Raw genomic sequence first — 40,588 nt, 5'->3', positions numbered from 1 at the left:
AGCGAGGATGCGCATTTTACGCAACCCTGTTTCGATGTCAACACTTTTCTTAAAAAATTTTTAATTTATTTTTTAATGTTTGGTTGATTGTTTTATTAAGCAATTACTTAACTAAACTTATCAAAACAGCTTCTTGGCTTGTCCCCGAGAAGTTGATGCGCATTTTAGGGATTTTTCTGACAAGGTCAACAGGTTTTTTCAATTATTTTTCTGTTTGCAGTGATTTTGTACAAACCGCGTCATTATTGAGCATAACCATACTAAACCTTGTTAAAAACTAACCAAAATGAAAAGAAAGTGTTAATACCGATAATAGTAAACTTTAGTCTTATACTTAGGTATTTGTTTATACTTTTGATTATAAGATTCTTATAATCAAAAGATAGTCGATCGAAAAGCGAGTAAAAAAATGACAATTAACCCTTTAAGAGCATATCAAGGCATTACCCCTACCGTAGGAAAAGATTCCTATATAGATAGTAGCGCTGTTTTAGTTGGCGACATTACTATGGGAGACGATGTAAGTGTTTGGCCATTAGTTGCTGCTCGAGGTGATGTAAACAAAATTACTATAGGCAATAGAACGAATGTTCAAGACGGAACAGTTCTTCACGTTACGCGCTCTTCAAGTGGAAACCCAGTAGGCTACCCACTATCTATAGGTGACGATGTAACCATCGGTCATAAATGTATGTTACATGGCTGTACTGTAGGTAACAGAGTATTAGTTGGTATGGGATCTATAATACTAGACGGCGCGACAATAGAAGATGACGTCTTTATCGGTGCAGGAACTGTAGTACCGCCGAATAAAGTATGTCGAAGTGGTTATTTATATGTAGGTAACCCAATGAAAGAAGTACGCCCGCTAAAAGAAGCGGAAATGAACTTCTTAAAAGAGTCGGCAGATAATTACCTAGTTACCAAAAACGAATATATAGAAGACTTAAACAAGGCTTAATCATAAATATGAATTTCACCGTTTTCTGGCTCGTTCTTTTCAAGCCAGAGTTCGGTGATTTCTTCAAGATCATATTTAGTACATGAATCGATACTCACGGTGTGCTTCAAATTAGGAGAGTGAAAGTATATAGAAAGCAACTCCCCTGACATGAGTCCTGTCATCTTCCATGCATTCACTTTTTCATCGAATGCTAAGTCATCATTAAATAAGATGGATTGGTTCATTTAGCTATTTCTTCTCTTAAGTCCGAAAGGACTGAATTCGTTTGTGGCATCACTCCGCGCCAAATAGCAAACGCTACAGCAGCTTGCCCTACTAACATTCCTAAACCATCAATAATTTGCTCGCAACCATTTTCCTTGGCCCACTGGCAAAAACTTGTCGGCTCTTTTTTATAAGCCATATCATACGCTAGCGGCTTACCAGTAAATATACTATCAGGCACAGGTGGTAATTCATTGTATAAGCTAGCAGACGTTGAATTGATCACCACATCGAAATGATCCTCGGTAATCAGGCCTTCTGATGGTATTGCCTTGATATTGCCATATGAAGAAAACTTATCTGCCAGCAATTCCGCTTTTGATACGGTTCTATTGGTGATCACTAAACACTCTGGATGATTTGCTAATAATGGTTTAATAACACCTCGAGCCGCACCGCCAGCCCCAATAAGCAAAATTCGTCCACTAAGTTTGGCATTATTCGCCTTTAAATCTTCAACTAATCCAGGCCCATCAGTATTGTCACCAGAAATTGTACCATCTGCGTTAAACGACAACGTATTTACTGCTTCGGCTAATTTTGCTTCGTCAGATAACGTATCTGCCATTTGAAAAGCTTGTTCTTTATAAGGCGCAGTAACGTTGCAACCTTTTGCGCCATTTGCTCTGAATCGCTCTATTGCCGCAGAAAAGTCATCGTTATCTGGTTTGATTGCGCTATACTCCATCGCTTGCTCTGTAGATTGAGCAAAACGTTGGTGAATAAAGGGTGATTTTGATTGGCTAATAGGATTGCCAAAAACTGCGTATTTATCCATTTACAATATTAAGGTGATCACTTTGTTAGGCATTAAAAAGCTTTTCTCTTCAACAAACAAGTCTGAAATGTTATCTCCTAGTCAAACTCCATATATGCTGATGGGCGGAGAACAGGCTGTGAGAGACTTGGCCAATGCTTTTTACGATGAAATGGAAAGCAATATTCATCTAGAAGAATTACTGGCTATCCATAAACAGCCACTGGATGAAGTGCGTGAGAAGTTTTACAAGTACCTTTCGGGCTGGCTTGGTGGTCCGCCACTCTATGAACAAGAATACGGTCACCCTAGACTTCGCGCTCGTCATTTACATGTAGCGGTTACCAATAAACAAGCAGGTCTATGGATGTTATGCATGAATAATGCGCTGGATAAAACCGTTGAGCACCCTGCTGTCAAACAGCATTTAAGACAAGCCTTCTCACAATTAGCTCAACACATGGTGAATCAATAGCGATATTACCTACTATTGCTATTAATAATAAAAAAGCCGCGATAGGTTCGCGGCTTCCATACATACGAGCATTTAGACTTATTAGAACTTGTAACCAAGCATAATAGAATAAACCATTGGATCTACAGCCGCTTGTGCTGAACCTGTGATGTCATCACCAATTTTGAACGTAGCTTCAGTATCAATGTCAATGTAGCGAACAGAAGCATTAATGTGCCACTTATCATTAATGTGGTAATCAGCACCTACCTGGTAAGCTAAACCAAAAGAGTCATCTAACGATAAATCGTTAAACCCTAAAGACTCAGGAGTAGACTTAAATTCTTCGTCAAAAAATACTGTGTAGTTTAAACCTAAACCAACATACGGCTTAAACTTAGAATTTGTGTCGAAGTAGTAAAGTGCACTAACTGTCGGTGGTAAGTGCGTTACTTCACCTAAAGTAGCACCATCAACGTTTGCACCGAATAAACCTTCAGAAATACCTTGTGGATCGTGAATAGTTACATCGTGAGTGAAAGGTGTTGCCGCTAATACTTCGATAGCCCAGTTGCTGTCAAAGAAATAAACGAAGTTAAGACCTAACTGAGTGTTGCTGTCTACAGAAATAGATAAAGGTGTTTCACCACCTAACGCTTCAACGTTAACGCCAAATTTGTCGCTGTTTGCGTCAACCATAGTTAAACCACCGCGAATGTAAATATCGCCAGCATTGTTTGCGAAAACACTAGGAGTAATTGCTGCGCATAAAGCAGCTGCTAAGATAGACTTTTTCATATGTGTTCCAATTAAGTAACTGAATTATAATTGGCTGTAATTTTAAGCCTAAAATGCGTGTGTTTATTTGACCTAACGCAATAAAACAGCGTGATTAATGGAATCTAACGAAAAGTCTTGAAGTTTATTGTCGAAATTGGTGGCTGATTTAAAGGCGCTTTCTTTAACACACGCCTTTGACGCCAACTTTTGCCTGTTACTAAGTTAGGTTAGCTAAACACCATAGTGAAGATTTTATATCCCCACACTAACAAGAAGTAGCAAATCGCAACGAATACAGCGGCAGAGCCAAGATCTTTTGCTCGTCCACTAAGTTTGTGATGTTCTAAGCCGATACGATCGATAGCCGCTTCTACAGCAGAGTTTAAAAGCTCTGTGATCATAATGCCCATAATTCCCGACATTAATAATGCAAACTCAACAAAGCTATCAGCAATATAAAAAGCGACCGGTAATAAAACGATAAACAGGAGCACTTCCTGACGAAAAGCAATTTCATGTTTATAAGCAGCCTTTAATCCTTGCCAACTATTCCGAGTTGCCGGGCCAAATCTTGCTATATGCCCAGGTTTATTGCTTTTCTGCTTCATAACTACTTACTCGTTCAGCCAATCTCTAGGGGTTAAGTACTCAAGTAAACGAGCTTCTTCACTCGACTCTTCTGGTTGAAAGTTATATTGCCATCTCGCTAATGGTGGCATCGACATCAAGATAGACTCAGTGCGACCACCTGACTGTAAACCAAATAAGGTACCGCGATCAAATACCAAGTTAAACTCTACGTAACGACCGCGTCGATATAATTGATACTCTCGATGGCGTTCTTCAAATGGCGTGTCTTTTCGTTTGTTTAGTATTGGCACATAGGCGTCAATATAGCCTTGACCGACGGCTTTGACGTAATTAAAGCTTTGTTCGAATCCCCACTGATTAAGATCATCAAAGAACAAGCCACCTACACCACGTGTTTCATTTCTATGCTTTAAATAGAAATAATCATCGCACCATGTTTTATGTTCTTGGTAAACATTTTCACCAAAAGGTTCACATAAATCTTTAGCCGTTTGATGCCAATGCACAACGTCTTCTTTAAAAGGGTAAAAAGGTGTTAAGTCAAAACCACCACCAAACCACCATACCGGCTCTTCACCTTCTTTTTCCGCGATAAAAAAGCGAACATTGGCATGGGATGTTGGAATATATGGGTTTTTAGGATGAATAACTAATGAAACACCGCAAGCTTGCCAGCTACGCCCTGCTAATTCAGGTCGATGGGCTGTCGCTGATGGTGGCAACTTATTCCCTGAGACTAATGAGAAATTCACACCGCCTTGTTCTATCACGTTACCATCAGTTAATACACGTGTACGGCCACCACCGCCCTCTTCTCGCTTCCAGCTATCTTCTACAAACTTACCTTTACCATCAGCTTGTTCTAACGCTTGGCAAATTTGGTCTTGGAGTGATTTAAAAAAGTCGATAACTTCTGATAGTTTCACTTGGCTCATGAGCGGAATGTTTCCCCTGTAATAGCGTCAATAATTGTCGAAGGTTTATCAAAACCTAAGGATTCGCCTTTCACGATGTAATCGATTGCAGTACCCAGCGCCTGCTCAACCTCTTGCCAAGTTTTACCAGGCTGTTCACCTGTAAAATTTGCACTGGTTGAAACGATTGGCTTTTGTGTTTGATGACATAGCTCAACAACGTCTGGCTGATCGGTAACACGAACAGCGATAGTATCAAATTGGCCAGTAAGAAAAGGCTGAGTCTTAGCACTTGCAGGAACGACTTGTGTAACTCCGTTTGGCCATCGAGCTAACATCATAGCTAGTTGCTCAGCGGTTAACTTTGACTCGTCAATATAAGGCTTAAGCTGAGTATAATGCCCAGCAAGCAAGATCAGTCCTTTTTCAACCGGACGTTTTTTGATAGCAAGAATTTTTTCAACCGCTGACTGATTATCGGGATCACACCCCAAACCAAACACAGCTTCTGTTGGATAAGCAAGGACACCGCCTTGCTTAAAAATTTGAACCGCAGATGTCATCGTTTCTAGTTACTAAGATTACAAACTGCGGCGATTATAAAAGGTTTAATGGTTAAATGCAGTAAATGGTTTACCAAACCGATTCGCAAATTAGGCTTCAAATAACGTTTTTACTTTTTCACGTAGAATAAATTTCTGCACTTTTCCCGTCGAGGTTTTAGGCAAGTCACTAAAGACTATCGTTTTAGGTGCTTTAAAATTAGCCATATGCTGACGACAAAAATCGATTAACTCTTCTTCAGTTGCCTTGGCGTCAGCTTTTAAGCCAACAAATGCACACGGAGTTTCCCCCCAAATTTCATCTTTTCTGGCAACAACCGCAGCCTCTAATACCGCTGGGTGCTGATATAGCGTACTTTCAACTTCAACCGAAGAAATGTTCTCACCGCCTGAAATGATAATATCTTTGGAGCGATCTCTAATTTCGATAAAACCGTCAGGGTGTTTTACAGCTAAATCACCCGAATGAAACCAACCATGTTTGAAAGCCTCATTGGTCGCATTAGGGTTTTTTAGATAGCCTTTCATTGTGGTGTTACCGCGAAACATAATTTCACCAATGGTTTCAGCATCAGCCGGCACAGGTTGCATTGTATCGGGGTCCAAAACATCGACTTCTTCTTGTGTTGGATAGCGTACACCCTGTCTTGCCTTTAACGCAGCTCTTGTGTCTGCGGGTAAATCATCCCACTCTTTTTTCCATTCACTAACAACACACGGACCATAAACTTCAGTTAAACCATAGCCCTGAGTAATATCAAAGCCCATGGCTTCCATACCTTTAATAACTGCAGCTGGTGGTGGCGCACCAGCGGTCATCGCTTTAATACCTCGAGGTAGTTTTTCTCGAAGTTCTTGCGGGCCATTTAATATCATATTAAGTACAATTGGCGCTCCGCAAAAATGGCTAACATGATGTTCAATCATCGCTTGTGATATTTCATCTACACAAACCTGGCGCAAACAGACTTGTGTGCCAGCCATTGCGACAACTGTCCACGGAAAGCACCAGCCATTGCAATGAAACATTGGCAGAGTCCATAAATAAACAGACTCATTGTTTAATGGCCATACCATATTGTTTCCAACAGCATTTAGATATGCGCCACGATGTGAATAGACAACGCCTTTTGGATTGCCTGTTGTACCCGACGTATAATTTAGCGCCAACGCTTGCCATTCGTCGTGAATTAGGTTTCCAGTGAAATCTTTATCACCAATATTCAACACAGCATCAAATTCTAACTCACCAATAAAATGATCTGTTCCTAAGTTAAGGTCATCAATATTAATGACCAATGGCGTACAGCTAGTTTGCTTTAAGGCATCTTTAACAAGTTGATGAAACGCAGTATCAACCATCAACACCGAACATTCACTGTGATCTAATATAAAAGCGATAGCCGCAGCGTCTAAACGATAATTGATAGAATTAAGCACCGCCCCTGTTGCTGGCACACCATAATGGGCATAGATAAACGCAGGTATATTTGCGGCTAAAACACTAACAGTGTGGCCAGGCTTTACCCCTAAATCGATTAACGCTGAGGTAAGTCTACGACTATTTTCGCGAAACTCTTGATACGAGACTTTTTGTTCACCGTGAATAATAGCGGTTTTATCAGGATAGGTATCAGCAGTACGATTAAGAAAATTAACGGGCGACAAGGGCTGACTATTAGCAGCGACTTGCTCTAGACCCTGATGGTAAATGTTTGTCATCACTCTCTCCAAAAACCATAATGAATTTGTGGTTTTATTGTTTTTAGCCAGTTTACTCTTATGTCCTGTATAAAAAATGCGCCTTTAGTCTAAAGTAGACTAAAGTCTAATAAGTTATTTCGTTTATAAATTAGCCAATTATTTGGTGAGATTATTTCCGTATTGAGCCAAACACAGGTATAATGCGCGCCTTATTTTCTCGGCATAACTAAAAGTCCGAAACGCGGTTAATTTTCAAGGTGATAAATGATGAAAGTAGGTATTATCATGGGGTCAAAATCAGATTGGCCAACAATGCAACACGCAGCAGAAATGCTTGATTTACTTAATGTTCCATATGAAACAAAAGTAGTATCTGCGCACAGAACACCTCATTTATTAGCTGAATATGCTGAGCAAGCAAAAGACCGCGGTATTAAAGTAATTATCGCTGGCGCTGGCGGTGCTGCCCACCTTCCAGGTATGACAGCAGCTTATACGCCATTACCTGTATTAGGTGTTCCAGTTCAATCTAAAGCATTAAGCGGCCAAGACTCTTTATTATCAATTGTACAAATGCCGAAAGGGATTGCCGTTGGTACTTTAGCCATAGGTACAGCAGGTGCAGCAAATGCAGGCCTAATGGCAGCTCAAATTTTAGGAACTACAGATGAGGCTATCATGGCTAATATCGAAAAGTTCCGTACAGAACAGACACAAAATATCTTAAATAACCCTAACCCAGCGGAATAGGTTTGAAATGAAAAAAGTTTTGGTTTTAGGTGCTGGCCAACTTGCAAGAATGATGGATTTAGCTGGCTCACCTTTAAACATGGATGTAAAGGCATTTGATGTACGCACTAATAATGTAGTGCACCCAGTTGCACCGATTCATGTTTATGGCGACTTAGAACAAGGCATTGCAGAAGCTGATGTTATTACTGCTGAGTTCGAGCACGTAGCTCATGACACATTAGCCGTTTGTGAAGCATCGGGTAAGTTATTGCCAAGTAGCCAAGCCATTAAAATTGGCGGAGATCGTCGTCTTGAAAAAGCATTGCTAGAACAATGCCAAGTAGCAAATGCGACACATCATGTTATTCAAACCAAAGAAGACTTTGATTTAGCACTTGAAAAATTATCTTTGCCCATCATCTTCAAAAGCGCTCTAGATGGTTACGATGGAAAAGGTCAATGGCGTTTAAAATCAGCTGAGCAAGCGGACGCAATTTGGGCTGATATGTCGGATTTTATGGCAAATGCTAACTCTTCGGTGCCACAAGGCATAGTTGCTGAGCAAATGGTCCCATTTGATAGAGAAGTATCTTTGGTAGGTGCTCGTAACACTCACGGAGAGGTTGCGGTATACCCATTAACAGAAAACCATCATGCTGGCGGTATTCTCAGTGTTTCTGTTGCTGCTCCTGTACAAGAAAAGCTTCAAGCTCAAGCAAAAGAAGTCTTTACTAAGCTAACGGAAAAATTGAATTATGTTGGCGTACTTGCCATTGAGTTTTTCCAAGTTGGCGACCAGTTACTGGTAAATGAAATTGCGCCTCGCGTGCACAACTCGGGTCACTGGACACAACAAGGCGCTGATACTTGTCAATTCGAGAATCACCTGCGTGCTATTTGTGGCTTGCCTTTAGGTAGCACTGCGCTAGTACGCCCTACTGCAATGGTAAATATTCTAGGTGAAGATTCTGTTCCAAACGAAGCGTTATCAATCCCCAGCTTAACCATCCACTGGTACGATAAAGAAAAACGCGCTGGACGCAAAATGGGTCACTTAAACCTGAGTGGGAAAGATGAACAAGAGCTTGCACAACGATTAGCTCAGTTAGCTTCAATCTTGGACAAAGATGCCTTCCCTGAGTTAGCTGACTTCGCTGATAAGTATTTAGCAGCGTTAAATTAAATCGTTATCTATCAATAAAAAAGCGAGCTTCTAGCTCGCTTTTTTATTGAAATTCACTGCACTTTTTGTCGGCACATTGAAGCTTTTCCCCTGCTGCCATCTGCCTTTTTAACAATAAAGGGTAACCACATGCTTTACACTCACCTGCTACAGGTGGATGATTAACGGCATGCTTGCATTTGGGGTAAGCATCACATGCATAAAACGTTTTTCCATAGCGGCTTTGTCGCTCTATCAACTTGCCCTTTTTACAAGATGGACAATCAACAGACTCTGTTGTTTCAGGCTCATCATGCTCGATGTGATGGCACTCTGGAAAATTGGTACAGCCGATGAACATGCCATAACGTCCTTGCTTTACAGCAAGTTCGTGTCCACATTCTGGACATTCGCTGCCAGGTAACACCTGCGCGTCCATTTTTTCATGCTCATGAACAGGCCTAGTGTACTTACAAGTTGGATATGAAGAACAACCAAAAAAAGCACCAGCTTTACTGTTTTTAATCACTAACTCACTGCCACATTCGGGACACACTTCATACTCTTTTTCTAAAGCATGCTCATGTCGAGAAAATAGTGAGTCGTCGTTTGCCATGTTAATTAATGTTGAAAGTTGATGTTATTCAGTCAATAAAAGAATTATCACACAAAAAACTGTATTTGTCGTTCTATCACTTTTGCGGAGCATAAAAAAAGCGACTTAAAAAGCCGCTTTTCCTCAATAATGGCGATGCCTTATTTCACTTCGAAGGTATTATTTGTGTCGTTAACAATAGCAACACCAATACAATCGTTTGAAGCGTCTTTGATCATTGCTCTGTCACCTACACGCCACCACTCATTAACATAAGATTCACCAGCAGCAAGAGTAGTAAAGGAATCACCAGCTTTACCATCATTGTTTATCCAATGTAGCGTCACTGAGCCACTTGTACCGTTCGTTAAATCGATAGAAGTATAAGACAAAGTATCACGCCCGTATGTTTCCTCTAACGCACAGCTACCAACTTCACCTTTTTCTGGCCAATGGGGTAAATATGGCTGAGTAGCAGAAACTGTTTGTTTCGCCTCAGGAAGGTCGACTGAACAATCTGCACCTGAACAAGCCGATAGATATAGATCGACAATGTCTGCGCCTGCAAAATCTGAACCTACGGTTATGTAATACGTACCCGCTTCTGGCTCCTCAAGAGTACAAGTTTCAGCGTTGCTATCTGCAGTAACCGACGAACAAGTGAAATTTTCATCCAATTCAGGGTGAACCGCACTACCTTGATTAACCCATAGGTCGACATTTCCAGAACCTCTAGCGGTGCTAAAAGTAACAGAGTCAGTTCCCGCAGGAATATCAACTGAATACAACCAGCCACCTCGACCTTCTATCAATTGATAATCGCCAATTGCTAATGGTTGTGCACTGTTTCTAAATTGCTCAGGAACTTCTGTTTTATAGAAAGTCTCGAAATCTGCCTGGCTCGCAGCTGCGATATCTGCAAGTAAAGAATCCAGTTCACTCCATTCACCAGCTCTCATGTGGATTAGGATCTCTTTAACCTTTTCCGGGCGCTTTTCAAACAAAAATGCCACGGCCAATTCACCCCAAGTGTAAATATCGACTGAATTTTGTTGATTAAATATTTGAGACAAAGAATAAGGAGCACCTTCATGTCCGTGTACGACTCGTTGGTAAGGCAGATTATGGTGCGTACCTAAGTACTCTGCTAAACCTTCACTCCACCAACCATTTTGGGAGCGGTAACCGTCGGCTTTATTGTATCGTCCATCTAGTGCATGAACATACTCGTGCGATAAAGATCGAATGACAGGTAAACCACCCGTCCACTCAATGCCGTTAAAGGTCCATACATCTGAAGTATGCCACCAATCAGCAGGACCAAATTCATAGTAGATGCCAGAGCTGTTTGTGCTGTGCCATAAATGCTCTAACCAAGACTTATGGTTAGAAAGGCTGGCAAACACATTAATATTTGTTGAGGTATTTAAGTCACCAGGAACAGGCTGACCAAAATCCGGTGCAATATCTTCGTTAATAAGTTGATCAAAGCGAGCCTTAGTATCTTCAAGCTCTTTACATGCTTGGGCAGCTTCTGTCTGTGTCAGCTCTTGACCACGAATATTCACTTCGCTATTACAAGCTTGAGTGATGTTAAATAATGATGTCGTTGCGTACAAAGAAGCATTGGTAACATTAGAAGATGCATCCACTAAGATAAAATATGTACCTGGTTGAGGATCATCAATCACACAAACTTCAGTGTAGCCGCGAGAGCTATAAGAAACACATGCATTATTACCTGCATCTACACCTTCGCCCGCAATTGGCGTGTCTTCATAGGCAATATATAAATCTGGATCGCCAAAATTCGTACCTTCGGCGTCAGGAGAAAGATAAACAGTAAGAGATTCGGCCGCTTCCGTTAATGTCACATTGTAAGTAATTGGAGAGCTTGTGGTGATGCCCGTTTTTAGACTATCTAACGAAATTGCAAAATCAGCAGCGGTTAAACAAGCTAGCTCTGTAGTATCAATTTCGTCAGCGTCCAATACGCCGTTACGATTATCATCAACACCTGTTAGCGTTTCTGAGCCACCGTATTCAGTACACTGATCGCCACCAGGCGCTATCTCATTAACTATAGTTAGTGTTTCCGGCGCATCTAAACACGCATAAGTGGTTGAATCAATTTCACTCTCATCTAAAACGCTGTTGTTATTATCATCAACACCAACAAGGGTTTCAGTGCCCCCCCATTCTGTACATTGTTCTCCACCAGGCTCTAGATTATTAGTGACCGTTAACGTTTTAAGTGTAGGTGTGGTTTCTTTATCACTTCCACCACCTCCGCCACAGGCTGAAAGTCCTAACACTGCGATAATGGCAGCAGATAGAACATTAATTCTACTTTGATTATCCATGACTAATTCCCCCAAAAGATTTCTAATTTATCGATTCCATTCTTGTTGTTATTGACCGTATTACAGTAACGACGATAAATATCGAACACAAATAATACTATAATATACAGTATACGTTAACAAAATTGACAAATCTTTTTAACCCCTTTATCACTATCAAATGGTGATAACTAGCAGCCATGGTTTATTTTCTATCAGCTAATTCTGTTACTTTTTGAATATTATCGGGGCTTTAGAAAGGAAAAACGTTGCAGATATTTTCTGTTAACACCTAGAATATAAGCAGCTTCTTATTCAATGAGACTAACCATGACGAGCAGTAATAGCCTACAAAAAGAAATAGGTCCTAACTGGTTTGCTTCTGTAATGGGTACAGGCATTCTCGCTAATGCTGCATTCACCCTTCCGATTGTTGGCCACCAGTTAAAGCCTTTCGCCACTTTCATCTGGCTCATGGCTTTGTCGTTATTGACTATTCTCGTTATCGTTAAATGTTGGCAAGCAGTGGCACGCCCTCATGTTTTAAAACGTCAAATTAACGATGCAGTGATGGCGCAATTTTTCGGCGCTCCCCCTATGGCTTTCTTAACTATTGCTGGCGGCTTCGTGCTATTTGGTGATCAATTTCTTTCTGCCAATACCACTATGAATTTCGCCTGGAGTTTTTGGATAATTGGCACTTTAACAGGGTTGGCAGTAACCGTTTGGATCCCATTCAAACTTTTCACGCGATTTGTTGTAAGAGAAGATGGCGCATTTGGTGGTTGGCTAATGCCTGTTGTTCCACCAATGGTATCTGCTGCAATGGGAGCTGCACTTATTCAATCGCTACCATCTAAAGAGCTGCAGCAAACGATGCTTTACTTATGTTATAGCTTTTTTGGTATGAGCCTAGTGGCAGCATTTATCATCATAACCCTAGTTTGGAGCCGACTTGCCCACTCTGGGACCTCTAGTAGTGCAAGAGTACCTACTTTGTGGATTGTATTAGGCCCGCTAGGTCAATCGATAACCGCAGCTGGCGCATTAGGCACAGTAGCATTAGCTGTTCTACCGTCACCGCTAGGACAAACCTTTGACAACTTAGCGCTTGTTTATGGTGTTCCTGTTTGGGGATTTGCCATTTTTTGGTCCATTATTGCCTTTCTATTAACTGTCAGAGCATTAAAGCGCAATATGCCATTTGCACTCACTTGGTGGGCTTTTACTTTTCCAGTTGGAACATGCGTTACGGGTACATCTCAACTTGCGACACACTCAGATCTGCCATTTTTTAAATGGGCAGCAGTGATCTTGTATCTTGGGCTAGTTATCGCATGGTTAATTGCGGCTATAGGGACAGTCAAAGGACTAAGAAAAGGTGCGCTATTGTTTAATCCTACAAACGCTGCACCTATTGTGTCTAAGAAAGGAGACTAATCTTTATGTTAAATAGGTAAGAAACGATCTTAATCGAAATCTTGTCTTTGATTTTCTTTTTCAAAGTCAGTAAGCATCCCTTGCTCCTTAGGGACACATTTTTCGGTCACTTCTGAAGTACCTGACTTACTTTCATCGTTTGAATAAATAGTGACAGAGTGGCTAACTTCAACCTCGCCATGACATCGAGAATTATCTCCATATAAGTCGTCTTCAGGAGAATAACTACTACAACCAACAACAGACAGCACAGTCAGCGCCGCTATAGCTTTAGCAACAAATCGTTTCATAACTTCCCTTAAGTGAAAAACCGCTGTTTAGTGAAGCGGGCCTTCTTGTTCATCAAATATTAAGTCTTCCATTTGTGAATAAGCACTTTCTTGCCCGGGGACATTAAACAGTACCATTAGCACCACCCACTTTAAGTCATCCATAGTAAAGTACTTAGTGTCTAATTCCATGACGCGATCAATTACCATTTCTCGTGTGGTAAAGTCTAAAACATTTACTTGTTCTAAAAACATTAAAAAGCCACGGCTTTCCTTATCAAGTAATTGCTTTTCTTCGTCAGTATAAATACGAAAAGATGGTTTAGCATCACGTTTAAAGTAAGGATATGCATCTGTATCTTGCAATGCTGCAAGTTTTTCCAACCAAGTTAGCGCTTTATAAATTTCGTCTTGGTGGAAGCCAGCTCGGGTTAATTCGTCAGTGAGTATATCGTGGTCAACCATAACCTCAGCTTCACTGTGAATATAGTTTTCAAAAAGGTACATCAAGATATCAAACATAACCAGCCCCTATTTTATTTTAAGGTAGCCACCTGGCACCGCAGTTACCAGACCTCTTAGCTCAAGCATTGTTAGTCGGGTTAACACTACATCTGTGGGTAGTTTGCTCCGAGAAACCACTTTGTCTACGGGAGTGATTTCATATCCCACACTAGCTAACAATGGATCGTTAGACAAGCCCTGACCATCATTTTTTTTCTGCTCATTCCCCTTATCTTTGATTTTATTTAAGTTTAGTTCAAATTCGGCGAAAAGAGGAACTTGCTCAATAATGTCGCTGACCGTTTCAGTTAAAACAGCGCCTTGCTTGATGAGCCAATGACAGCCAGTAACATTTGGATTTCGAATACTTCCTGGCACGGCAAAAACCTCTCGACCTTGCTCTAGTGCACATTTTGCAGTCACTAAGGAGCCACTTTTCAGTGCAGCTTCTACCACTAAAACACCGGCCGACAGCCCACTAATCAGTCGGTTTCTTTTGGGAAAATGACCGGGTTTTGCGGGTGTTCCGGGTACAAACTCACTGACGATAAGACCTCTATTTTCTATGATTCTACGTGCAAGGCTTTTGTGCCGTGATGGATAAACAATATTTAGCCCAGTTGCAACCACAGCGATTGTTAACCCTTCACTGTCGAGAGCAGCTTGATGCGCAATACCATCAACCCCAAGAGCTAAGCCGCTGGTTATAGTAACTCCCGAACCAGCTAAGTTTCGTACAAGCTGTTTGGTTGTCGTCTTACCATCTACTGACATGTTTCGACTACCCACTACCGCTAACTGTGGTAAATTTAATAATTCAATATTGCCTTGAGTAAATAGTACTAGCGGCGGGTCATAGATGTGCTTGAGCTGTTCAGGGTAAGAAGTATCATCAATGGCTATTGGCGATATTTGATGAAGCTCACACTCTTGAATCACCTTATCTATTTTTTGCCAATCAGGCTGAGTTAACGCTTGGTATTGCTTTGGTGTTAGAGCTAATTCTTTTGGGTCAAATCGACGTTCAAATAAGGTTTTTAAATCAAATTTTTCTACTAGGGATATCGCTGCTGTAGATGAAAGGCGCGGGATAAACTTTAGTGCTAACCAGTATCGTAACCGATTAGCACTATCGTTAGTTTTTTTACTCGCCACCGAAATCTCCTTTTTACAGTGTCTACCGTGTAAAAAGCTTTATGTTTATTGGGTAGGTGCAGTAACGCTATCCATCAATCTAATCGGTTTAGTGGTGCGAAGAATCAATGCCATACTGACTCGATCAAACACTTTAAATACCATCATCTTACCAACAGCTTCTTCGGGCATTTTATAATCTGAATCACTGCCAGCAGCCATTCGATTCCATCGAGAAGCATCTTTGGTATAAACAGGACCATCTTTAGTTTCAACCACACCAGGACTTTGGCGTTTAATTGAAAGAATGTCCCCCTGATTCAACCCCTGTTCACTTCCTTGATCAATAAATACAATTTCAAACTTACCAAACTCTCTCACTTCTGTGGTTGCTTGAACAATATTACCACTGATACTTGAATCAGCCGCTTGCATGGTAAAGAATGAAGGCAACATTTGTTGCTCATCTATTGGCACAACAACATCACCTGAACGCACTTCTTGTATTGCACTCTCTAGGTAAAGCGTAGATGGCGAGTTGTCACTCATGTCACCAACACGCGTTGCTTTACCGGAGCCAACTAACTGTGCATGAAAGCCCAATAACTCTTCATCGCTTGGTCTGACAATTTCCTTGCCCTTTCTAAATATGGCGTATGAGCGACCAAGTTCTAAATCTTGATTGATATACAGCTTAAAACCATCTATTGAAGACTTTTGTCCTTCATCACTGCCAATAACATAGCCTTTGTCATCAAGTTGTTCTTGAGAAAGTACCATGTCATATTTCACAAAAGGGTCTAAAACGTTAAGGGAAATAGTTTCAACTGGATTTAGCTCTTTCGGTGTTTTTCTCACCTTAGGTGACCATTTAAGCCTCGGCTTACCTTTAACAAGCATAGGCACGCCTTTTTCGTCAAAAACCAAATTTAGTTGATCACCAGGATAAATGAGATGCGGGTTTTCAATTTCAGGGTTAATACGCCACAATTTTGGCCACAACCAAGGATCTTTGAGAAATTTCGCAGAAATATCCCAAAGAGTATCACCTTTAACCACCACATAAGATTTCGGTGCGTTTTTAATCAGTCTCAATTCGTCAGCGAGTAAGCTAAAGGGTAAAAGACACGTAATAAGTGTTAATACAGCTTTTTTTAACATACCAATCCGCCTATTGTTATCTGAATTAATTCAAATCACTCGAATTAATTTTATTTAATGGCTAAAATTGAAACATAACACTGTATTAGCAAATTCGCGAATTCTTTTAAAAAATTATGGCCGTATTAGACGTATTAACATTCCCAGATGAAAGATTAAGAACCAAAGCAGAACCTGTTGCTGAGGTTAATGATGAAATTAAACAAATTGTCGATGACATGTTTGACACCATGTATGCCGAAAATGGCGTAGGCTTAGCTGCCACTCAAGTCAACATTCATAAGCAAATTATTGTGATGGACGTTTCTGAAGACAAAGAACAAACCTATGTTCTTATTAACCCGGAAATTATCAAGAAAAGCGAAGAGACGATGATCAACGAGGAAGGCTGTTTATCTGTGCCTACTTGTTATGCCAAAGTAACTCGCCACACTCAAGTTACCGTAAAAGCATTAGACCGCGACGGTAATGAATTTGAATTAGACGGCGATGAACTATTGAGTATTTGTATTCAACATGAATTAGATCATCTAAAAGGTATTTTATTCGTCGATTACCTATCGCCATTAAAGCGCAAGCGTATTCAAGCCAAACTTGAAAAAGAAGCCAGAGCTGCAAACCGTCGCTAACCATTACTCATTTAGAAACTAGATAACATGTCATCACCTTTGAACATAATATTTGCTGGTACGCCAGATTTCGCCGCTCAACATCTAGCAGCCTTAATAGACTCGAAGCACAACATAGTTGCTGTATATTGCCCACCAGACAAACCAGCTGGTCGAGGTAAAAAACTAACGCCTTGTGCAACGAAACAATTAGCCTTAGATAACAACTTAACGGTTGAACAACCGGTTAATTTTAAAAGTGAAGAAGCTCAACAGAAATTAGCGAGTTACAACGCTGATGTGATGGTTGTAGTCGCCTATGGACTGTTACTTCCTAAAGTAATACTTGATGCACCAAGACTAGGCTGCATCAATGTTCATGGTTCAATATTACCGAAGTGGCGTGGTGCGGCACCTATCCAGCGTGCAGTAGAATCTGGTAACCCTGAAACTGGCGTTACTATTATGCAAATGGACGAGGGCTTAGATACTGGTGATATGCTACTTGTTGAAACCTGTGAAATAACGCAAACCGATACCAGTGCAGATATCTACAATAAATTAGCAGATATTGGCCCTATCGCTTTAGTTAAAACTCTAGAGCAAATGGCGGCAGGAGAGCACGAAGCCGTACCGCAAGATAACGAGCTAGCAACTTACGCACACAAACTCGATAAAGCCGAAGCGGAACTCGACTGGACCATGCCGGCAAATGTTCTGCAGCAAAAAATTCGCGCTTACATCCCTTGGCCAGTGGCCCAGTTTACCTTTAACGAATCAGTAGAAAAGCAGCACCGTATTCGTATTTGGCAAGCAAGTGTCGCCGCGGGCGAAGGCAAGCCAGGCAGCATTTTATCTGCCGATAAATCAGGTATAACCGTTGCTACAGGTGAAGGCGCATTGCGTATTGAAAACATGCAACTGCCGGGCAAAAAAGCATTACCCACCAGCGATATATTAAATAGTCGCAGCGAATGGTTTAAAGCAGGATCTGATATCAACGGACAGGAAATTAAGTAGCGATGGCTAAAAATGTTCGCGCTCAAGCAGCCAAGGCTTGTTTTGCTATAGTTGATAAAGGGCGTAGTTTGTCTGAAGAATTGCCTTTACACCAAGCTTTAGTCGCAGAAAAAGACGCTTCATTATTACAAGAAATTGTCTATGGTGTGATGCGTTACTTACCTGAACTAGAGCATGCTATCCGCCCATTTATTACTAAACCATTGAAAGGGAAGCAACGTTCTGCGCACTTCTTGATGTTAGTAGGTGTTTACCAACTTAAATATATGCGAGTACCTGACCATGCTGCTGTTGCAGAAACCGTTGCGGCAACTAAGCCTTTAAAACAGTTTCACCTTAAAGGTTTAGTCAATGCTGTATTGCGCAGTTACCAACGCAGTGTTGAACAAGAGGAATCCTCAGCAGAGGTTAATGATCCGATAAAGTACAATCATCCTAGTTGGTTACTAAACAAATTAAAAACAGCCTATCCAGAGAACTGGCAGCAAATCGTCTCAGAAAATATGTCTAGGCCACCAATGTGGCTCAGGGTAAACAAATTAAAACACCAAATAGGCGAATACAAAACGCTTTTGGCCGATACAAACATCTCTGTTAGCCATGAAGACAAGGCAACCGGCGCACTACTTTTAGAAAAGCCTACCGATGTAAATGCCCTACCTCATTTTTCTGATGGTGGCGTTTCTATTCAAGACGGAGCCGCTCAACAAGCGGCGGTATTGTTAGAAGCTCAAGCAGGTGAGTCGATTTTAGATTGCTGTGCAGCCCCCGGCGGAAAAACGTGTCATATCATGGAGCTAGAACCTAACTTAAGAAAAGTTACCGCCATAGATATATCTGAAGATCGCTTAGCTCGCGTTCAGGAGAACTTTGACCGATTGTCTCTTTCTGCCGACTTAATTGCTGCTGACGCATCTACCCAAGATTGGTGGGACGGCAAATTGTTTGATCGCATATTATTAGACGCCCCCTGCTCTGCCACTGGTGTTATTAGAAGACATCCGGACATCAAATGGTTAAGAAAAGCCGATGATATTGACGCTCTCGTCGATATTCAGAGGCTCATTTTTAAAAATATGTGGTCAATGCTAAAGCCAGGTGGTACTTTGCTTTATGCAACCTGTAGTGTGTTACCAGAAGAAAATACCGAACAAGTGAATGCTTTTGTTAACGAGACACCTGACGCTGAATGGATAGATTTACAACAAAAATCTGGTCATAAAGATTGGCAGATCCTGCCAAATGAGAACGGTATGGATGGCTTTTATTATGCCAAGTTGCGTAAAGCGATATAACGCACGATTTCGTGCTGCGATTAAAATAAAAACGACAATAGTAAAGTAACAATGAAAATAGTCATCATAGGTGCTGGACAAGTTGGCGGAACATTAGCCGAAAACCTAGTGGGTGAACGTAACGATATTACGTTAATTGACACTAACAGCGAATTATTGCGCGAGTTACAAGATAAGATGGACTTGCAAGTAGTGACCGGCCAAGGCTCTCATCCTGATGTGCTAAAACAAGCAGGAGCTGAAGATGCCGAGCTTGTTATCGCTGTTACCAGTGACGATGCAACGAACATGATCGCCTGTCAAATTTGCTATTCTCTGTTTAATACCGCAACGAAGATTGCCCGTATACGTTCAGCAAAAATCCTTAAATACCAAAACCAGCTCTTCCAACACGACAATATTCCTGTAGATCATGTTATTGCTCCTGAACAATTAGTTACTCGCGACATCGCACGTTTAATAGATTATCCAGGCGCATTACAAGTTTTAGAATTTGCCAAAGGTAAAGTCAGCTTAGTTGCTGTAAAAGCATACTATGGCGGCTTATTAGTTGGTCATGCCTTATCAACTCTTAGGGAGCATATCCCCAACGTAGACACCCGAGTAGCGGCCATTTATCGTAATGGTCGCCCTATTCGTCCTTTAGGCACTACCGTTATCGAAGCCGACGATGAAGTATTCTTTATCGCAGCAACGAAACATATTCGTGCGGTAATGAACGAACTACAAAAGTTAGAACCTGCCTACAAGCGAGTAATGATAGCGGGTGGCGGTAATATAGGCGCGGGATTAGCTAGATTATTAGAGAAAAATCATCAAGTTAAACTTATTGAGCATTCACCTAAACGTGCCGCTTATCTAGCGTCTGAGCTTGATGACACCTTAGTTTTTGTTGGAGACTCTTCCGATCAAGAGTTACTCATGGAAGAGCGCATTGATCAATTCGACGTTTTTATTGCCGTAACTAACGACGATGAAGCCAATATTATGTCTTCTTTACTGGCTAAACGTTTAGGCGTTCGTAAAGCCATGGTATTGATCCAGCGTTCGGCCTACATCGATTTGGTACATGGCAGTAATATTGATATCGCTGTTTCTCCACAACACGCGACTATTTCAGCGTTACTTACTCACGTTCGCCGTGGTGCTATTGATAACGTTTATAGTTTGCGCGGTGGTGCAGCTGAAGCCATTGAAATAGTGGCGAAAGGAAATGAAAAGTCTTCGAAAGTCGTTGGCAGAACCGTGTCAGAATTAAAGCTGCCACCAGGTACTACCATAGGTGCAGTTGTAAGAGACGAAGAAGTTATTATTGCTCATTCTGATACACTGATTGAAGCGGAAGATCATGTCGTCCTATTCTTAGTCAATAAGAAATACATTTCCGATGTAGAAAAGCTATTCTACGTTGACCCACTACAGTTCTTTTAATTTTAAATTGTAGCTATTTCAACTGAGTTAAACGCGGCGTCAACGCTGCGATTAACTACGCCAAAATGCTGGAGTGAAGAGTACCAGTAAGGTAAATATCTCTAGTCGACCAAATAACATCGCGACAACCAATACCCACTTACTAAAGTCCCCTAACCCTGAGAAATTTGCAGCGACTTCGCCCAAGCCAGGGCCTAAGTTATTTAAACATGCCGCTACAGCAGTAAAAGCAGTAATATCATCAACACCTGCGGCGAGTAACGCCAGCATGCATAGAACAAACACAGCAGCATATGCTGAGAAGAACCCCCAAATGGCTTCAACGACACGATTAGGGAGCGCTTTATGCCCTAGCTTGATAGTGAACAAAGCTTTTGGATGTACCAATTTGTTGAGCTCTCGAATACCTTGCAAATAAAGTAAGATAACACGCACAACTTTCATGCCACCACCAGTACTGCCGGCGCAACCACCAATGAAGCTCGCGAATATAAGTAAGATAGGAAGAAGTGTTGGCCAGTCGGCAAATGAAGTGGTAGCAAATCCCGCGGTAGTAGAAATGGAAACCGCCTGAAATAACGCCTGATCAAATGCTTCAAAGCCTGATTGGTAAACTCCATAACTCATCAAAACCACAAAACAGATTAAGGTAAGAACAAGTTGAATAGAGATAAAGACCTTAAATTCTGGATCGTAAAAATAAGCTTTTAACGATTTACTGTGCAGTACCGCAAAATGAAGCGCAAAGTTGACGCCAGCAATTAACAGGAAAAAGACACAAATAAAATTAATCAGTGGGCTGGCAAAGTAACCCATACTCGCATCATGAGTAGAAAAGCCACCGATAGCTATGGTAGAGAAAGCATGACAAATTGCGTCAAACAACGACATGCCCGCCGCCCAATAAGCTAATGCACAACATATGGTTAGCGCCAGATATATATACCACAAGTGTTTTGCTGTATCGGCAATCCTGGGGGTCATTTTCGAATCTTTAACAGGACCTGGTGTTTCGGCGCGATACAACTGCATGCCACCAATGCCTAACATAGGTAACACAGCGACCGCTAAAACAATTATCCCCATACCACCTAGCCATTGCAATTGCTGGCGATACCAGAGAACAGCGTGTGGCAAACCATCTATTTGCGTCAGAATAGTCGCCCCAGTAGTGGTTAAACCGGAGAAAGATTCAAAAAATGCATCGGTAATAGTTAAATTAGGCGTTTCTAATAGCATCAAGGGTATCGCTGAGAAACTAGCAAGAACCGTCCAGAACAGAACAACGATTAGAAACCCTTCCCTAGCCCTTAAATCGCTACGCTCTTTTCTTAATGGATACCAAGATAACATACCTGCCACTAAGCAAAAAATAAACGACATCAAGAACGCAGTACCGCCACCGTCACGGTAAATGAGCGAGATAAAAGCTGGCGGGATCATAGTGACACTTAGTAGCGACACCAACAGACCCAATATACGAATGATGTTTTTAAATTGCACTTCGGTTGTTCTTATTTTTAGTTATCAGCATTTACCAGCTCTATTTGCCCTGCTGATAATGTCGTTAATTGTTCACTAAACCGCTTCAACTCAGCTTCAGGCAAAGATAAAAGCAATTCTACATTTTCACCGTAATCTTGTTCAATAACTTTGCCCTGAACTTGCTCCAATAGGTGTTGAATATCATTAACTTGAGCATATTGACAGGTCAATGACTTGTTAACCATAGCAACTTTCATTTGGGTTGCCAAACTAGGTAATGCTTCTCGAACCGCCGCACTATACGCTCGCTGTAACCCACCAGTGCCTAGTTTAACGCCACCAAAGTAACGCACCACGATTGCTGCGATTTCACCTATATTGCTACCTTGTACCGTCGCTAGCATAGGCCTACCCGCTGTACCTGAAGGCTCACCATCGTCTGAAAAGCCATAAGCTTGACTATCATTGGGGTGTGACGTAACAAACGCATAGCAATGATGATTAGCGGTCGGGTGTAATGCCTGTATGTCAGTTAAACGAGTTTTAAACGCTTGTCGATCTGCGCACGGAAATAAGTAGCAGATAAATCGGCTCTTATTAATAATAATCTCGTGTTCAACATCACTAGCTGCCACTAAATAACTAGCACTCACTTAACAACACCTTTGTTTGCAACGGCCAACAACGACAAAATAAGGTAGCAACGACACGCTATTGCAACCCTGCATCACGTGTCATGTTTTCATTATGAGATTGATGAACAATAACGTTGTCTTCAATTCGTATACCACCAAATGGTTTAAACAATTCGACTTGTTGCCAATTAACCATGGACTTATTTGTCGAATTTTTAATATCAGCTAAAAGCGACTCTATAAAATATAAGCCTGGCTCAATAGTAAACACTTGATTAGCTTCAATTTGACGTGATGTTCTTAAAAATGGGTGCTGTGAAGGAGCATTAATATGAGTGCCTCTTTCGTCAGCCATAAAGCCGCCAACATCGTGAACTTGTAAGCCAATATGATGACCGAGTCCATGAGGGAAAAATGCTGACACTATCCCTGCTTCTAAAGCAACATCAGGAGTTACCGTGATGATATTAAACTCTGACAACACTTTAGCCACTTCAGCAAATGTTTGCACATGAAGGTCGACATAACTTGCCCCAGGTTTTAAGCCATCAACCGCATTTAACATGAGTATATCCATGCGTTTGATTAAGTCTGCAAAAGGACCATCGGTATGAGCATAGGTTCGGGTAATGTCTGATGCGTAACCATTAAAGCTTGCGCCAGCGTCAATTAGAAATGAACGGTGTGCAGAAGGCTTTTCTTTATCTAATACCGTGTAATGTAAAATTGAGGCATTTTCGTTAAGGGCGACAATATTGCCATACGGGGTATCTGAATCACCGCATTGCAACGCCATTAAATAAGCGTGTTGTATCTCTCTTTCACTGCCTTTATTTAAAAAGCACTCTTTAGCCGCTAAATGCGCCTTTTTGGCTAAAACATTCGATTCACGCATACAAGCCTGTTCGTATGGCGTTTTATAACCGCGATGATAATGTAAATAGTTCAGCACTTCTTCAGGGTTAATGCGCTCAAAGCCCAGGGCTTTGGCAACTTCGATATGTTCTCCGATATAAGCATAACCTTTTTTATCATAAGGTAATAAAGCATCTACTTCTGTCGCTTTTGTTAACACTTTGATCTCGAAAAACTCATTCCAATAGCTCTGTGGAAGCGGCTCAACTTTATGCCAAAAATCAACAGGTTGATAATAAATTAAACAAGGCTTATTTTTCCCGTCAACGATTAGCCAACTATTGGTTTGTTCAGTTAGCGGTAACCAATGCTTAAAGTGAGGATTTACTTTGAAAGGATAGCTTAAATCATCTAAAAAGATTTTCAGTTCTTGACCCGAATGAATAATCAAGCCATCTAAATTTTCACGCGCAAGCACCTGTTCTGTGCGGCTTTGTAATTCCGCAACATGTGCGCCATATAATTGCTCTAGCGAATTCATAACCCTATTCCAGCATGTTGATAAAGTTTAATAACAGTAAGTATATCAAAGTCGCTTGATTTGCATGTCATGGATTTGATCAAAAAGTTGTGCTGGTTGGCCCACTTGATATAAGTAAATTTGTTGATATGCCATCACACTTTTAACGTATTCACGTGTTTCTCGAAATGGAATGGTTTCAATCCAAATATCAGCCGGCAGCCCATTAGCTTCTTTTAGCCAACGTTTTACCCGATAAGGGCCAGCATTATAGGCAGCGGTAGCCAACACTTGATTTCCTTTGTGTTTACGTAACAATTCTTTCAGGTACTTAGTACCTAGGTTTATATTATTCTCACTATCCATTAAATAGCTATTTGTAATCTTTTTACGTCTAGTCAGCACTTTAGCTGTACCTGGCAACACTTGCATTAAGCCTTTTGCGCCAGCAGATGAGTGAGCATCAGACATAAATGAGCTTTCTCTGCGCGTGATAGCAAATGCCCATGCTGGTGCAATGTCGTGCTTATTAGCGTATTCATTTATTTCATCATTGAACGCCAGAGGGAATCTCAATTCTACGTCGTCTAAATAGCCCACTTGAGAAAGAGCAAATATTGCCCGGTCATACCAACCAATCTCGTTAGCAAGCTTTGCCGCGCCCAAAATTTGCCTATCAGAAAGCTGCCTAACCCAATAATTCCATTCTTTACGTGCTAAGTGATACCTACCAAGATGAAAAAGCTCAAACGCCCTTTTGCCAGCACTGTTTTTAAAAATTTCCGCCTTTTCTTGCTCTGTGAATGACAAGGGCTTGTTTTGCAAACTTACTTTTTCACCCGTCAAGCTCGCTGCTAAAAAGCCATAATAATGGCGTTTACCAGCGAGTTCTTTGAGCTCTATCATCGCTTGGTCTTTATTGCCAATTTCAAGCAATGTTCTACCATACCAATACTTCCATTGATTGGTGTTTTGATATGTATCAGGTAAAGCTGACAGCTCATTTTCGATAAGTTGCCAGTCTTGTTTACGCAATACGTCAGCAATTTTCCACTGGACAATATGTTCTGTTAATTGCTTATCTTTTAACTTTGCTAACCAAATATCCGCTTGCTTATGTTGTTTACTTGCTAAGGCTAAAGAAAACTTTAAGGCGATACTTTCTTTTTGCTGCTCACTAAAAGAAAACTCTTTTTCCGCTTTTTCATAAGCTTTTAAGGCTCGGTTAGGATCGCGCCAAATCAAGCGTTTAATACCGTAGGTAAAAATGATGGTTTCTTTTGGTGACTTTTGAGGAAAGCGTGACAACTTAGTAATGTATGCAGGGTCACGTCTCACTTTATGCCATAGCTTTCCTAAATACTGCTCTTCTTCTGGTAACAAAGTGGTAATGTAAGGGATAAGCGTATGATTGCCCCCGTCAGCAGCTTTTGCTAGCCGGCTCCACACGTGCTCATTTGTGCGCTTACCCGCTTCTTGCCACATTTTAAATATGGGATCACATGCTTTAGGCTGTGATTTTCCTACCACCCAGAGGCGATCAACATTCGCTAAAATAATGGAAGGGTCAACACCTTTGTTTAGTTGATACTGATACGATAAACACGTTAAACGAACATCTGACGTTGGTTGAAAGAACTCCAAGAACATTGATTGTCTGTCTCGTTTTGCCAAGTAATTAAGCCATTTTTTTCGTAACGGCCAATCAAGTGGTGTGCCTTTGTACTCATCAAGAAAACTTGCAATTTCATCTCTTGAAGACAAGCGCATACGGCTCATCAATCTTTTTTGATCAAGGTAAGGCTGTAAAGGGTAATAATGAAGTTGCTTATACAGATCTTGATAACTCGGAGAGTTGTGTTTCCAAAGTTGCTTTTCTGCTTGAAGAAAAGTCTGTCTGATCTGATGATTAGAGTCAGCGATCACGGGAAATGAGAAGCAAGCGATACAGGCTACAGCTTGGAAAATACGAAACATAAATACGCCCATTAAGTTTGATGCTTCTAAGAGTATTAAGGCAAGTTGATGAACGCAAGTAGATTCCCCTAAATTTAGCTAGAAAGTTATTTCAGCGATAGCTATCCTTATGATTGTCTGAGCTATTTAACAAGAACTTGCATGATTAAACGAATTGCTGCTTCAATTTTCGCTATAGTAACCACCAATGTTTATGCCGACAGCGCTCATGATATTGGCGTAGGCGCGGTTTACCATCTAGATCAAGAAAGCTCGTCTGGTTACCAGATGAATTATCATTGGCTGTTCTCACCTTCGTTTGAGTTTAAGGCGAGCTATATCGATGTTGGTACTTTGTCAGTAAAGCAAGAGGAGCAAAACCAGCGTATAGATCTAACACGCGCTAATCTTGGTGTGACTTTTTTAAAACAATTCAGTGATAAGGCCAGCATTTTTGCAAGCTCAGGCGTATCTTTTATCACCGACACCTCAGTTCAAGAATTTGTCGACAAAGGAGCAGCCCCCTACCTAGATTTGGGTGTGAGATATCAGTTAAGTAAAAGCCTGCAGCTAGACTTTGGCCAGGCAAGTTATTTTGACGGCGATAACCTTGGGACAAATCATAGTGTATTTTTAAATATTAAATGGAGATTTTACAGTAACCGCCCAGTATCAAGGCCAGTAACAGAATCACCACAAACCAATGCGCCAGTGGAGATTGCTGTTGTCACAAAAGCTAATACAGCAAAACCAAATAAACAAATATTTATAGATAAAGGTACTAACCCAGAAATAACCAAGGTAACACCTATTGCAAAGCCTTTGGTTAACGCAAAAGTTTATATTCAATTTGGCGTATTTTCAAAAATTGAAAATGCTAAAGCAATGCAAGCAGCGCTTACAAAAAAATTAAAGAACAACGAGGTTTACATTAAAGAAAGCGGCAATCGTTATAAAGTGATGTCTCAAGGATTCGAAAAAGAAGAAGATGCCCGTCAACACATGGCTGTGCTAAAATCTACGCATGAAATAGACGCGTTTATCGTGAACCAAACAAGTAAGTAGTATGTGAGCTTCTATGAACGAACTCTTTAATAATGCCAACAAGCACCTCGATGCCATGGGGTTAAGGTGCCCTGAGCCGGTAATGATGCTTAGAAAAACCATTAGATCCATGGAGAATGGTCAAACGTTAAGTATTGAAGCAGATGACCCTTCTACCGCTAGAGATATTCCAAGTTTTTGTACTTTTATGGAACATACCTTAGTCGCCAAACAAACCGACGAACTCCCCTACCAATACCTGATAAAGAAAGGTTGTTAATTAGGGCGTGTTGATCTTTCAGGGATAAATTGCTGCAAAAATAGCCTTGATAGATCAACACGCCCTAGGTTAAACCAAAAAAAACCAGTAGCTATAAAGCTACTGGTTTTGTCCAGAGAGATACATTTATATTGGACAATTAAAACTCTACACTTACACCTGCGTAATATGAGCGACCATATAATGGGTAGCGACCGTAGCCCACTCCATACGGGTGATCGGTCCAAAGCTTATCCATTACATTGCTAACACCAAAGTATACGCTTGAAGAGTCACCCAACTCGAAATCTACACGAGCATGGTGCAATGTCGCACTAGGTACTTCATATCTGTCGTGAGTTTCAGCGTTTGCGCCAATACTAATTAAAGAATCGCTGATGTGGCTCACAGACCAGCTAGCAGATAATGTATCTAGTGTATAACGAGCAGTGAAAGTTCCCGCAAAGTCAGGGTTTCCACTTACAATACCTGCATAGTCAAATATTTTCGCACCAGTTGCTTCTGATTCCTGATAAGAATCTTCTAATGTTTTTGACGCAAAAAAGTTAAGTGCTAATGTTGCACCAGAGCTTAAGTCCATGTCATAAGCAACATCTAAGTCATAACCCGTGCGCGTTAACAAGTTAGCATTGATATAAGTGATTTCTACATCTGTAGGTACACCAGTAACAGGGTCTCGTGTCACTTTACGACAGAAGTCATTATCAATAGATGAAGAGTCAACACATTGGGTCATTGTAGAGAAAGCACCAAATGTCGAAATACCGTCTTCTAACTCAATATCGTAGTAATCGATATTAATAGTTAATCCTTCAATAAATGTTGGTGTTAAGCCTAAACCAACAGTTAATGTGCGGGCTTTTTCAGAACGTAGGTCTTCGTTGCCTTTTTTGGTCGCATATAGACCACCACTTACGTCAAAGCCTGAATTGTAATCAGCTGGTAAACCAAGTGCAGCACAGTTTGATGAACGTGTTTGACGCTTTTCGCCCTCTAGGTCAGCGATTTGAGTTGCATCACATGGATCTAAACCGCGAGCCCACTGCGTATCCGAAGGTGCATATAACTCAATTAGTTGTGGAGCACGAACAGCTTCAGATATATTCGCACGAATAATTACATTCTCGTCGATACGCCAGTTTGCAGCAAACTTCCAGCTTTCGTCGCTTTCTGTATCACTGTAATTTGCAAAACGAATTGCCGTTTCAACCGTTAATTCTTCAACAAACGTGACATCAGATAAAACAGGAACTAATAATTCCACATATGCTTCAGTTACATCACGATCAACGTTTAAAGCTTGAGATGAGTTGCCGTCCCACCCTTCGATAGACGCGATTGAAGGAGAAATGTCTAACTCTTCTTTACGGTATTCAATACCCGTACTAAACGCTAATGTACCTGCAGGTAGTTCATATAAGTCACCAGATAGGTTAGCTTGGAAGTTTGTTTGCTTTGTTTCTGTGATATCTGTGTGGTCATTAACATCAATGGTAATGTAATCCATTACCGCTTGATCCATTTCATTAACGTTAAATGGGTTAATGTAACCACAGCTATTTGTCTCAGCACATGGCCCAATTAAATTGTAGTCCCAGTTAATGTAATCACGACGAATGTTGTTATAGTTTGCTTGTTCAATTTCTGAACCACCTGTTGACGCATATACGTCCCACGTCCAACCATTGTCTAAATCACCGCTTGCACCGATAGCAAGTGATAAGAATTGACGATCAACATCAGTTTCTCGGTTGCCAATTGCGTTAAATGTGTATGGCATTGTGATCCAGCCACCATCGTAAGCTGGCGTATCTTCAAAGCCTCTAACTAATTCATCGACAGCGTCAGGAATTGGAATTGTCGGGTTATAGATATCTTGCCAATGATCCCACGCGTACAAGTACTCAGGATCAATAGTATGGAATGCGTTTACTTTGCTGTAACGAATATCAGCTGTTAATTCAAAATCGTCAAATTGATAATTAGACGCTAAGTAAACAGACGTAGTATCGCTTGGAGTAAGATACTGGTTAGGCCCTTGAGAAGAAAAACCATATGGATTAAGCGTACGATAGCCATTGAATATTTCATCAGAAGGAACGGCTAAAAAGCCTTCTGTTAGGTTACCTTCGCCATCTTCTTTAAACTGATAGAAGTCACCTGTAGCTGCAGTTAATAGCGTTGGGCGAGTTAAGTTGTAATCAGGCCAGTTAACACCAGAATAAGAGATATTGTTTGGAATACCTGGAATTTTACCATTCGGATCTAATGGGTTATCACCCATAAAACTTTGACCATAGCTATTAGGACGGTCTTTGTATTTAATCGCATTGTTAGCTTTGTGTGTGATACTAAATGAAACATTACCACGGTCATTATCAAAGTTTAAACCAGCGGTTAAGCTTAACGACTTAGATTCACCATCACCACGCTCGGTACCATTTACTTGCGCATCAACACGAATACCTTCATATTCGGTGTTAAGGATGATGTTTACAACACCAGCAACCGCATCAGAGCCATAAACAGAAGACGCACCACCACTTAATATTTCGATGCGGTCAATAAGTACAGCAGGAATTTGCCCTACATCAACAACAAATTCTTTCGCGCCATTGATCGTTGCTACCGGACGTTGACCGTTAATAAGCGTAAGAGTACGCTTTGTGCCTAAGCCACGTAAATTAGGTACAGATAGACCTGCATTGTTTGGGTTGTAATCAGAAGACTCACTATCAATACCCTGAGCAAATTGTGGTAATGACGTCAGTACATCATTTATATTCATGTCACCAGAGATTTTAAGTTGGTCAGCTTCAAGTACTAATACTGGTGCTGTTGTTTCGACATTAATGCGTGCGATTCTTGAGCCTGTAACAGAAATTCGCTCTGCTTCTTCTGTTGCTGCACTATTTTCTGCTTCTGCAAATGCGTGAGGCGCATTTACTAGCATAGCAATTGCTATAGCTAGCGGAGTTCTTTTAAGCATGTTTACGGTTCCCTTTAGAATATATTTATATTTTTTGTTAGTAGCTGCTTTCATTTGAAAGCGGTGTATACAATATATTCATAGAGGTTTACGTCAATAGAGCAGCAAAGTTCTAGAAATTTTCAGATGTGATTCTATGCAATTTCTTTGACTTGTTATGCTTAAATGTAGATATAAAGTTAAAAATATGTGACTTTTATTGGATAAATATTAACATCCATAATTAAATGGAATATTAAATTATTAATTTTCATATTATTAGATCCTTTTCGTTATGTACGGTTATCGAAAATCCCTATAACTAATTGATTTAAAATATTATTTAGTTTTAGTTCGTTTCTATAGTGATAAAGGGATGTAGATTAAATAATTTCGAAGTAACAGTATCTAGTAAAAAAAAGCCCCGACTATTAGTCGAGGCTTAATCTTAATTATTGTGCCCGTTAAGGCTTTTAACGTTTTACTTAACTGTGTCTATTTCTGTAACACTGAAATATCTGCGATAGCCAGGAAGCTATTGCGAATGTTATTTAGCATAGATAAACGATTCACTTTAACTGCTTCATCGTCAGCCATCACCATAACATTTTCAAAAAAGTCATCGATAGGCTGTTTAAGCTGAGCTAATTCAGTTAACGCCTGTTGATAGTCTTTACTGGCCATTAGAGGCGCTAATGTCGTTTCTACAGCAGCAAATTCGGCAGCCAAAAACTTCTCTTGCTCTTCGCTTGCTAGCGCACTGTCAAAAGACTCGTTTAGTTGACCTTCAAACTTAGCTAAGATGTTACCAACACGCTTGTTTGCTGCAGCGAGTGTTTGAGCCGCTTCTAATTGCTTAAAATGACTTACAGCAGATACACGCTTATCGAAATCTAAAGGTGCACTAGGAGCGTTAGCTAGTACAGCTTGAATAACATCAACAGACACGTTTAATTCTTGATAATGAGCCTTGTATCGACCAAGAATAAACTCTATTACTTGAGAAGCCGTGTCAGCATTTGTTAGTTTGTCCGCGTAATCACTAATACTCTGTGCAACTAATTCTGCCAAGTCTAGGTTTAACTGCTTTTCGATAATGATACGAATTAAACCAATGGCGGCTCTGCGAAGTGCAAACGGATCCTTGTCACCTTTTGGCGGTTGATTAATACCGAAGATACCGACAAGAGTATCAATCTTATCGGCAATTGCTACCGCACAACCGATGTTAGCTTCAGGTAACGCATCGCCAGAAAACCTTGGACGATATTGATCTTCTAGTGCCTGTGCAACATCGGCGTCTTCACCATCATGCTGAGCATAATATTTACCCATAGTACCTTGTACTTGAGGGAACTCTAAAACCATGTCGGTCATCAAGTCTGTTTTACAAAGCAAGCCGGCGCGATGTGCTTTATCTTGGTCTTCACCTAGTTTAGCAGCAACAAATTTACTTAAATTGGCGATACGCTCAGACTTATCTTTGAGCGTGCCCAATTGTTTTTGGAACAATACTGACTCTAAGCTTGTTAGTCGTTCAGCTAAAGGCGTTTTCTTATCTGTTTTGAAAAAGAACTCAGCGTCTGCAAGTCTTGGACGAATAACTTTTTCATTGCCAAAGATTACTTGAGCAGGCTCTTTACTTTCGATGTTTGTAATGAATACAAACTTATTTAATAGCTTTCCATTAGCGTCTTCTAAAGGAAAGTATTTTTGATGATCTTTCATCGAATAGATAAGCGGCTCGGCAGGTACTGCTAAAAACGACTCGTCGAACGTCCCCACAAGTGCTTGCGGCCATTCTACCAACGACACAACTTCTTCCAGAAGTGATTCGTCCATTAATACTTTTGCATTTATAGCATCTGCTTGTTCAGCAATCTGTTTAGATATTAGTGCTTTTCGTTCTTGATAATCGGCGATAACGTAAGCTTCTTTTAATGCTGATTCGTATTCACTTGCATGACCAAGCGTTAACAGGCCGTGATGGTGGAATCTATGTCCCTGAAGCTGGTTATTTGATGTGATACCTAAACATTCACCCGCTAGTATGTCACTACCATACATCATAGTTAGGGTGTGCACAGGGCGAATGAATTGCGTCCTAGAACTTCCCCAACGCATTGGCTTAGGGATAGGTAACTTCGCCACCGCATTGTTTACCATTTCGGGTATTAACTCACTCACTGGCTGACCTTTTTGCACAGCTTTGTGTAACAACCACTCACCTTTATCGGTAGTTAAACGTTCTGCTTGTTCAATAGTGATACCGTTAGAACGTGCCCAACCTAATGCCGCTTTGCTAGGGTTGCCTTCATCATCAAATGCAACATTTACCGCAGGCCCACGTTTTTCGATTTCCTTGTCTTGTTGTGATGAAACTAAGCCTGAAACCTGAACAGCTAGACGACGAGGAGAAGCAAACCATTTAGAAGTTTCAAACGCTAAATCAGCTTTAGTTAACTGCTCAGTTATTTGCTGATGAAATGTTGTCGCCAGCGTTTGTAAAGATTTAGGAGGAAGCTCTTCCGTTCCTAGTTCAATCAGTAAAATATCTGTGTTCATAGTTTATTCTCCCGCTGCTTCGGTTTTGCAAAGCGGGAATCCTAACTCTTCCCTAGTGTTATAAAATGCTTCAGCACACGCTTTAGATAATGCGCGAACACGTAAGATATAACGCTGTCTTTCAGTAACAGAAATTGCATGACGAGCATCAAGTAAGTTAAACGCGTGCGATGCCTTCATTACTTGCTCATAAGCAGGAAGTGCTAAACCTTTTTCAATAAGTTTCTGACTGTCTTGCTCACATTGGTCAAACTGTTTAAATAGCGCATCAACGTCTGCATGTTCAAAGTTATATGCAGATTGCTCAACTTCATTTTGATGGAATACATCACCATAAAGTACTTTACCCATTGGGCCATCTGTCCAAACCAAATCATAAATGCTATCGACATTTTGGATATACATCGCAAGACGTTCTAAACCGTAAGTGATCTCTCCTGTAACGGGTGAACACTCTAAGCCACCTACTTGTTGGAAGTACGTGAATTGAGTAATCTCCATACCATTTAACCAAACTTCCCAGCCCAAGCCCCAAGCACCTAAAGTTGGTGATTCCCAGTTATCTTCAACGAAACGAATATCGTGTACTAGAGGGTCGATACCTAACTCTTTTAAAGAGTTTAGGTAAAGCTCTTGAATATTCTTTGGAGACGGCTTTAACATTACTTGGAATTGGTAGTAATGTTGAAGTCTATTTGGGTTCTCGCCATATCGTCCGTCGGTAGGTCGACGACAAGGTTGTACGTAAGCACTACTAATTGGCTCAGGACCAACCGCGCGCAAAAAGGTCATAGGATGAAAAGTACCTGCACCCACTTCTAAATCAAGAGGCTGAACAATAACGCAGCCTTGTCTAGACCAGTAGTCTTGAAGCTGCAAGATCAAGCCCTGGAATGTTTTAATATTGAACGTGCTCATAAATGCCCATATCTGTCATTTAGCAATTTTTTAATGGCACTAGTATAACGACTAGCCACTGATTCCTCTAGGCGTACTGTCGATTTTTTGAGTATTAACACTAAAGTTTACTCAATATTTTACGATGTCCGGAAGCCAATTTAGAAAATCGCTTTGTGTTTAATTTTCACTGTAAAAAAAGCCAGTGATAAATCACTGGCTATTTTTGTTTAATTTAGCAAATTGCTATACGTCTAAGTTAGCAACTTTAAGTGCGTTGTCTTCAATGAAGTTACGTCTTGGTTCTACATGATCACCCATTAGTGTATTAAATAGTTGATCAGCTGCAATCGCGTCTTCAATAGTCACTTTAAGCATACGACGTGTTTCTGGGTCCATAGTAGTTTCCCATAATTGATCAGGGTTCATCTCACCCAAACCTTTGTATCGTTGTATGTATTGACCACGTTTTGACTCTGCCATTAACCAAGTAAGCGCTTCTTCAAACGACTTAACTGGTTTAACTTTTTCGCCACGTTTAACGTAAGCTCCCTCTTCCATTAAGCCATTAATGGCTTCGTTAAGAGCAAGTATTTCGCCAAACTCTTTAGATTGAATAAAGTCGTAACCGCAGTTATAAACTTTATCAATACCGTGTTGACGTACGTTAAATACAGGGTGGAAAATGTTACGTTCGCTATCTTCTTCTACCGTAGCAGAATAGATTGAACCGTTGCCATCTTGGTTTTCTAATTGTTCTACTAAGTCGTTAGTCCATGCTGTTACTTTTGCTTGGTCTGAAAAGTCTGCAACTTTGATAGACGGCGCGTAAACAAACTTCTCTAAAATGTCTGCTGGTATAAACCTAGAAACGCGCTTAATAGTTGCATGAGTATTTCTAAATTGATTTACAAGTTGCTCTAAAGCAACACCAGAAACAGCCGGAGCAGATTCATTTACATGGATTTCAGCGTTTTCTAGCGCTAAAGTCGTTAGGTATTCAGTAAGAGCGTCATCATCTTTGATATAACGTTCTTGCTTACCTTTCTTAACTTTATATAGTGGCGGTTGAGCAATATAAACGTGACCACGTTCCATTACTTCTGGCATTTGGCGATAGAAGAACGTTAGTAATAATGTACGAATGTGAGAACCATCAACATCAGCATCGGTCATGATGATAATTGAATGATAGCGAAGTTTCTCAGGATCGTATTCATCACGGCCAATACCTGTACCTAAGGCTGTAATTAGCGTTCCAACCTCAGCTGACGATATCATCTTATCAAAACGTGCTTTTTCAACGTTTAAGATTTTACCTTTAAGTGGCAAAATTGCTTGGTTTTTACGATTACGACCCTGCTTAGCTGAACCACCCGCAGAGTCACCCTCCACTATGTATAGTTCAGAAAGTGCTGGATCTTTTTCCTGACAATCAGCAAGCTTCCCAGGTAAACCCGCAATATCTAACGCCCCTTTACGGCGTGTCATTTCACGCGCTTTTCGTGCCGCTTCACGCGCTCGAGCAGCATCAACAATTTTCATAATAACTGTTTTAGCTGTAGATGGGTTCTCTAGAAGATACTCATTTAACTTCTCACCCATTGCTTGTTCAACAGCCGTTTTAACTTCTGATGAAACTAACTTGTCTTTAGTTTGAGAAGAGAATTTAGGGTCTGGTACTTTTACAGAAATAACAGCAGTCAAACCTTCACGCGCATCGTCACCTGATGGGTTAGTTTCGCCCTTTTTAGTTTTGTTTAAACCTTCTTTAACCATGTAACTATTAATAGTTCTAGTTAAAGCAGCTCTAAAACCACTTAAGTGAGTACCACCATCTCGTTGTGGAATGTTATTAGTAAAACAGTGTATATTTTCCTGGAAGCCATCGTTCCATTGCATAGCAACTTCTACAGCGATGCCATCGTCACGTTGTAAATCAAAATAAAACACCTCTTCATTTACTGGCGTCTTATTAGTATTTAAATAATCAACGAATGCTTGAATACCACCTTCATAGAAAAAGTGCTCTTCTTTGCCTTCTTCTCTTTCATCAATTAAGCGAATTGAAACGCCCGAGTTTAGGAAAGAAAGCTCACGGATACGCTTAACTAATATGTCATAATGAAATTCGATATCTGAGAAAATTTCAGCACTTGGCCAAAATCGAACTTCAGTACCCGTATTATCACTTTCGCCTACTTCTGCTAAAGGAGCTTTAGGCTCACCTAAGTGATATTCCTGTTCGTGAAGCTTGCCAGCTCTGCGAATAGTTAACGTTAGTTTGTCACTTAAAGCGTTTACAACGGAAACACCTACACCGTGAAGACCACCAGAAACTTTATAGCCAGAATCTTCACCACCAAATTTACCACCGGCATGAAGAACAGTCATAATAACTTCAGCAGCTGATACACCTTCTTCTGGATGAATATCAGTAGGAATGCCTCGACCGTCATCTTTTACAGAAACAGAACCATCTAAATGTATGGTAACTACAATGTCGCTACAATGGCCCGCAAGCGCTTCATCAATTGAGTTATCTAAAACCTCAAACACCATGTGATGTAAACCAGTGCCATCATCTGTGTCACCGATATACATACCTGGTCGTTTTCTTACAGCATCAAGTCCTTTAAGAACTTTAATACTGTCTGAGCCATATTCATTTTCTACACTCATAGCATTTAGCCTATTCTTTTATACTAATGAAATCTTACCATGTTCCACGTGAAACATCTGGTAATTATCCTGTTCAGAAACCAATTTATCAGCAGTAGATTGATCTATTGCCGTAATAATAGATTGTACATTAAGGCGTTCAATACCCTTGTACATTCTTAACCTTGCTTCACTATCTAGTTCCGCACTTACGTCATCTATTAGCAAAATTGGTTTTACTCGTTCTACTCTTTCAATCATTTCAGACTGAGCAAAAGTAAGTGCGAGTAAAAACAACTTTTGTTGACCTCTTGAAAGCATTTGTTCAATTGGTGCTTTGTTTACTAAAAATCTAATATCAAATTTTTGAGGGCCAAATAAGGTGTAACCTTTTTCTCTCTCTTTAACTACTGAGTCTTGTAAAACATCAGACAATGCTTTCTTTTGACTCCACCCCTGATGATACTGTGTAGTAATTTGCTCACTAATATCGGGTAACAGTTCTTTAACCCAATTTCCCAAGACCTGGCTTAGTTCTTTAATATACTCCGCACGAAGTTCAGCGATTACATTAGCGAGGTTACAAAACTCACTTGTCCAATAGTTCAAGTGCTCTTCATTATACCCGTTTCTCAACAATGCATTTCTTTGCTTAAGCGTTCTGTTGAATGCTTTCCAAACATCTGAAAATTGATGTTTCACGTGAAACATTCCTAAATCAACGAATTTTCGTCTCTCTTTAGGCCCACCAAAAAACAGCTTAAAGCTTTCAGGCGTGACTATTTGAACGGCTAGGTTCACAACTAAACTAGTTAGTGATTTTTGCTTTTCTCCATCCACCTTTATCTGGCGAATGCCGTCGATATCGTGAGAAATGCCAATGACTTTACTATCATCGCATTTAGCGTTAACAACAAACTGTGCTAGTTGATGCTTAACGATCTGTTTACTATAAGCAGTACGAAAAGACTTACCATGCCCTAAAAAGAATACTGACTCAAGAACACTACTCTTACCGCTTCCGTTCTTTCCAATAATAAAATTTAAATTGGGGTTTAGTACTATACTAGTGTCTTCTAGGTTTCTAAACCCACTAAACGAGAGCGATGATATTGCCATTACAAACGCATTGGCATTACAACATAAAGAGCTTCGCTATTTTCTTCACCTTCAATAACTACACTACTATTTGCGTCAGCAAGGGTGAACTTTACAGATTCGTCTTTAATTGCGTTTAATACATCAAGTACATAGTTAACATTGAATCCTATTTCAACATTGTCGTACGGGAACTCAATTTCTAATATTTCTTCTGCTTGCTCTTGCTCAGGATTGTTCGCGGTAATCTTTAACTCCTGATCAGCAAAGTTTAAGCGTACACCTTTAAACTTTTCGTTAGACAAGATAGACGCTCGCGAAAGTACCTGTCGCAACTGATCTTTATCAGTATTTAAAACTTTGTCACCATTGCGAGGTAACACCCTTCTGTAATCTGGAAAACGACCATCAACAAGCTTACTGGTAAAAGAAAATTGTGTATCTAATATTCTTACATGGTTAGAACCTAAGAAAACTTGAATCTCTTCATCAACAGGATCTAACAAACGAATGATTTCTAAAATACCTTTTCGCGGTACGATAACCTGTCGGTTTGGTAGTTGTAGTTCTTCGTTTGATATTTTACAAATAGCCAAGCGATGACCATCGGTTGCCACAGAACGAATTTCATTACCTTCTGTTTCGATCGACATGCCATTCAAATAGTATCTAACATCCTGATTTGCCATTGAAAAATGAGTACTTTCAATTAATCTCAGCAGTTGTGCTTTAGACAATTTAAACTCAACATCACCTTTCCACTCTTCAATGTTTGGAAAATCAGCGGCTGGCAAGGTAGACAAAGAATAGCGACTTCTACCTGAAGAAATGGTGACACTATCTTCTGTAGACTCAAATGTAATTAAAGAACCATCAGGTAAGCTTTTACATATATCTAAAAGCTTCTTAGCAGGAACAGTTAGCTTACCATCGTTTTCGAGGTTTTCAATGTCAGCATAAGCGACCATTTCAAGCTCTAAATCTGTCGCTGTTAAGGTTAGTGACTGCCCACTTACATCCATTAAAATGTTTCCTAAAATGGGTAGTGTACTTTTTCTTTCCACTGCACCGGAAACCAATAGCAAGGGTTTTAATAACAATTCTCTATTTAATGAAAACTTCATTTTATACCTACTCTTTATTATCCTTGTTATTTAGGATGAAAGGGTTCTAGTTAAATTAGAATAATCTTCTTTAATGTCGTGCGACTCTTCTCTTAGCTCTTTCACTTTACGGCAAGCATGCAACACTGTTGTATGATCTTTACCGCCGAAAGCGTCACCTATTTCAGGTAAGCTATGATTGGTTAAGTCTTTAGACAATGCCATCGCAATTTGTCTAGGTCTAGCAACCGAACGATTTCGCCTTTTCGACAACAAGTCGGCAACCTTAATCTTATAATATTCAGCGACAGTTTTCTGTATATTGTCGATAGTAACTAACTTATCCTGTAAGGCAAGTAAATCTCGCAATGCTTCTTTAACAAAATCAATTGTTATCGCCCTTCCTGTGAAATTTGCGTTGGCAATAACACGGTTTAATGCACCTTCTAACTCACGAACATTTGAACGCAGACGTTTGGCAATAAAAAATGCCACTTCATCAGCCAAATTAACTTGGCTTTCTTGTGCTTTCTTTTTCAAAATGGCAACACGAGTCTCGAGTTCCGGAGGCTCTATAGCAATAGTTAACCCCCAACCGAAGCGAGACTTTAATCGGTCTTCAACACCGTCAATTTCTTTTGGATAACGATCACTCGTTAAGATAATTTGCTGGTTACCTTCTAATAACGCATTAAAAGTATGGAAAAACTCTTCTTGTGTACGTTCTTTGTTAGCGAAAAACTGAATATCATCGATAAGTAACGCATCAACAGAACGATAATATTGCTTAAATTTTTCTATCGCATTGTTCTGCAACGCTCTAACCATATCTTGAACAAATCGTTCTGAATGCATATAAGCAATTTTAGCATTAGGCTTATTTAGCAAAATACCATTACCCACAGCGTGAAGTAAGTGAGTTTTACCTAAACCCGTACCACCGTAAATAAACAATGGGTTATATGCTGTACCAGGATTATCAGCTACTTGAGACGCTGCGGCACGCGCTAGTTGGTTAGATTTACCTTCAACGAAATTATCAAAAGTATAATTAACTCTAACATTGGTTTTTTTAGGCAAGTTTGCTTCTGGTACTGCTGGCTTTTCAACGGGAACCGGCATTGGTGTAATACCTTGCGGATCTGAAGTGTTAGTACTTGATACTGCTCCCTTAGGAATACTACCGACATCAAACCTTAATATAGGTGGGTTATCAGAATCATCCATATTAACGAGTTCAGTTATGCGACCAACATATTTATCGCGAACCCAATCTAACACAAAGCGATTTGGTGCATATAAAGTGATCACATTTCCATCAGTAACACACTGCAACGGACGGATCCACATACTAAATTGCTGGGCTGGCAGTTCTTCTTGTAAAACAGACAGGCACTTAAGCCACAAAGAATCGTCCAATGAAGGCTCCTAATAAGTCGATCTTTTAGGAAGAAATTATCTTGATCGACAGCTTTTATTTTTATCTAATTCAACCATTATCCCTATAGTTATCCACAACATCAACCTTGACAAATATAAATGGCTAACTTTATAACCGAACACTCAAGTAACATCTTGTTATTTAAAGTTATTAAATTTTTATAACAATTTCATTTAATATCAACTTTAATAGCATTCAATGATCTAAAAGCGATAATTTAGTTTGTTTTTTCAACAGTTAATATTCTGCGTGTTATCAAACTGTGGATAGCTATAGGATCCTTTTAGATCTGAGCAAAAGATCAGCGCTATTTTTTAGATTAAATATTGACACCCGCGAATATTCTATATAGAATTCGGCCTCTTTTTTGAACCAGTGTGCTCGAAACGGCGGTTT

The 40,588-nt window shown here is 40.3% G+C and carries 35 protein-coding genes; 11 read left to right on the top strand and 24 right to left on the bottom strand.

What is annotated here, in order from left to right; genetic code table 11:
- Positions 1 to 409: 409 nt before the first annotated feature.
- On the top strand, positions 410 to 961 hold the full coding sequence (locus ACOB80_RS10975) for a gamma carbonic anhydrase family protein (RefSeq protein ID WP_473165863.1): 552 nt from the start codon (positions 410 to 412) through the stop codon (positions 959 to 961).
- Here ACOB80_RS10975 and ACOB80_RS10970 read toward each other — a convergent pair.
- Positions 958 to 1,188: a hypothetical protein gene (locus ACOB80_RS10970; protein ID WP_473165862.1), complete on the bottom strand. Its 231-nt coding sequence runs from the start codon at positions 1,186 to 1,188 to the stop codon at positions 958 to 960. The two genes, ACOB80_RS10975 and ACOB80_RS10970, sit on opposite strands and share 4 nt — an antisense overlap.
- A complete protein-coding gene (aroE, locus tag ACOB80_RS10965; RefSeq protein WP_473165861.1) occupies positions 1,185 to 2,006 on the bottom strand; it encodes a shikimate dehydrogenase in 822 nt (273 codons plus the stop codon). The genes ACOB80_RS10970 and aroE overlap by 4 nt, the downstream gene beginning before the upstream one ends.
- Positions 2,007 to 2,028: 22 nt before the next feature.
- Here aroE and ACOB80_RS10960 point away from each other — a divergent pair, with 22 nt between their 5' ends.
- A complete protein-coding gene (locus tag ACOB80_RS10960) occupies positions 2,029 to 2,460 on the top strand; it encodes a group II truncated hemoglobin (RefSeq protein ID WP_473165860.1) in 432 nt (143 codons plus the stop codon).
- Between the two features lie 81 nt (positions 2,461 to 2,541).
- On the opposite strand, the gene ACOB80_RS10955 is transcribed toward ACOB80_RS10960, so the two are convergent.
- From ACOB80_RS10955 to ACOB80_RS10935, 5 genes are all read right to left on the bottom strand, one after another.
- Positions 2,542 to 3,237, bottom strand: a complete 696-nt coding sequence (locus ACOB80_RS10955; RefSeq protein WP_473165859.1) for an OmpW/AlkL family protein — start codon at positions 3,235 to 3,237, stop codon at positions 2,542 to 2,544.
- 209 nt (positions 3,238 to 3,446) lie between these two features.
- Complete coding sequence (locus ACOB80_RS10950; protein ID WP_473165858.1) at positions 3,447 to 3,827, bottom strand: diacylglycerol kinase; 381 nt, start codon at positions 3,825 to 3,827, stop codon at positions 3,447 to 3,449.
- 6 nt (positions 3,828 to 3,833) lie between these two features.
- Positions 3,834 to 4,745: an oxygen-dependent coproporphyrinogen oxidase gene (gene hemF, locus ACOB80_RS10945; protein ID WP_473165857.1), complete on the bottom strand. Its 912-nt coding sequence runs from the start codon at positions 4,743 to 4,745 to the stop codon at positions 3,834 to 3,836.
- The gene (tsaC, locus tag ACOB80_RS10940) at positions 4,742 to 5,287 is read right to left on the bottom strand and encodes an L-threonylcarbamoyladenylate synthase type 1 TsaC (RefSeq protein WP_473165856.1); all 546 of its coding nucleotides are present in this window, start codon (positions 5,285 to 5,287) and stop codon (positions 4,742 to 4,744) included. The genes hemF and tsaC overlap by 4 nt, the downstream gene beginning before the upstream one ends.
- Positions 5,288 to 5,377: 90 nt before the next feature.
- Positions 5,378 to 7,009, bottom strand: a complete 1,632-nt coding sequence (locus tag ACOB80_RS10935) for an acyl-CoA synthetase (protein ID WP_473165855.1) — start codon at positions 7,007 to 7,009, stop codon at positions 5,378 to 5,380.
- A gap of 249 nt (positions 7,010 to 7,258) precedes the next feature.
- Between ACOB80_RS10935 and purE the strand changes: the two genes are divergently transcribed.
- Together purE and ACOB80_RS10925 are read left to right on the top strand one after the other, a co-directional pair.
- Positions 7,259 to 7,741, top strand: coding sequence for a 5-(carboxyamino)imidazole ribonucleotide mutase (gene purE / locus ACOB80_RS10930; protein WP_473165882.1), 483 nt, complete (start codon positions 7,259 to 7,261; stop codon positions 7,739 to 7,741).
- Between the two features lie 7 nt (positions 7,742 to 7,748).
- Positions 7,749 to 8,906 (top strand): 5-(carboxyamino)imidazole ribonucleotide synthase, encoded by a 1,158-nt coding sequence (locus ACOB80_RS10925; RefSeq protein ID WP_473165854.1) that lies wholly within the window; start codon positions 7,749 to 7,751, stop codon positions 8,904 to 8,906.
- A 43-nt stretch (positions 8,907 to 8,949) separates the two neighbouring features.
- Here ACOB80_RS10925 and ACOB80_RS10920 read toward each other — a convergent pair whose 3' ends face one another.
- Positions 8,950 to 9,501, bottom strand: a complete 552-nt coding sequence (locus ACOB80_RS10920; protein ID WP_473165853.1) for a DNA topoisomerase family protein — start codon at positions 9,499 to 9,501, stop codon at positions 8,950 to 8,952.
- A gap of 140 nt (positions 9,502 to 9,641) precedes the next feature.
- Positions 9,642 to 11,843, bottom strand: coding sequence for a collagenase (locus tag ACOB80_RS10915; RefSeq protein ID WP_473165852.1), 2,202 nt, complete (start codon positions 11,841 to 11,843; stop codon positions 9,642 to 9,644).
- Positions 11,844 to 12,152: 309 nt separating this feature from the next.
- On the opposite strand from ACOB80_RS10915, the gene ACOB80_RS10910 reads away from it, so the two are divergent.
- Entirely contained in the window at positions 12,153 to 13,262 is a 1,110-nt protein-coding gene (locus ACOB80_RS10910; RefSeq protein WP_473165851.1) for a TDT family transporter, read from the top strand.
- Positions 13,263 to 13,291: 29 nt separating this feature from the next.
- Here the strand turns inward: ACOB80_RS10910 and ACOB80_RS10905 are convergent, their stop codons facing one another.
- The 4 genes from ACOB80_RS10905 to ACOB80_RS10890 are packed head-to-tail and all read right to left on the bottom strand — an operon-like array spanning position 13,292 to position 16,330.
- On the bottom strand, positions 13,292 to 13,552 hold the full coding sequence (locus tag ACOB80_RS10905; protein ID WP_473165850.1) for a hypothetical protein: 261 nt from the start codon (positions 13,550 to 13,552) through the stop codon (positions 13,292 to 13,294).
- 27 nt (positions 13,553 to 13,579) lie between these two features.
- A complete protein-coding gene (locus tag ACOB80_RS10900) occupies positions 13,580 to 14,053 on the bottom strand; it encodes a DUF494 family protein (protein ID WP_473165849.1) in 474 nt (157 codons plus the stop codon).
- A 9-nt stretch (positions 14,054 to 14,062) separates the two neighbouring features.
- Positions 14,063 to 15,190: a DNA-processing protein DprA gene (gene dprA / locus ACOB80_RS10895; protein WP_473165848.1), complete on the bottom strand. Its 1,128-nt coding sequence runs from the start codon at positions 15,188 to 15,190 to the stop codon at positions 14,063 to 14,065.
- 45 nt (positions 15,191 to 15,235) lie between these two features.
- A complete protein-coding gene (locus ACOB80_RS10890; protein ID WP_473165847.1) occupies positions 15,236 to 16,330 on the bottom strand; it encodes a LysM peptidoglycan-binding domain-containing protein in 1,095 nt (364 codons plus the stop codon).
- 116 nt (positions 16,331 to 16,446) lie between these two features.
- Between ACOB80_RS10890 and def the strand changes: the two genes are divergently transcribed.
- From def to trkA, 4 genes are read left to right on the top strand one after another with little or no spacing between them, the layout of a single operon-like run.
- A complete protein-coding gene (gene def / locus ACOB80_RS10885; RefSeq protein ID WP_473165846.1) occupies positions 16,447 to 16,959 on the top strand; it encodes a peptide deformylase in 513 nt (170 codons plus the stop codon).
- A 27-nt stretch (positions 16,960 to 16,986) separates the two neighbouring features.
- A complete protein-coding gene (gene fmt, locus ACOB80_RS10880; RefSeq protein ID WP_473165845.1) occupies positions 16,987 to 17,958 on the top strand; it encodes a methionyl-tRNA formyltransferase in 972 nt (323 codons plus the stop codon).
- A gap of 2 nt (positions 17,959 to 17,960) precedes the next feature.
- On the top strand, positions 17,961 to 19,253 hold the full coding sequence (rsmB, locus tag ACOB80_RS10875) for a 16S rRNA (cytosine(967)-C(5))-methyltransferase RsmB (RefSeq protein ID WP_473165844.1): 1,293 nt from the start codon (positions 17,961 to 17,963) through the stop codon (positions 19,251 to 19,253).
- Between the two features lie 51 nt (positions 19,254 to 19,304).
- Positions 19,305 to 20,684, top strand: a complete 1,380-nt coding sequence (trkA, locus tag ACOB80_RS10870) for a Trk system potassium transporter TrkA (RefSeq protein WP_473165843.1) — start codon at positions 19,305 to 19,307, stop codon at positions 20,682 to 20,684.
- A 51-nt stretch (positions 20,685 to 20,735) separates the two neighbouring features.
- On the opposite strand, the gene ACOB80_RS10865 is transcribed toward trkA, so the two are convergent.
- From ACOB80_RS10865 to ACOB80_RS10850, 4 genes are read right to left on the bottom strand one after another with little or no spacing between them, the layout of a single operon-like run.
- Positions 20,736 to 22,187, bottom strand: a complete 1,452-nt coding sequence (locus ACOB80_RS10865) for a TrkH family potassium uptake protein (RefSeq protein ID WP_473165842.1) — start codon at positions 22,185 to 22,187, stop codon at positions 20,736 to 20,738.
- 17 nt (positions 22,188 to 22,204) lie between these two features.
- Positions 22,205 to 22,822, bottom strand: coding sequence for a YigZ family protein (locus tag ACOB80_RS10860; RefSeq protein WP_473165841.1), 618 nt, complete (start codon positions 22,820 to 22,822; stop codon positions 22,205 to 22,207).
- Positions 22,823 to 22,880: 58 nt separating this feature from the next.
- Positions 22,881 to 24,200 carry a Xaa-Pro dipeptidase gene (gene pepQ / locus ACOB80_RS10855; RefSeq protein ID WP_473165840.1) on the bottom strand — a complete coding sequence of 440 codons (1,320 nt, stop codon included), beginning with the start codon at positions 24,198 to 24,200 and terminating at the stop codon, positions 22,881 to 22,883.
- 45 nt (positions 24,201 to 24,245) lie between these two features.
- The gene (locus tag ACOB80_RS10850) at positions 24,246 to 26,156 is read right to left on the bottom strand and encodes a transglycosylase SLT domain-containing protein (protein ID WP_473165839.1); all 1,911 of its coding nucleotides are present in this window, start codon (positions 26,154 to 26,156) and stop codon (positions 24,246 to 24,248) included.
- A gap of 141 nt (positions 26,157 to 26,297) precedes the next feature.
- Between ACOB80_RS10850 and ACOB80_RS10845 the strand changes: the two genes are divergently transcribed.
- Together ACOB80_RS10845 and tusA are read left to right on the top strand one after the other, a co-directional pair.
- A complete protein-coding gene (locus ACOB80_RS10845) occupies positions 26,298 to 27,200 on the top strand; it encodes an SPOR domain-containing protein (protein ID WP_473165838.1) in 903 nt (300 codons plus the stop codon).
- Positions 27,201 to 27,213: 13 nt separating this feature from the next.
- Entirely contained in the window at positions 27,214 to 27,459 is a 246-nt protein-coding gene (tusA, locus tag ACOB80_RS10840; protein ID WP_473165837.1) for a sulfurtransferase TusA, read from the top strand.
- A 139-nt stretch (positions 27,460 to 27,598) separates the two neighbouring features.
- On the opposite strand, the gene ACOB80_RS10835 is transcribed toward tusA, so the two are convergent.
- From ACOB80_RS10835 to dnaA, 7 genes are all read right to left on the bottom strand, one after another.
- Positions 27,599 to 30,448, bottom strand: a complete 2,850-nt coding sequence (locus tag ACOB80_RS10835) for a TonB-dependent receptor plug domain-containing protein (protein WP_473165836.1) — start codon at positions 30,446 to 30,448, stop codon at positions 27,599 to 27,601.
- A gap of 474 nt (positions 30,449 to 30,922) precedes the next feature.
- A complete protein-coding gene (gene glyS, locus ACOB80_RS10830) occupies positions 30,923 to 32,992 on the bottom strand; it encodes a glycine--tRNA ligase subunit beta (protein ID WP_473165835.1) in 2,070 nt (689 codons plus the stop codon).
- 3 nt (positions 32,993 to 32,995) lie between these two features.
- The gene (gene glyQ, locus ACOB80_RS10825) at positions 32,996 to 33,910 is read right to left on the bottom strand and encodes a glycine--tRNA ligase subunit alpha (RefSeq protein ID WP_473165834.1); all 915 of its coding nucleotides are present in this window, start codon (positions 33,908 to 33,910) and stop codon (positions 32,996 to 32,998) included.
- 225 nt (positions 33,911 to 34,135) lie between these two features.
- The gene (gyrB, locus tag ACOB80_RS10820; RefSeq protein WP_473165833.1) at positions 34,136 to 36,571 is read right to left on the bottom strand and encodes a DNA topoisomerase (ATP-hydrolyzing) subunit B; all 2,436 of its coding nucleotides are present in this window, start codon (positions 36,569 to 36,571) and stop codon (positions 34,136 to 34,138) included.
- Positions 36,572 to 36,589: 18 nt separating this feature from the next.
- A complete protein-coding gene (recF, locus tag ACOB80_RS10815; RefSeq protein WP_473165832.1) occupies positions 36,590 to 37,669 on the bottom strand; it encodes a DNA replication/repair protein RecF in 1,080 nt (359 codons plus the stop codon).
- Positions 37,669 to 38,772: a DNA polymerase III subunit beta gene (dnaN, locus tag ACOB80_RS10810; RefSeq protein ID WP_473165831.1), complete on the bottom strand. Its 1,104-nt coding sequence runs from the start codon at positions 38,770 to 38,772 to the stop codon at positions 37,669 to 37,671. The genes recF and dnaN overlap by 1 nt, the downstream gene beginning before the upstream one ends.
- A gap of 30 nt (positions 38,773 to 38,802) precedes the next feature.
- Positions 38,803 to 40,170 (bottom strand): chromosomal replication initiator protein DnaA, encoded by a 1,368-nt coding sequence (gene dnaA, locus ACOB80_RS10805; RefSeq protein WP_473165830.1) that lies wholly within the window; start codon positions 40,168 to 40,170, stop codon positions 38,803 to 38,805.
- Positions 40,171 to 40,588: the final 418 nt, after the last annotated feature.

The sequence above is a fragment of the Thalassotalea coralli genome (assembly GCF_055786205.1).
Note: the sequence above shows the minus strand (reverse complement) of the source record. Positions and strands in the feature narration are given on the sequence as shown.

Coding starts and splice junctions, on each gene's coding strand:
- glyQ (WP_473165834.1), bottom strand. CDS start 33,910: ATGAGCACGTTCAATATTAAAACATTCCAGGGCTTGATCTTGCAGCTT.
- ACOB80_RS10910 (WP_473165851.1), top strand. CDS start 12,153: ATGACGAGCAGTAATAGCCTACAAAAAGAAATAGGTCCTAACTGGTTT.
- recF (WP_473165832.1), bottom strand. CDS start 37,669: ATGGCAATATCATCGCTCTCGTTTAGTGGGTTTAGAAACCTAGAAGAC.
- ACOB80_RS10890 (WP_473165847.1), bottom strand. CDS start 16,330: ATGTTAAAAAAAGCTGTATTAACACTTATTACGTGTCTTTTACCCTTT.
- trkA (WP_473165843.1), top strand. CDS start 19,305: ATGAAAATAGTCATCATAGGTGCTGGACAAGTTGGCGGAACATTAGCC.
- ACOB80_RS10920 (WP_473165853.1), bottom strand. CDS start 9,501: ATGGCAAACGACGACTCACTATTTTCTCGACATGAGCATGCTTTAGAA.
- ACOB80_RS10850 (WP_473165839.1), bottom strand. CDS start 26,156: ATGTTTCGTATTTTCCAAGCTGTAGCCTGTATCGCTTGCTTCTCATTT.
- ACOB80_RS10975 (WP_473165863.1), top strand. CDS start 410: ATGACAATTAACCCTTTAAGAGCATATCAAGGCATTACCCCTACCGTA.
- ACOB80_RS10900 (WP_473165849.1), bottom strand. CDS start 14,053: ATGTTTGATATCTTGATGTACCTTTTTGAAAACTATATTCACAGTGAA.
- purE (WP_473165882.1), top strand. CDS start 7,259: ATGAAAGTAGGTATTATCATGGGGTCAAAATCAGATTGGCCAACAATG.
- ACOB80_RS10970 (WP_473165862.1), bottom strand. CDS start 1,188: ATGAACCAATCCATCTTATTTAATGATGACTTAGCATTCGATGAAAAA.
- def (WP_473165846.1), top strand. CDS start 16,447: ATGGCCGTATTAGACGTATTAACATTCCCAGATGAAAGATTAAGAACC.
- ACOB80_RS10950 (WP_473165858.1), bottom strand. CDS start 3,827: ATGAAGCAGAAAAGCAATAAACCTGGGCATATAGCAAGATTTGGCCCG.
- ACOB80_RS10845 (WP_473165838.1), top strand. CDS start 26,298: ATGATTAAACGAATTGCTGCTTCAATTTTCGCTATAGTAACCACCAAT.
- ACOB80_RS10925 (WP_473165854.1), top strand. CDS start 7,749: ATGAAAAAAGTTTTGGTTTTAGGTGCTGGCCAACTTGCAAGAATGATG.
- ACOB80_RS10955 (WP_473165859.1), bottom strand. CDS start 3,237: ATGAAAAAGTCTATCTTAGCAGCTGCTTTATGCGCAGCAATTACTCCT.
- gyrB (WP_473165833.1), bottom strand. CDS start 36,571: ATGAGTGTAGAAAATGAATATGGCTCAGACAGTATTAAAGTTCTTAAA.
- tusA (WP_473165837.1), top strand. CDS start 27,214: ATGAACGAACTCTTTAATAATGCCAACAAGCACCTCGATGCCATGGGG.
- dnaN (WP_473165831.1), bottom strand. CDS start 38,772: ATGAAGTTTTCATTAAATAGAGAATTGTTATTAAAACCCTTGCTATTG.
- fmt (WP_473165845.1), top strand. CDS start 16,987: ATGTCATCACCTTTGAACATAATATTTGCTGGTACGCCAGATTTCGCC.
- ACOB80_RS10915 (WP_473165852.1), bottom strand. CDS start 11,843: ATGGATAATCAAAGTAGAATTAATGTTCTATCTGCTGCCATTATCGCA.
- aroE (WP_473165861.1), bottom strand. CDS start 2,006: ATGGATAAATACGCAGTTTTTGGCAATCCTATTAGCCAATCAAAATCA.
- glyS (WP_473165835.1), bottom strand. CDS start 32,992: ATGAACACAGATATTTTACTGATTGAACTAGGAACGGAAGAGCTTCCT.
- ACOB80_RS10935 (WP_473165855.1), bottom strand. CDS start 7,009: ATGACAAACATTTACCATCAGGGTCTAGAGCAAGTCGCTGCTAATAGT.
- ACOB80_RS10905 (WP_473165850.1), bottom strand. CDS start 13,552: ATGAAACGATTTGTTGCTAAAGCTATAGCGGCGCTGACTGTGCTGTCT.
- hemF (WP_473165857.1), bottom strand. CDS start 4,745: ATGAGCCAAGTGAAACTATCAGAAGTTATCGACTTTTTTAAATCACTC.
- tsaC (WP_473165856.1), bottom strand. CDS start 5,287: ATGACATCTGCGGTTCAAATTTTTAAGCAAGGCGGTGTCCTTGCTTAT.
- ACOB80_RS10835 (WP_473165836.1), bottom strand. CDS start 30,448: ATGCTTAAAAGAACTCCGCTAGCTATAGCAATTGCTATGCTAGTAAAT.
- rsmB (WP_473165844.1), top strand. CDS start 17,961: ATGGCTAAAAATGTTCGCGCTCAAGCAGCCAAGGCTTGTTTTGCTATA.
- pepQ (WP_473165840.1), bottom strand. CDS start 24,200: ATGAATTCGCTAGAGCAATTATATGGCGCACATGTTGCGGAATTACAA.